The sequence below is a fragment of the Fulvimonas yonginensis genome (assembly GCF_037137055.1).
GTDB lineage: Bacteria > Pseudomonadota > Gammaproteobacteria > Xanthomonadales > Rhodanobacteraceae > Frateuria_A > Frateuria_A yonginensis.
The window spans coordinates 455404-512325 of the sequence record NZ_JBBBNY010000001.1; the positions used below are offsets into that span (position 1 = coordinate 455404).

Consider the following 56922-nt stretch of genomic DNA (forward strand, 5'->3'; position numbering starts at 1 on the left):
AGCGCGCGCAGGGTCAGCCGCGTGGGCTGGTCGGCGAAGCGCTGGTAGGTCTCGTGCAGGCGGTCGGCGGAAAGGCCCCAGCGCACGTTGTAGCCGACCGCGCCGGGTACCGGCTCCCAGGCGATCTGCGCGTCGCGCGCATCGGGCAGGCGGCGGGCCGCGGTGAGCTCGGGCGCCGGCGGCGGCGCGCCGTCGGCGTTGCCGAACACGCGCAGGTCGGAAATGGCCAGGGTGTGCGCACCGACGTGCCCGTGCACGTAGCGCACGTAGCGGATGCGCGCCGGCTGCGCCAGCTCCACATAGGCGTTGGGGCGGTCGCGCGTCTCGTGCATCAGGTCGGCCAGCGCCTGCCAGTGCTTGCCGTCCGTCGAACCCTCCAGGCGGAACTGCGTGACGATGTCGGGCGCGTCGCCGTAGCGGCCGGACCGGTAGTCGGCGTAGTTCACCTGCACCGCGCGCACGGTGCGCGGCCCGCCGAGGTCGAGCGTGAGGGTCTCGCCCGGCGCGTTGCGCGCGGCCAGCCAGAAAGTGCGCGGGTTTTCGTCGGTCACCGCGGAGGCGGGGTGGTCGGCCGTGGCAGAGGAGGCCTGCGCGTGCTTGTGGTAGGACAGCAGCATCCAGCCGGTAAAGGTGCTCTCGCCCTCGCGCAGCGGATGGTCGGGCATGCGGTGGGGGAAGTCGCCGAAGCGGGTGTCCACCCACATCTGCCCGTCCGCGTGGAAGCCGGCGGGGAACAGGTCGATGCGTCGCTCGAAGTTCCAGTTGAGGCCGATCCACATGGTGCCGCTGTTCCACCAGTTGCCGTGCGCGTCCTGGAAGGTCGAGCCGTGGCCGGCGCCGGTGACGAAGCCGCCCGGCTTGTAGCCGACCGGGTTGTACGGCGCGTAGGTGAACGGGCCGAGCGGGCCGTCACCCACGTAGACGCCAGTGGCGTAGACGTTGAACTCGGTGCCTGGCGCCGCGTACTGCAGGTAGTAGCGGTCGCCGTGGCGGTTCATCCAGGCGCCTTCGACGTACGGGTCGATGGTGGTGTCGGTGTGGTCCTGGCCGAAGCGCTCCCAGCCGTGCTGGTCCGGATGCAGCCTGAGCAGCGCCTTGGGTTCGGTGACGAAGCGCATGCGCTTGCCTTCGCCCTCGTCGGCGTGGTCCAGCGCCAGGTCGATCTGCGCGCCGTACAGCGGGAACACGTTGGACGAGTCCCAGTAGAGATAGGTCTTGCCGTCCTCGTCGCGGAACAGGCCCGGGTCCCAGGGGCCGGGCGGCAGGTCGCCCGGCTTCATCTCGCTCTCGTGGCCGGCCCACACCGCGTGCGGCACGGGCGGCAGCAGGCGCGTCCAGAACCGCCAGTGGCCGTGCGCCGGATCGGTGGAATACAGCAGGGGCCGCGGCTCCATCGCCGACTGCATGAGGAACAGCTTGCCGTCGGCGACCAGCGTGGCCGGCGCCACCGGGCCGTCGAAGGGCCACTTGTCCGGCTTGACGAAGTCCCAGTGCACCAGGTCGGTCGAGCGCCAGTAGCCGTCGGCCAGGGTCTGGAACAGGTAGTAGGCATCGCCATAACGCACGAACGCGGGATCCGCGCCGGTGCGGTAGGAAATGCCCTGGTTCATCTGTTCGTAGTTGTAGCGGTAGTCGATGTCGATCGGGTTGGCGTACGTGCGGCCATGGAACTCCGCGGCGTGCGCCGCGCCGCCGGCGGACGCGGCGAGCAGCAGGGCGAGGCAGGTCGTGCGCATGGCGGTTCCTTCAGTAGCGCCAGCCCGTCAGGTCCGCGCCGGCCGGCGCGTGGCTGTCGAGGTAGCGGGTGACGGTGTCGATCAGCTCCTTGCCGCGCGGGCCCCAGCAGTGCGGCGCCATCGGCTGGTAGGTCACGCTGCCGCGGAAGGACGGGTTGCGCGCGCGCTTCAGGAACGCGTCCATCGCGCGCACGCCCATGTTGAGGTTGTAGGTGTCGGCGTCGCCGACGTAGAGGTGGATCTTGTCGGTGACCTTCGGGCCCAGCGTGGCCCATTGCGATTCGAGCAGATGACGCAGGTCGAAGTGCGCCTTCCAGTACCGCGCCACCTCGTGGTCGATCACGCCGGTACGCTTGTCCCACAGCCGCTGCGGGTAGCCGTCGGCGCCGACCGGGCCGAAGGCGGCCTCCCAGATGTCCCACTGGCCGCCGGAGCGGTCATGGTCGCCCACCGCCAGCTCGTACCAGTTCTCGTCTTTCATCATCGCCTCGATGTTGCCATCGGGCTGGCGCGTGTCGGGGCGCTCGACCTTCACCCAGCCCTTGTCGAGCCAGTAGGCGTTGGCGTCCTCGTAGATGTTCACCACCTGGTGGTGGCGGAAGTCCAGCGCGTCAGGGCAGGAGGCGAAGGTGCCGCCGTAGAAGTCGGGATGGAACAGCATCTGCGCCATGGCGATCCAGCCGCCGGTGGAGCCGCCCTCGAGGATGCGCGCCCACGGCTCGCGGATGATGCGGAAGCGCTTCTCCACTTCCGGCAGCAGCTCCTGGTGGATGGCGTCGTCGTACGGCCCTTCGTTGGCCGAGTTCACCGCGTACGAATCGTCGTAGTACGGCGACGGGTGCTGCAGGCTCACCATGATGTAGCGTGGCGTGCCGTCGGCCAGCCAGTAGTCGCGGAAGCCCGACTTCGCCCGGTCGAAACCGCCGGGCGCGGCGGTGGAGAAGTGGCCCTGCTCGTAGATCACCGGATAGCGCAGGTGCGGATGCTTGTCGTAGTCCCGCGGCAGCAGCACCGTGGCGCCCAGCCAGATCGGGTGCCCCCACCAGGCGCTCAGCAGCTCGCTCTTGATGCGGAAGCGCTTGACGTACGGCGTGTCCTTCGGGAACGGGATCGGCGGGATCACCCGGTCGGCCACCAGCGTCACCGGCGTGGCCGCGGCCGGGTCGTAGTGCACCTTCACCGGCTTGCCGTAGAGGTTGCCGGGCGAGTGCTTGAAGTCCTGGCCTTCCCACTGGTCCATGTGCAGCCACACGGTGTGCCCGTCGGCGCGCCTGAATTCGGTGTACACGTTGACGAAGGGCTGCAACCAGTAGTCGCCGGCGGGCAGCTGGCGCAGGCTGGTCAGCGGCGCGCCGGAGTCGCCGGGCTCGATGGCGACGGTCTGGCCGGGCGCCAGCGCGGTCACGTCGTGGCCGAACAGTGGCACGCCAGTGATGTCGGTCTGTTCGATCGGCGGCGCGTCGTTGCTGCGGCTGACCGCGACGTAGACGCGGCCGGTGACCGGCTGCGCGCGTGCCTGGGCGCTGAAGCGGACCAGGATGTGCGGACCTTCCGCGGCATGCGCGCAAGGCAGGGCAAGGGCGAACAGGGCGGCGCCGGCGAGGCGCAGGAGCGGCAGGGGCGTGGTCATGCCGCCGATGCTAGCCCGCGATCCGCGTTACGCCCACCGTTACGCGCGTTGCGCGGCCGCGACGTGCGCCAGGGCGCACGCGCGGGCTAGATCGTCTTGAGCCCCTGCGCCTCGGCCGCCTCGATCGCCTCCGGTTCGACATGCAGTCGCTGGCGCCGGCGCAGGGAGGGAAACATCACCATCCACAGTCCGACGACCGCCAGCGTGCCGATGCCGCCCAGCACCGTCGCACCGACCGCGCCGAGCCAGGCGGCGGCCAGGCCCGACTCGAACTCGCCGAGCTGGTTGGAGGTGTTGATGAAGATGGCGTTGACCGCATTCACGCGGCCGCGCATGGCGTCGGGCGTGTCCAGCTGCACCATCGAGCCGCGGATCACCATGCTCACCATGTCGAACGCGCCGGCCGCGAACAGCGCCGCCAGCGACAGCCACAGCCACGGCGACAGCGCGAACACCAGCGTGGCCACACCGAAGCCGGCCACCGAGCCGAACATGATCATGCCGACGCGGCGGGTGAGGTCGTGCCGCGCGAGCCAGACCGACATCAGCAGCGCGCCCACCGCCGGCGCCGCGCGCAGCAGGCCCAGGCCCCACGGGCCGGTGTGCAGGATGTCGCGGGCGAACATCGGCAACAGGGCGGTGGCGCCGCCGAACAGCACGGCGAACAGGTCCAGCGAGATCACCCCGAGCACGTCCTTGCGTTCGCGGATGAAGTGCACGCCGGCGAACAGCGACTTCAGCGTGGCCGGCTCGCGCCTGGGCGGCGCCTGTTCGTAGCGCAGGCAGGCCATCAGCGTGGCGGCGGCCAGGTACAGCGCGGCGGCCACGGCGTACACCACGCCCGGGCCGGCCACGTACAGCAGGCCGCCCACCGCCGGTCCGAGCACCATCGCCATCTGGAAGGCCGAGCCGCTCACCGCCACCGCCCGCGGCAGGATCGGCGGCGGCACCAGCGCGGGCAGCAGCGAGGACATCGAGGGCGACTCGAACGCCTTGGCCGTGCTGATCACGAACACCAGCGCCAGGATGCCCAGCTCGTGGATGCGGTGGGTGAAGCTCAGCACCGCCAGCGCCGCGATCGCGCACCATTCCACGATCTGCCCGATCAGCACCACGCGCCGGCGTTCGAACTGGTCGGCGACATGCCCGGCCGGCAGCGCCAGCAGTACCGAGGGGAAGAACTGCACCAGGCCGATCAGGCCCAGGTCCAGCGCGCGGCCGGTAATGGCGTAGATCTGCCAGGCCACCGCCACCGAGAGCATCTGGAAGCCGAAACCCGAGGCGATGCGGGCGAACCAGAACTGCACGAAGGCGCGGTGCTGCAGCAGCGAGTCGGTCGGGCGCGCGGCGGGCATGGGGGAATTCCGCAGGGGGAGATGGCGATTATCGCGTGGGATCCATGCGGGCGCCCGGCTTCACCTCGACTTGCCCCTCGCCGCCCTAGCCTCGGCGCATCGCCGCAGCAGGAGACCCGCCATGGGCCGCCAGGCCGAACACGTCTACACCGACCCGCCGACCATCGCGCGCTTCAACACGCTGGTCGAGCACCTGCAGAACGGCGCGCGCGTGCGGTTGCACCTGGTCGACGGCAGCACCTGCGAAGGTGTCGTCGCCGCCCGGCCGACCGTGCAGGAGTTCTTCGACGGCGACGGCAACGAGGGCACCCACGGCGTGGTGCACCTGGAGCAGCTGGGCACGTCGGAATGGAAGCGCTACGTCTGGTTCGACCAGATCGCGCGCATCGAACACCTGGATTCGGACGCGTCGCTGCGCGCCTGAGGCTCAGACGGCGCGGCGGAAGCCGTCCTCGCTCCAGCCTTCGCTGCCGACCCCGTGGTGCACGAAGAACAGGCCCTCCGGGTCGTAGTGCCGTTTCGCACGCAGCAGCCGGGGGTAGTTCACGCCCCAGAAGCGCTGCTGCCAGTCGCGCAGGAAGTAGTCGCTCTCCGAAACGTAGGACCCGGCGTCGGGCGCCAGCGCGCGCAGCGCATCCATCGCCTTGTCGACCTTCGCGGCGTGCTGCCTGGCCTTGGCCAGATCCGGGCCGGGCCCGGGCATGCCCGGGTACGCCGGGGCGCCACCGCTGCCGCTGATGACCAGGGCGAAGGCATCCAGCACTTGCGGGTTCGTGGCCGTGTCGCGGGTTCGTTCGATGGCATCGGTGGCGCCGCCGCCCAGGCCCTTGTTGAAGTGCAGCGCGAATCCCCAGTGCTGCGAGGCCGCCACCAGCGCGTCCACCAATCGCTCCTGTTGTCCGGGGCGCAGCAGCGAGGCCGGTAGCCAGGCCGACTGATAGGCGTGGATGAACCAGCCGACCTGCTCCTGGTCGCCTTCCCACAGTGCGTGGTGCGGGGGCGCGCCCGGCCGGTCGTCCGCCACCATCACGCCAGGCGCGTGCTTGCGGAAGTACGCTGCGTCCCAGAAATGCTGCGCCGGCACCGCAAGAATCTGCAGCGGCTCGACGAAGCGGCAGTCGTCACGCGCCTTCACCCAGGCGACGAAGGGTGCCCATGCCTGCTCCGCCTCCTGCCGGGTCAGGCCCTGGAATACCATCGAGATGCCCAGCGTGTCGCCGTCGCGGAACGACATCTGCTCGCCCCAGTGCCGGTTGAACAGCCTGTCCGTGTAGAAGGCCATGGCCTTGGCGACCAGCGCGCGGTAGGCCTGCGGCGAGTCCGCCTTGATCTTGCCGAAGGCGGCGCCGAAGAACGGCGGCAGCTCGAAGGTGCGCAGGGTCAGCCGGGTGACCACGCCCAGGCTGCCGCCACCCCCGCCCTTGAGGCCCCAGAACAGCTCCGGATCCTTGCAGGCGTTGACGGTGCGGACCACGCCGTCGGCGGTCACCACCTCGGCCTCCAGCAGGTTGGACGCCGCCGTGCCGAAATTCTTCGAGAAGTTGCCGAAGCCGCCGCTCTGCACCAGCCCCGCCACGCCCACCGTGGTGCAGCCGCCGCCCTGCACGTAGCGACCGCCGCGGGTGGTGACCGCGTCGTAGGCATCGATCCACATCGCGCCGGCCTGCACGCTGACCGCCGGCATCGGCGCCGCACGCCCGGCGCAGCCCTGCGGGACGAACTGCTCGTGCAGGGTCACCCGGTTCATGCGGCGGGTCCACACCAGCAGCGAATCGGGCGCGTCGGAGGTGCCCTGGTAGCTGTGCCCGCCGCCCTTGACCACCAGCCGCAGCCGGTGCCGCCGCGCGAAATCCACCGCGGCCGCCACGTCGGCGGCGGACTCGGCAGCGACCGCGTAGGCGCTCGGCTGCGAGGCCCAGGCATCGGCCCAGCCGCTGGTCTGCGTGAGCGCAGGGTTGTCGCCCACCGCGAAGGGGTTGGACAGTTCCTTGAGCGCCTGCGCGCACGCCGCACTGCCTGCCCCGCAGCCGGCGAACGGCGAGACCGGTTGCAGCAACCGCCCACCCACCGCACGCCGCAATGAATCCCACTCGGCCGGCGCCGGCCAGCCCGGCTGGCCCGGTCGTATCCGTGCGCGCAGGCCCCCGGCCAGGCCGGCGGGCAGGGCTTGCGCAGTGCGTACTGCCAGCGGCAGCAGGGGTAGGGCGAGGGCGGCTTTCAGCAGTTCGCGTCGTTGCATGGCGATCCTCCGGTGGACCGGCCCACGCTACGCGGTGCGGGGTGCCTCCAGGCCAGCGATGTGACCGGCCGTGGGCCGGCTGGGACGAGCCGTGGGCAGGTGGGACGAACCCTCCCAGGCGCACGTAGAATCCGCGGAATGAATCCGGCCCCTGGCTTCGAGTACCGCGATTTCCAGCGCTGGCGCAAGCCGGCCGAGATCGCCTTTTGGGTGCTCCTTGCGCTGCTCAACACCGTGTTCAACAGCATGGTGGCGCAGATCGACAATGCGCGGACCGCGGCCTGGGAGCCTTGGGTCTGGGAGTGGACCAGCTCGCTGACGATCCTGGCGCTGGTGCCGGCGATCCTCGCCGTGGAGCGGCGCTGGCCGTTCCGCTTCGACACCTGGCGGCGCAGCCTGCCCTGGCACCTGCTCGCGACGGTGCCGTTCAGCCTGGTGCACGTGGCCGGCATGGTGGCGCTGCGCGTGCTGGTCTACCGCCTGGCCGGGCGCCACTACGATTTCGGTCGCTGGGAGCCGGGCTTCGGCTACGAGTACCTGAAGGACATCCGCACCTATTTCATCGTCATCGCGCTGGTCTGCCTGTCACGGCTGTGGCTGGTGCGCTGGCAGGGCGAGGCGCGCCTGCTGGCGGCGCCCGACGAGGGCCCGCCGGTGGAGCCGGTCGAGCGCCCCGAGCGCTTCCTGGTGCGCAAGCTGGGCAAGGAGTTCCTGGTCAACGCGCGCGAGATCGAATGGCTGCAGGCGGCCGGCAACTACGTCAACCTGCACGTGCGCGGGCGCGACTACCCGCTGCGCACCACCATGGCGGCGATCGAGGAGCGGCTGGACCCCGCGCGCTTCGTGCGGGTGCACCGCAGCTACCTGGTGAACCTCGACTACCTGGCGGAAATCGAGCCGCTGGAGAGCGGCGACGCGCGCCTGAAATTGCGCGACGGCGCCCTAGTCCCCTGCAGCCGGCGCTACCGCGCGCAGCTGCGCGAGCGCTTCGGCGAGGCGCCCGCGGCGCTCGCCTGAGGTGCCGCCGGGTTCCGGCGGCGATCGCAGGCGCCGGGTGCTTGCACCGCTCGCCCGCCCGTTCCACCCTTGGGCTTTCCCTCGTCAGGAGAGCGTCGATGAAGCTGCCGTTCCACCCCTCCGTGGCCGTGCTGTGTGGCGTGCTGGGCCTGGCCGCGTGCTCCTCGCAGGACCAGGACCAGGGCGGCACCCCGGCGCCGGCGGCCTCCGCCCAGGACGACGCTGCCGCGCGCAAGCTTGATACCTATCGCCAGCTGCTGCGCATCCACAACGACGAGATGGCGGTGACGATGGGCCACGACATCCTGGACCACTATCCGGGGAGCGCGGCGGCGAAGGAGGTACAGCAGACGCTGCCGGCCATCGAGAAGCGCTGGAAGGAGGAGGGCGAGAAGCGCCGCCTGGCCGGGCTGTGGCTGTACCAGGTCTCGCCCATGCAGGGCGGCACGCAGTCGACCGCCACCATCTATTCCAGCGAGCCTGCCGGCAACGACCGCGTGCGGCTGGTGCTGCGCCGGCATACCGAATGGGGCCAGAACGCGTTCCTGTTCGGCAGCGGGCACGGCTTCGTGTGCCGCGGCAACTGCACCATCCCCGCCACCTTCGACGGCAAGCCGCACGGCATCAAGGCCTTCGCGCCGTCCACCGGCGAGCCGGCGCTGATGATCCGCGACGACAAGGACTTCATCGCCCGGCTCGAAAAGGCCAGGAAGATCACCATGGAGGTGACCCGGGTGGACGGCGAGAAGAAGGAGACGCTGGTCTACGAGGTCGGCGGCTTCGATCCGTCCAAGTGGCAGGCGCTGCCGAAAAAGAAGAAGTGACGGTGCACCGGCGCGCTGCTCGCGCGTTGGAAGGGCGTGTTCGTCATCTGATGGAGGAGGCGCGACCATGTGGCTCCAGCGCGTGTTGCTCGCCGGTACCGTCGCCGCGGTCCTGGCCGGCTGTTCCAGCGTTCCCTACGCCCCGCGCCAGGCGCAGCGGGAGGCCGCCTACGCGGCGGCCGCCGGTGCGCCGGTCACCAGCTTCCGCTTCTTCGCCCCGCTGTGGTCGTGGGAGCCGCTGGGCACGGACGAGGTGGTGGTCTACACCAAGCCCAAAGAGGCCTGGCTGCTGGACGTGCCCGGCTGCAACGAGCTGCCGTTCGCCACGGCCATCGGGCTCACCTCCAACCTCAACCAGGTGTCGATCCGTTTCGACAAGGTGCTCACCGGGCGCAACGACTTTCCCTGCACCATCACCCGCATCCGTCCCGTCGACGTGGCCAAGCTGAAGGCCGTGCAGCAGGAACAGCGCACGATCCAGGTGCAGCCCCGCCGCTCCTGACCGCTGGCCGCGGGCGGGCAGGGGCCGGGGTCAGTTGAGGAACAGCCTCTCGGCCAGCCTGGCCAGCGGCTTTTCCAGCGCGCCCTGCAGCCGCGGCGGGAAATCCAGCGGCTTGAGCAGCATCTTGACCGTCATTTCCGCCGGGATGTGCCGGCGCAGCAGGTCCTGCGCCTTGCCGGCCACGCGACGGAATGCCTCGCGGTCGCCCTTGTGCTGCGGGTAGCATTGCTCGAACACGTGGCGCAGGGCGATGTCGCTGTCCTCGCTGCGGATCTCGTTGACCCGCCGCAGCACCGCGCGGAACACGCGGTAGCGGCCCAGCCCCTCGCTTTCCCGGTAGCGCCGGAAGTGCTGGTAGAAGTACTTGAAGTGGCGGACCTCGTCGCTCTTGATGTGGCCGGTGAGCTGCTTGAGCACCGGCTCGTCGGTGATCTCGTGCAGCGCGCGGTACAGGCTCGCGGTGCCGGTCTCGACCACGCAGCGCGCGGCCAGCTCCAGCCCGCGGCTGGTCTCCAGCTGTTCGGCGGTGCACACCGCGCCGTACTCGGCCCAGAACGCGGCGAAGCCCTTGTCCCAGTCGAACTCGGGCCACACCGCGCGCACGTAGGCGGCCAGCGCGCGGCCGTGCTGCAGTTCTTCGTGCTCCCAGTGCTGGCTGAGCCACAGCTGCAGTTCCTGGTCACCCTCGAAATGCGCGACCAGGTTGTGCGTGTACAGGTCCGAGCCGCTCTCGACGAAGGAGGAGCTGCACAGCAGGAAGAACAGTTCCTCGTTGTGGCGGATACGGGCGCGGTCGATCCGCGAGAGGTCGAGGCTTTCCAGCGTCCAGGGCAGCGATGGGGCGTAGCTCACGCGGGCATCCTGTGAAGGCGCGGCATGATTCGCGCGTGTGACGGAACGATGACGCACAGCATACGGCCTGGGGGCGCATCCGGATTAACGCCGCCCTAGCGCACCACGGTGACCGGCACGTTCGCCCGCGCGAGCACGTCGCCCGAGACCGAGCCGAGCAGCCAGCGCGCCAACGCGCCGCGTTCGGTGTGGCCGATCACGATGTGATCGACGCCGTGCTGTTCCACCTGGCCGAGCAGCACGTCGCCCGGGCTGCCGTGCACGACCTCCACGTCCACCAGCTCCCTGGCATCGGGTTCCATCGCCGTCAGTTCGTCGAGGAGCTCCTGTGCGCGCTGGGCGCCGGAGTCGGCCATCATCAGCGCGCAGGCGTCGGCGCCGCCCTCGGTCACCTGCAGCACCGAGACCACGCGAACCCGGCCATGGCAGGCGCGCGCCAGTCCGACGGCGAGCTGGAAGGCGCGCTGCGAGGAGGGCGAGCCGTCGTAGCCGACCAGCAGGTAGTTGAACATGGCCGCATCTCCGTTGGCGATCGCGTCCCGATTATGCCGCCGGCCCTCGACGCTCGCAGGGCGATTCCAGCTCGGCATGCGCGTCGGGCCGGATCGGCACGCCACGCACCGCGGCCACGTTCTGGGTCAGCTCCGCGCCCAGCAACAGGATCACCACCGAGTAGTACACCCACACCAGCAGCACCACCACGCTGCCGGCCGGACCGTAGGCGCCGCCGACGTCGCTGTGGCTGAGGTAGAAGCTGATGCCGAACTTGCCGATCGCGAACAGCACCGCGGTGAAGACGCCGCCGAGCACGGCGTCGGGCCAATCGATGCGCGCGTCGGGCAGCACCTTGTAGATCGAGGCGAACACCAGCCCGAACAGCACCAGCGCCACTGCCGCCTCGAGCAGGTCCCAGACCACCGTGTCGTTGCGTACGAACACGGCGATCGCCGTACTGGCCACCAGCGAGACGATCAGCAGGAAGGCCAGCGTGAGCAGCAGGCCCAGGGCGTGCACGCGGGTGAGCAGCCAGCTGAAGACCGCGTTGCGCGGTGCCGCGCGCAGGTTCCACACCCGGTTGATCGCCAGCTGCAGCTGGGCGAACACGGTCGAGGCACCGATCAGCGTCACCAGCAGGCCGGCGATACCCGCCCAGTGGCCGAGCTGCGGGCGTTGCTCGGCGTTGCTGATCACCAGCTTCACCGCGTCGGAGGCGCGCGTGCCGACCAGCCGGTTGATCGAGGCGACCAGCTGGTCCTGCCAGTCCGGCTGCAGCGAGGTGACCAGCCACAGCAGCAGCACCAGCATCGGCGCGAAGGAAAGGGCCGAATAGAACGCCACCGCGGCGGCGTGCGTCATGAGGTCGTCCTCCGCCGCGCCGCGCACCGTGCACTTGACGACCTTCTTGGTGAATTGCCAAAGCGACCGCATCCGTCGCCCTCCAGGCTGTCCCGCGAAAGCTTGCCGCGCGACATGCGCGGCGGCCGTGAACGCCTGCGGCCGCCAGGCTGCGGTTCCTTCACGCCGCTGCGCCCAGACTTTCCACCGGCCTCGAGCACCCCGGCTGGGGTAAGGAGACGACATGAACATGCGCACCGTTGCACTGGCGAGCCTGGCTCTGGCTGGCGCCACCGCGCTGGCCGCACTCCCGCAGCGCGCAAATGCCACCGAGCCGACGGTCAAGTGCGAGCTCAGCTACAACCTGCAGGGCTGGTCGATCATCTACAAGCAGGCCGAGGGCACCGGCATGGTGACCTGCAACAACGGGCAAAGTGCCGCGGTGAAGATCCGCGTGGTCGGCGGCGGCCTCACCGCCGGCAAGTACCGCGTCGAGAACGGCAAGGGCGAGATCACCAAGGTGCACGGCATCGACGAGGTGTTCGGCGACTACGTGCAGGCCGGCGCCGAGGCCGGCGTGGTCAAGAGCGCCCAGGCGCAGGTGCTGACCAAGGGCACCATCTCGCTGGCGCTGTCGGGTACCGGCCAGGGCATCGACCTGGGCGTGTCGGTGGGCAAGTTCACCATCTCGCGCCAGTGACCGCGGTCGGGGCGGCTCGCGCCCCTGTGCCGCGATGTCAGGACATCCGTGCCGGCGTACACTCGGCGGGTCTTCCCTGAGGAGTCCCGCCATGCGCCGCTTCATCCTCCCCGTCGTGCTCGCCCTGTTCGTCGGCCTGGTCGCGCCGGCGTTCGCCGCCATGCCGCAGGTCGGCCAGCCGGCCCCCGCCTTCCGCCTGCAGGACCAGAACGGCCATTGGCACACCCCGGCCGACCACCGCGGCCGCTGGCTGGTGCTGTACTTCTATCCCAAGGACTTCACCCCCGGCTGCACCACCGAGGTGTGCACCTTCCGCGACGACGTGCTCAAGCTGCGCAAGGCCGGCGCTGACGTGGTCGGCGTGAGCCTGGACGACGTCAAGTCGCACGCCGAGTTCGCCCGGAAGTACCACGTGCCGTTCCCGCTGCTGTCCGACGCCGACCGCAAGGTGGCCGAGGCCTACGGTGTGCTGACCAGCCGCGGCGGCATGCACTACGCCAAGCGCACCACCTTCCTGATCGACCCCGAGGGCCAGGTGGCCAAGGTCTACGAGGACGTGGACCCGGAGAAGAACTCCGCCCAGGTGCTGGCCGACCTCGACCGGCTGAAGGCGTCGTCCTGATGGCTGTATCCGCCAAGGCGGCTTCGCCGCCGCGCTTCGCCGCCTGGCGCGTGGCCGCCTGGATCGTGCTGCTGCTCGCCGCCTTCGGCGGCGTGCAGTACCTGCGTCACGGCGACTGGCCCTACCTGGTCGGCAGCTTGGTGGTGATCGTGGCCTGCGCCGGCGGCATCCTGCGCCAGGCCTGGGCGCGGCAGACGCTGCGCGCGGTCGCGCTGCTGCTGGTGCTGTGGGTACTGGCCAGCAGCGGCCTGATGCTGGCGCAATGGGGCCAGTTCGCCGCCGCCCGTGCCCGCGCGATGGGCCAGCCGCAGCCGGAACTGGTGCTGCTGGTGATCGAACAGGCCCGCCGCAGCTACCTGCTGGGGCTGGTGCTGAAGGCGCTGCTGCTGCCGCTGTTGCTGTGGCTGGCCTGGCAGCTCGGCCGGCCGACGGTGCGCGCGCAGTTCCTCGCGCGCCCTTGATCGGCTGGCGCTAGACTGCCGGCAGTTCCAGAACGCGGAGAACACGGATGAAGCGTCTGCTGTTGGGGGTGCTGGGAGTACTGCTGGCTGGAACCGCGATCGCATCCGGGCCCTCCGTGCGCGACCGGGTGGAAGCGAGCATGGTGGTCACCGGAACCATCGGGATAACCCCGAAGGGTACGGTGCTCGGCTACGCGCTGGACCGGCCCGATCGGCTATCGCCGCTGGTGACCCGGTTGATCGGCCAGGACGTGCCGCGCTGGACCTTCAAGCCTGTACTGATGCACGGCAAGCCGGTGGCGGCCAAGGCCAAGATGAGCCTGCGTCTGGTGGCCACGCCCATCGGCGACGACAGGTTCCAGGTCGCCATCCGCAGCGCGTACTTCGGGGAGCCGGACGGCTCGATGGTCAAGGACATGAGCGATCGCCCCCGTTACCCGGAACCGGCGATCCATGCGCGGGTCGAAGGCACGGTCTTCCTTGCGCTGCGGATCGACCGCGCAGGCAAGGTGCACGATGCGGTCGCACAGCAGGTGAACTTGCGCGCGATTGCGAGCGAGAGGGTGCTGCAGCGCTGGCGCCAGCTGTTCGCCGAATCCGGGCTGGCGGCGGCCCGGCATTGGACCTTCGCCCCGGCGGCCTCCGACGACACCGGACTCTACCGCGTCGTGCGCGTGCCCATCGCCTACGAGCTGCACGAACAGGGCACCGCACGCCCCGACCACTACGGCCAGTGGATCGGCTATGTGCCGGGTCCGGTCGAACCGGCGCCGTGGTTCGACAAGGACAAGATGCTGACCGGCAGCAATGACGCACTGCCCGGCGACGGCGTCTACGGCGAATCCAGCCTTTCCCTGCTTACACCGCTCGACCGCAGCTGAGACGAGCGCGGTTCAGCCACGGTTGACGCGCAGGCGGGTATCGCTTGATTCCCTCGCATCATGGAGTGGCCCGATGCGCCTGCGGCCCCTGTTCGCCAGCCTGATCCTGTCCTGCGCATGGCCGACCCTGCACGCGCAGGACCTGGCGGCCACCTGCCGCGCCAGCAGCAGCTACGACCTCACGCTCAAGCCGGACAGCCTGCTGTTCGACCGGCCGCAGCCGGCGCCGTTCCACGTACAGATCGCCGACGGCAGCCTGCGCACGGACGGCAGGCCGGTGCGCCTCAGCCCGGAGAACCAGGACCGGCTGGCGCTGTTCGAGCGGGAGCTGCGCGCGCTGGTGCCGCGCGTGCGTGCGGTGGCGGACAGCGGCGTCGACCTGGCCGTGCGCGCCCTGCACGAGGAAGCGGCGGGCATGCATCTGGCGCCCTCGACGCTGGCCGAGCTGGACCGGCGCCTCGCCGCGCACGCGGCCGAGCTCAAGCGACGCGTCGCGCAGAGCAACAGCACGCACGACTGGCAGGGCGATCTGGCGCAGCAGTACGCCGACCGGATCGCCGGCGACCTGGTGCCGCTGATCGCCGCGGATCTGGGCCAGCAGGCGCTGGCCGCGGCGATGAACGGCGATCTGGCCGAGGCGGCCCGGCTGCGCGACCAGGCGACGGACCTGGCGACACGCCTGCAGCCCCGGCTGCAGGCGCGCATGCAGGCCCTGCGTCCGCAGGTGCAGGCGTTGTGCCCGGCGATCCGGCGCCTGGCCGAATTGCAGCAGGACGTACCGGGGGCCGACGGCCGACCGCTGGAGCTGTTGCAGGTCGGCCCGTGAGGGCTGCGGGGCGGGCTCGTCCCGCGCCGGGGACGGTCGCCGCGCGCGGGGTGGCACGCGGCGCGTGAATGCGCGCAGACCAATCCGAATGGCGCCTGACGGCCGGTGCCGCGGGGCAGCGGCGCGCAAGGGGGTTAATCCGCGGCTAAGTCGGTGCGGCCGACCATGGGCGACCCATCCGACTGGCTAAGGAGCCCGGCCTCGTGGCGCCACGCCCGCAGACCCTGTTCAACGCGCTGATCCGCCGCGGCATCGACCTGCGCGCGCTCTACCGCGACGCTTCCGCCCAGGCCAGCGAGCCGGGCCTGCGCGTCGTGCTGGGCGAGAACGCCGGCGCGCTCGACCAGGTGATCGCCGATCTGCAGGCCCAGGTGCGCCAGCTGGGCGGTACCCCGGCGCGGCGCGGGCGCTTCGGCGGCGCGGCCCGGCGGCAGTTGATCGAATGGCTGCTGCCGACGACGCCGCACCGCGACCTCGCCTGGATCGCCCGGCTGGCACACAGCGAGGCGGCGCTGGTGCATGCGTTCGAGGAGGGTCTGCAACACGCCTCGCCGGAGGCCGCGCTGGTGCTGCGCCGGCAGCTGCCACGCCTGCAGGGCATCCACCTGGACATGCACAGCCTCGCCCGTGCCCGGCGCTGCTAAGCTCCCCGCGCGAGGGGGGACGACGGTATGACGGCAAGCGCCCGCGAGGTGCTGGATTTCTGGTTCGCAGACGAGAACGCGGTGCGCTGGTTCCGTCCCGACGAGGCGTTCGATCGCACCGTGCGCGAGCGTTTCGGCGGCACACTGGAGGCGGCCGCCCGCGGCGAGCTCGACGACTGGGCGGCCACGCCGCGCGGCCGGCTGGCGCTGCTGATCGTGCTGGACCAGTTCAGCCGCAACATCTACCGGGGCGACGCGCGTGCGTTCGCACAGGACCCGAAGGCACAGGCAGTGGCGCTGGCCGGACTCGAGCGGCGCGACGACGAGGCGCTGGCGCCGCTGGAGCGGCTGTTCGCCTACCTGCCGCTGGAGCACGCCGAGGACCTCGCGTTGCAGTGGCGTTCGGTGACGCTGTTCCGCGCGCTTGCCCTACAGGCACCGCCCGCGGACCGCGCGCAATATGAGGGCTATCTCGACTACGCCCGCCGCCACTGCGAGGTGATCGCGCGTTTCGGCCGCTTCCCGCACCGCAATGCGGTGCTGGACCGTCCCAGCACGCCCGACGAACGCGACTACCTGGCACAGGGCGGCGGCTTCTAGCGCGGCCGGCGCGTGCCGGCCATCCAGGGAGGGAACGCACATGCGCAGCCTGCTGATCGGTGGCCTGTGGCTACTGGCTTTCTCCGCGGGCGCCTCGGACACGCTGCGCGTGGGCAGCCGCCTGCTGGTGAGCGGCGACAGCGCCACCCAGGTGCGGCAGCTGCTCGGCCGGCCGGTGCGCGTTTCGCATCGGCGCGGATCGCACCGCCGCGGCGTGCTCGAGCCGGCCAGCGAGCGCTGGCTGTACCGGCTGGACGGCCGCGAGGTCACCGTGGTGCTGGTCGACGGCAAGGTGGAGGAGATCGTGCAGCGCCCATGACCGATGGCACGGCATGACGCCTGGCCCATGCCGCCGGCGGGGTACTGGCGGAAGCTTGCGGCGTATCGCTTCCAGGGAGCACGCCGATGCGCCATACGACCATCGCATTCGCCTTCGTCGCCGGTCTGGCGCTGGGTCTGCCGGCGCATGCGCACGGCGCGCATTTCCACGAGTCCTGCAGCTTCGGCACCGAGTATGACGTCGCGGTGAAGCCGGACGGCATCCTGTTCGAGCGCAGCGGCGGCACCCCCGCGAGCGTCTTCATGCACGACGGCGCCCTGCGTGTGGATGGCCGGCCGGTGACGGTCTCGCCAGCCGACGCCTCGCGCCTGCGCGAGTACGAGAGCCAGGTGCGCGGCCTGCTGCCGGAAGTCGCCTCGATCGCACGCGAAGGCGTGGACATCGGCTTCGACGCGCTGACCACGGTGGTGGCCACCTTCGCCGACACGGCCGACGAGCGTGCGCGCCTGACCGCCCAGCTCAACGACCAGCACCGGCAGGCGCTGGCCAGCGTCGACAACGGCCTGGGTCGTGGCGTCTGGCGCCAGCACGGCGTGGAGGACCTGATGGAGCACCAGGTCGGTGACGCCGTGGCGACCCTGGTCAGCACGGTCACCGCGAACGCCGTGAAGGCGGCGCTGAGCGGCGACCAGAGCAAGGTGGCCGCACTGGAGGCGCGCGCCGACGCCCTGGAGCGCACCATCGACAAGGAGGTCGACGCCCGTGCCGACAAGCTCGGCGAGCGTGCCGATGCGCTGTGCCCGCGCATGGCGCGCCTCGACCAGCTGCAGCAGCAGTTCCAGTTCCGGCTGCAGGACGGCTCGCGCCTGGCGCTGGTCGACCACGACGACAACGAGGCTGCGCACTGACGCACGCCCGCTCACCCGCGCGGCGCCCCCACGGCGCGCGGGCCGGCCGCTCTTCCACATCGACCTGACAGGCGGCCATGCGCCGCGCCGGTTTCCCCAGGCCGGCGCGGCGTTTTTTTGACCTGCGTGCGCATCGGAGGCTTGCCGGCGCATGGCCTGCTAGGCTTGGCCGCCGGTTCGACTGCGGAGCCACCGATGCCCGACCTGCTTGCCCGGATCCATTTCTCCGAAAGCGCCACCCGGCTGGCCATCAACGTGCTGGTCGCACTGCTGATCCTGCTGGTCGGCACCTGGCTTGCCGCGCGCCTGGCCAACATCGTGCAGCGGGCCATGCAGCGGGCCAGCGTGGACGCCACGCTGGTGGGATTCCTGCGCAACCTGATCTACGGCGTGCTGGTGGCGGTGCTGGTGGTCAGTGCGCTGATCACCGCCGGCGTGCCGTCCGCGCCGCTGGTCGCCGCGCTCGGCGCCAGCGGGCTGGCCATCGGCCTGGCCCTGCAGGGCTCGCTCAGCAACCTGGCCTGGGGTGTGCTGCTGATCGTGTTCCGGCCGTTCCGCGCCGGCGACTTCGTGCATGCCGGCGGTCTGGACGGTACGGTCGAGTCGGTCAACCTGATGTACACGCTGCTGGTCCTGCCCGACAACCGCGAAGCGATCGTGCCCAACGCCAAGATCGGCGCCGACGCGATCATCAACGCCAACCGCCGCGGCACGCGCCGGTTCGAGCTGAAGGTGGGGATCGGCTACAAGGACGACATCGGCCAGGCCATCCGCGAAGTGGAGAAACTGTTCGCGGCCGATCCGCTGATCCTCAAGGACCCGCCGCCCAGCGTGGTGACCGGCGCCCTGAGCGAGAGCTCGGTGGACCTGATCATCCGAGGCTGGGCCCGCAGCGGCGACTGGTGGGTCGCGCAGACCGACCTGCTGCGACGGATCAAGGAGAGCTTCGCCCAGGCCGGCATCAGCATTCCGTTCCCGCAGCGGGAGCTGACGGTGGTGCAAGGCTCGCTGCCGACCGGCAAGCCGGCCGGCTGAGCGCCGGTACGCAACCGGATGCGCCGGGCGTTCCGCGATCGAGCCGGGCGGCAGGCGGCTTCGGCTCACTGCAGCGTCACGGCACGGCGGTTGTCGCCGGAGACGCGGTCGATCAGCTCGTTGTAGGGGTCGATGCCGGCCTCGGCCGGTTCGCCCCGGACCGTCACCGTAATGCTGCTGTCGCCCGCGGGCAGCAGGCGCTTCTCCAGGTACAGCGGCTCGCCGTCACGACCCCGGGCGATCGCTGCGGCGAACACGCCGATGTCCACCGGGACATCCGGCGCGGCGGGCGTCTCGCGGCCCTGCCCGTCGACGTGGACCTTGCCCGCGTGCACCGTCAGCGTCACCTCGTAGCGGCCGTCGGGCAGCCTGCGGGCGGAGGCGTCGTTGATCCGGTTGTCGAACAGCGTGATGTCCCAGAACAGGTCGTCGAGCAGGCCCTTCCACCTCGGATCGAGGCCGCGGACGAGCGTGTCCATGAACTCCCGCGAGCTGGCGTACGGCGGGCCGCGGAAACGCCAGTCGAGCAGGAAACGCCGGAGCAGCCCGTCGACGGTGGCCTCGCCGACGTAGTCCTGCAGCGCGTAGAACACCAGCGAGCCCTTGTGGTAGTGGATGTACTGCTGGTCCTCCACCCTCGCCAGCGGCTGCTCGGCGACCTTCTCGGTAGCGCGGCTCATCAGGTACTTGTCCAGCTCGTACTTGAGGAAGCGGCGCATCTGCCCGGCGCCGTACCGGTGCTTCATCACCATCAGCGCCGCGTACTGCGCCAGGCCCTCGCTCAGCATGGTCGAACCCTGCATGTCCGCGCCGATCACCTGGTGCGCCCACCACTGGTGGGCCACTTCGTGCGCGGTCACGTAGTAGACGTAGTCGATCTTCGACGGGTCGCGCAGGTCGGCGATGAAGCCCACGGCTTCCGAGTAGGGGACGGTGTTGGCGAAGGACTGTGCGATCTGCCGGTAGTTGGGGAACTCGAGGATGCGCAGCTGGCGGAACTGGTAAGGCGTGAAATGCGCCTGGCCGTAGGCGAGCGCGTCCCTGGCCGCCTGGATCATGCGCCCCACGTTCCACGGATGGGCCGGGTCGTAGTAGACCTCGATCTCGATGCCGTTCCAGCGCGCCCTGCGCACGGCGTAGCGGGCCGACAGCCAGGCGTAGTAGCCCAGCATGGGTCGGTCCATGGCGTAGTGGAAGTAGCGACGCCCACCCGCGGTCCAGCTGCGGGTGAGGTAGCCGGGTGCCAGCGCGATCTGGTCGGCGGCGGTGGAGACCGTGGTCTCGAAGTCGATCCAGTCGGTGTCGTTGGTGACGTAGTTGTCGCCGCGCGCCCGCGGGTCGTCCAGCGAGGGCATGCGCGGCACGTCCGGTGGCAGGCCGTACCGGCGCCGGTCACCACGGTCGCTGAGCTGGCGGTCGGCCTGGTAGCCGAAGTGCGGCAGCACGCGACTGTCGAAGAAGCTGCCGTTGCCGACCAGGAACTGGCCCTGCGGCTCGTTGGTGAAGCCGCGCGGGGCGTACTCCAGGTCGAACGCGAAGTCCATCGAGGCGCCCGGCGGCAGCGGCGTGCGCAGGCGGTAGATGGCGTAGCCCAGCCGCCGGTCCTCTTTGACCGTGGTGTGCGCGGCGAAGCGCAGCGCCTTCACCGTGAAGTCGGTATCGAAGTTCACGTGCAGCGTGTCGATCGGCAGCGGATGGCGGTTGACCAGCGTGTAGTGGCCGCGGATCGCCAGATGCCGTGCGTACGGGTCGATGTCGACCTCGGTCCTCACCGCGCTGATGCGCGGTTGCGGCACGTCCCTGTATCGGGCATGGGCCTTTTCGTAATCGGCGCGCTTGCGCGTGGCCTGCGCGCCGGACTCGTAGTGGTTGAGCACTTCGGTGTTGTAGAAGATCCACGCCCCGGTCGCGGCGAAGCCGGCCAATGCGAGCGCCAGCGCGATCACGGTCGGCCGGCGCAGCCGCGCGCGCGCCTCGTGCAGGCGCTCGCGCCAGGTCTGCCCGGTGCCGCGCACGTGGAACAGCGCCGCCACGATCAGCAGCGCGGCGGCCGCGAATGCCCAGTAGAGCTCGAACCACAGCGTTCCCGCCAGGAAGTGGCCGAAGCCGTTCATGTCCGAATACGGCAGTTCGGGCGCGTGGCCGTAGATCAGCAGGTTGCGTTCCCAGTGCAGCAGCGGGAAGCCGATGACCGAAACCACCAGCCAGACGATGCCTAGCAGGTAGCCGGTGAACTTGCTGCCGGACAGCGTCTGCAGGAACAGCATCAGCGCGGCCAGCAGCAGGTACGGCGCGCCATCGAGCGCCAGCCTGGCCAGGTACAGGCCGGGCTCCAGCCGCGTGTGGCCGTGGCCGAGCTGCCAGGCGATGCCGACCAGGTCGCCGGCCAGCAGGTAGATCAGTACCACCGCCGCCAGCGCCAGCCACTGCGAGGCGAGCGCCATGCCGTCCGGCAACGGGAAGGCGTCGACCACCTCGGCGGTGCGCCGGTCGCGCTCGCGCCAGGCCAGTTCGCCGGCGTAGAAGGTCACGATGATCGCCAGCAGCCAGTGGTAGCTCCCCTGCACCGTCTCCAGCACCGCGTGGGTGACCGGGTAGATCGGCGTGCCGTAGAAGTCGCTGGCGAAGGCCAGCGCGAACAGCAGGTTGACCAGGCCGAAGGCCAGCATCACCAGGAACGGCACGCCGCGCAGCACGCTCGCCACGTCGAAGGCGAGCAAGGCACGCAGTTGCACCAGCCGCGCGCGTCGGTCGTAGGCCAGCCGCACCGCCGGCAGCGCGATGCGCGGCATGCCGGCCACCGGGCGCAGCAGCGGCGGTTCCGCGCGCCGCCGGCGCCGCGGCAGGCGCACGCCTTCGCGATCGGCGCGGAACAGTGCGAACGCGACGCCGGCCAGCGCCCCCGACACGCCCAGCCAGAGCAGCCGGTTCCACAGCAGCAATCCCTCCAGCGCCGGCAGGCGGTGGTTGAGCTCCGCGGCCGACCAGTAGCGCGTGACGATCGCCAGCGTGCGGTTCGCGAACGGGTCCAGCATGGCGGCCAGCACGTGGTGGTCGACGTTGCGCATCAGCAGCCCTGTCAGCGACAGCAGCACGATGAAGACGATCACGCCGATGTAGGTGGCCAGCAGCGAGCGCGTGGCGGTGGCCAGCAGGAACAGCAGCGAGGCCACGAACAGCATGTCCGGCAGCACCAGCACGCCGAGCGCCCAGGCGTAGCCATGCCAGTCGGCCGGGCCCAGCCGGGCCGGGTCGATCCACGGCATCGCGCCGCCCAGCGCGACACCCAGCGCCACCGCCAGCATGATCGCCACCGAGGCAGCGTAGCCGGCGGCCAGCCGGCCGCCCAGGTAGGCGCCGCGGCGCACCGGGGTGGCGAACACCAGTTCGGCCGTGCCATGGTCGAAGTCGCGCAGCGCCGCGCCGGCCACGAACACGCCGCCGGCCAGCATGCCGAACACCGTGAAGGCGGCGATCAGGCGCACGATGACCATCGGCGCGTTGCGCAGCACGTTGCCGCTGGCTCCGCCGATGGCCACGGCGTCGGTGCAGGCCACCGTGAAGGCTAGCGCGCCGAACGCGAGGGCGACGATCCAGAACAGCGGCGCGCGCCACTGCTGGCGCCACTCGAAGCGGAAGATCTCCAGCAGCATCTCAGGCCGCCAGCACCGTCGCCTGGGCACGCAGGCGGCCGAAGTAGACATCCTCCAGATCCGGCGCCACCGGCTCGAAACCGGCTTCCGGGCGCTGGTCCGCGAGCACGTGCAGCAGGGTGCGGCCGCCGGCCAGGCGGGTGGACAGGATGGTCATGCGGGCGCGGTAGTGGTCCAGTTCCGCCTTGTCGATGGTGCGCCGCCAGACGCGCCCGTCCAGGTTGCGGATCGCCTCGCGCGGCTCGCCGCTGAGCAGAACCTGGCCCTGGCCGAGGATCGCCATGCGCGGGCACAGGTCGGTGACGTCGGCGACGATGTGGGTGGACAGGATCACCACCACCTTCTCGCCGATCTCGGCCAGCAGGTTGAGGAAGCGGTTGCGCTCCTCCGGGTCCAGGCCCGCGGTCGGCTCGTCGACGATCACCAGCCGGGGCGAGCCGATCAGCGCCTGGGCGATGCCGAAACGCTGGCGCATGCCGCCGGAAAAGCTCCCGAGGCGGCGCTTGCGCACGTCCCACAGGTTGACCTGGCGCAGCAGCGCCTCGACCAGCTCGCGGCGCTCGCCGCGGGCGGTGACGCCCTTGAGCACGGCGAAATGCTCGAGCATGGCCTCCGCCGACACCTTCGGGTACACCCCGAACTCCTGCGGCAGGTAGCCCAGCAGGCGGCGGGTGGCCGGCTTGTCGGCCAGCAGGTCCCTGCCGTCGAGCTCGATGCTGCCCTGGTCGGGATCCTGCAGGGTGGCGATGGTGCGCATCAGCGAGGACTTGCCGGCCCCGTTCGGCCCGAGCAGGCCGAACATGCCCTGCGGGATGTCCAGGTCGATGCCGCGCAGCGCGCGCACGCCGTTGGCGTAGGTCTTGGACAGTTGGCGGATGGTCAGCATGCGCTCGGGTTCCTCCGCGCCGCCCTGAGCGGCGCCGGGGCAGCATAGGGGCCGTCTCCCGGCGGGCGCATCGGCACAAGGTCATGCATGCCGGATGGCCCATGCGGTTCGCGAGGCTACGCGGCGGGCGGCCGTTCGCTATCATGGGAGACCTTGCGCGGCCGCCATCCCCCGGGCGGCACGCCCTCGCCATCCGCAGGAGACCCCATGGCCGACCTCAAAGAAGCGCGCGTCCCCGATATCGGCGGCCACGACAACGTTCCCGTGATCGAGGTGCTGGTGAAGCCCGGCGACCGCGTGGAGAAGGAACAGAGCCTGATCACGCTGGAATCGGACAAGGCCACCATGGAAGTGCCGGCCCCGTTCGCCGGCACGGTGAAGGAGGTCAAGCTGAAGGTCGGTGACGAGGTGTCCGAGGGGGCGCTGATCGCCATCATCGAAGCCACCGGGGAAGCCGGCGCCGCTCCCTCCGCGGCTGATGCGACGGCCGCGCCGGCCGCCGCGCCGCTCGCCTCCGACCGGCAGGCGAAAGCCGCCGAACCCGGCACCGGCAAGGGCGCTGTCGACGAGGCCGCGCCGGCGCCGCCCGCGGCCACGGCGCCGCCGGCCGGCGGTGGTGTGCGCGAGGCGCGCGTGCCCGACATCGGCGGTCACGAGAACGTGCCGGTGATCGAGGTGCTGGTGAAGCCCGGCGACACCGTCGCCAAGGACCAGAGCCTGATCACGCTGGAGTCGGACAAGGCCACCATGGAAGTGCCCGCACCGTTCGCGGGCGTGGTGAAGGAACTCAAGCTCAAGGTGGGCGACGAGGTCTCCGAGGGCGCGGTCATCGCGCTGATCGAGACCGGCGCGGCGGCGCCCGCGCCGGCATCGCCGCCGGCGCCCTCGTCCTCGCCCGATGCGCAATCGGCGACCGGCCTGCCGGTCAGCGGCGGCGGCCCGAAGGCGCCCGAGCAGCCCGCGCCGGTCGGCGGCCGCGGCGTGCAGCCGGGCAACGTGCCCGAGGGCGACGTGCGCCCGCAGGCGCGCCCGCCGTTCGACGGCAAGCTGGTCATGCCCGGGGACGCGCCCTACGCCAGCCCGGCGATCCGCGCCTTCGCGCGCGAGCTCGGCGTGGACATCCACCAGGTCAAGGGCACCGGCCGCGGCGGGCGCATCCAGCGCGAGGACGTCAGCGCCTACGTCAAGCACGCGCTGGCCTCGGGCGCGCGCCCGGTGCAGGGTGCGCCGGTGGCGGCCGCCGGCGGGCTCAACCTGCTGCCCTGGCCCAAGGTGGACTTCGCCAAGTTCGGTCCGGTCGAGGAGAAGCCGCTCACCCGCATCCAGAAGATCTCGGGCGCCAACCTGGCGCGCAACTGGGCGATGATCCCGCACGTCACCCAGCACGAGGACGCGGACATCACCGAGCTGGAGGCCTTCCGCAAGCAGCTCGGCGCCGAGAACAAGGATCTCAAGATCACCCCGCTGGTGTTCCAGATCAAGGCGGTGGTGGCGGCGCTGAAGCAGTTCCCGCAGTTCAACGCCTCACTCGACGAGACCGGCGAGAAGCTCATCCTCAAGAAGTACTTCCACATCGGCATCGCGGTGGACACGCCCGACGGCCTGGTGGTGCCGGTGATCCGCGACTGTGACCAGAAGGGCCTGCTGGACCTCGCCCGCGAACTGGGCGAGATCTCGAAGAAGGCGCGCGAGAAGAAGCTCGGCCCCAACGAGATGTCCGGCGGCTGCTTCTCGATCTCCTCGCTGGGCGGCATCGGCGGCACCGCGTTCACGCCGATCGTCAATGCGCCGGAGGTGGCGATCCTCGGCGTGTCCAAGGCGCAGATCAAGCCGGTGTGGAACGGCAAGGAGTTCGCGCCGCGGCTGATGCTGCCGCTGTCGCTCTCCTACGACCACCGCGTGATCGACGGCGCGCTCGCCGCGCGCTTCGCCGCGTTCCTCGCCAACCAGCTCGGCGACATCCGCCGCCTGCTGCTCTGACGGGCCGGTGATGGGCCGGCTTGCCGTCCAGCCCGCGCCCGCCCCGGTGTCCGCGCCGGGGCCGGCCCAGCACGGACTGGGACAGGTCGCCACGTGGCTCGACTGGGGCGTCGCGGTGGGCGGCATCCGCCTGACCGTCGGCTCGCTGCTGGGCGCGCTGCTGGTGCTGATGGTGTTCCTGGTCGGCTCGGTGCTGCTGCGGCGGTTGCTCAACCGCTACGGTCAGAGCCATCACGGCATCAACCAGTCCTCGTTGTACACGGTGCAGCGGCTGCTGCACTACGTGATGCTGGTGATCGGCGTGCTGTGGGCGCTGAGCGTGGCCGGCGTGCCGGTAGCGAAGATGACCGTCTTCGCGGGCGCGATCGGCGTCGGCCTGGGTTTCGGCCTGCAGGCGATCTTCAACAACTTCGTATCCGGGCTGATCCTGCTGTTCGAGCGCAGTCTCAAGGTCGGGGATTTCGTGGAGCTCGCCTCGGGCGTGCACGGTACCGTGCGCGACATCTATATCCGCGCCACGCGCATCTCGACCAACGACAACATCGACATCCTGGTGCCCAACTCCGAATTCGTCAGCGGTCGCGTGGTGAACTGGACCCTGCGCGAGGTGGCGCGGCGGCAGAAGATCCCGTTCGGCGTGGCCTACGGCACCGACAAGGAACTGGTCAAGAAGGCGGCGCTCGAAGCGGCGGCCGCCGTGCCGTTCACGCTTTGCCAGGACGGGCCCCGCGGGCCACAGGTGTGGCTGACCGGGTTCGGCGAATCGTCGCTCGATTTCCAGCTCGTGGTCTGGCTCACCGCCGAGGCCACGCGTCGCCCGGGTTCGGTCGCCGCGGCCTACAACTGGGCGCTGCACACCGCGCTGGAGAAATACGGCATCGAGATCCCGTTCCCGCAGCGCGACCTGCATGTGAAGAGCTGGCCCGATTCGCGCGTTGCGGCCAGCGCGCCTGCGCATCCGCAGCAGCCACCCGATCCGAGCGGAAACGATGCCGCGCGCGACGTACAGCGCGAGATCGCCGAATCCGCTGCCGCCTCCCAATCCCCAGCCGGCGCCGTTCTCCCGCGCTGAGCGACCAACCAAGGATCCATCCATGGCCACTCTCGAAATCAAGGTGCCCGACCTCGGCGGCCACGACAACGTGCCGGTGATCGAGGTGCTGGTGAAGCCCGGCGACCGCGTGGAGAAGGAACAGAGCCTGATCACGCTGGAATCGGACAAGGCCACCATGGAGGTGCCCTCGAGCGCCGCCGGCGTGGTGAAGGAACTGAAAGTGAAAGTGGGAGACGAGGTGTCCGAGGGTGCGGTGATCCTCACGCTCGAGGCCGAGGGCTCGGCTTCGCCTGCATCCGGAAAGCAGACGGAAGGCCCGGGCAAGGCAAAAGCTCCCGCTCCGGCACCCGCTGCCGCCCCGGCGCCGCAAACTCGCCCGGCAGCAGAGGGCAAGGTACCCCAGGCGGCCGGCGCGTCCGGCCGCCAGCCCGACCTCGAATGCAAGCTGGTCGTCCTGGGCTCCGGTCCCGGCGGCTACACCGCGGCCTTCCGCGCCGCGGACCTCGGCGTGGACACCGTGCTGGTCGAGCGTTACGCCAGCCTGGGCGGCGTCTGCCTCAACGTCGGCTGCATCCCGTCCAAGGCGCTGCTGCACGCCGCGGCGGTGATCGAGGAGGCCGAGGCCATGGCCGCCCACGGCGTCAGCTTCGGCAAGCCGACGATCGAGCTGGACAAGCTGCGCAAGTTCAAGGAGCAGGTGGTCGGCAAGCTCACCGGCGGCCTGGCCGGGATGGCCAAGCAGCGCAAGGTGCGTACCGTGCAGGGCACGGGCAGCTTCATCTCGCCGCACGAGCTGGAAGTGAAAACGGCCGAAGGCACCAAGCTGGTCCGCTTCGAGCACGCGATCATCGCGGCCGGCTCCCAGGCGGTGCGGCTGCCGATGTTCCCGTGGGACGACCCGCGCGTGATGGATTCCACCGGCGCGCTGGAACTCGAGGACATCCCGAAGGAACTGCTGGTGGTCGGCGGCGGCATCATCGGGCTGGAGATGGCCACGGTGTATGCGGCGCTCGGCAGCGCGGTGACGGTGGTCGAGTTCATGGACCAGCTCATCCCCGGCGCCGACGCGGACCTGATCAAGCCGCTGGCCAAACGCCTGGGCGGCAAGCTCAAGGGCGTGCACCTCAAGACCAAGGTGGTCGAGGCCAAGGCCACCAAGAAGGGCATCGAGGTCCGCTACGAGGGCGAGAGCATGCCAGACACCACCGTGTTCGACCGCGTGCTGGTCGCGGTGGGCCGCTCGGCCAACGGAAACAAGATCGGCGCCGACAAGGCCGGCGTGGCGGTGACCGAGCGCGGCTTCATCGAGGTCGACACCCAGATGCGCACCAACGTGCCGCACATCTTCGCCATCGGCGACCTGGTCGGCCAGCCGATGCTGGCGCACAAGGCCACGCACGAGGCGCGCGTTGCCGCCGAGGTGGTCGCCGGCGAGAAGAGTCACTTCGACGCCCGCGTGATCCCGTCGGTGGCCTACACCGACCCGGAGATCGCCTGGGTCGGCGTGACCGAGCGCGAGGCGAAGGAGAAGGGGCTCAAGGTCGGCGTGGGCAAGTTCCCCTGGGCGGCGTCGGGCCGCGCGATCGGCATCGACCGCACCGAGGGCTTCACCAAGCTGCTGTTCGACGAGGACACGCACCGCGTGGTCGGCGCGGGTATCGTCGGCCCGCACGCGGGCGACCTGATCTCCGAACTGGCGCTGGCGATCGAGATGGGCGCCGAGGCGGCCGACATCGCGCTGACCATCCACCCGCACCCGACCCTGAGCGAGTCGGTCGGCATGGCGGCGGAGGTCTACGAAGGCACCATCACCGACCTGTACATTCCCAGAAAGAAGTGATCGCGAAGCACGAAGGGCCCGGGCCATTCCCGGGCTCTTCGTTTCATGGTCGGTCAACAGGAGGGCGGCGGCAGCAAGGGGCCGTCCTGACCCGGGTAGGCCGGCGCGCGTCTGTGCGGGCGAGCGCTTGATAGCCGTCCCGACCCTCAGGCGCGCGGCCGCGCCAGCCGACCAGCGTCGGTGCGGGTCGAAGCGGGTGTATTGCCACCAGGTCCGAGCCGCCGCGAGCGCTGCAGCGCCGCTGCAGGCCGTTCGTGATGGCGGCATGCCAGGCGCGGTTCGCGAGGTACGAGGCACTGCGGACCGGGTGCGCCGGCCAGACCGTGGCGCGTGGGCCAGCGTTCGATGTGGCGATCGCTTGCGGCTTGCGCTCAGTCACCGGCCCGGGCACTGCCCGCGGCCGTGCCGTGCAACGCCGGCGCGATCCGGCGGGCCGCACCCTGCAGGTGGGAGACTTCCGAGTCGAGCATCATCTCCATCTGCCGCAGTGATCGCAGGAAGCCGTAGGGGTCGACAGGATGGCCGGCCTGCAGATCGGTAAGGGTATCGACCAGATGGGGCGCGTCGAGCACCAGCGTCGAGTCGTGCTGCAGCCAGGTGCTCAATTCGCGCTCGGCGGTATAGGCAGCCGAATAGTGCTGCAAGGCGCTGGCATCGATCCAGCCCGCCGACTGGTCGGCGACGGCCACGTCCCAGGCGACCGTCGACAGCGTCGGCCAGTTGGCATTGAGCTGGTAGTCGGCCCGGCGGGCATGGATCCGGCGGTTGATTTCCGAGGCGTCGGCGCCGTCGGCCAGCGCCGAGGCTACCATGGTGTCCAGGGACCGCAGCGTGGCCAGCTCCTTCCGGTTGATTGCAGCGGACCGCTCGATGGCCCCGATCACCTGGCCCAGCTCCTCGTCCATGCGGCGGCTGGCTTCGGCGGCGGCGTGGCTGTGGTGCGCATGCTCGATCCACGCCTCCAGCCCCAGCGCCGTGAGGATGCTGAGCACGATCATCAGGTAGTGCTTGAGGAAATCCTTCAGCGAGTGCAGGCGGATGTTGGGCAGTTCCAGATGCATGGTGGATCCTCGTGGCCGGGTCAACCGCGTGGCGCGACAGTGTCGAACAGGTCGCGCTGCGCGGCAAAGTGGTCGCGGTCCACGAACCCGGCCAGGCCCACCCCGACCAGCCGGTAGCGGGTGCCATCCGGATGCCGCACGCGTGCGCGCAGCGCGCAGGCCAGATCACCCAGCTGGCGGGCCGACTCCGGCAAGGTGGGTGGCGAAAAGCTGCGCGTGAACGTGCGGAAATCCGTGGTCTTGAGCTTGAGCACCACGGTGCGCGCGACGCGACCCTCCTCGCGCTGGTGGCCGGCCCAGGCCTTCTCGGCGAGCCGGCGGATGTGCGGTTCGAGCTGGTCCAGGGTCAGGTCCGTCTCGAAGGTGTCCTCGGCCGAGACCTGCAGGGTAGGGCGGTGCGGCTGGACCGGATGCTCGTCGATGCCCAGCGACAGTTCGTGCAGGCGCCGGCCCCAGCGGCCGAAGCGCTGTTCCAGCTCGGCCCGGCCGAGCCGGCGCAGGTCGGCGACGGTGGCCACGCCCATCGCCGCGAGCTTGCCTTCCATCACCTTGCCCACGCCCGGCAGCTTGCCGACCGCGAGCGGGGCGAGGAACGCCTCCACCTGGTGCGGACGGATCACGAACAGGCCGTCGGGCTTGCGCCAGTCCGAGGCGATCTTGGCCAGGAACTTGTTCGGCGCGACGCCGGCCGAGGCGGTCAGCCGCGTCTCCTCGCGGATCTGGGCGCGGATCGCCTCGGCCACCGCGGTGGCCGAGGGCAGGCCGGAGGTCGCGTGGGTGACGTCGAGGTAGGCCTCGTCCAGCGACAGCGGCTCGATCAGGTCGGTGTGCCGCGCGAAGATCGCGCGCACCTGCCGCGACACCGCCTTGTAGCGCACGAAGTCCGGCGGCACGAAGATCGCCTGCGGGCACAGCCGTTCCGCGCGCACCGCCGGCATCGCCGAGCGCACGCCGAACACGCGCGCCTCGTAGCTGGCCGCGCACACCACCGAGCGCGCGCCGCGCCAGGCCACCACCACCGGCTTGCCGCGCAGGGCCGGGTCGTCGCGCTGCTCCACCGACGCGTAGAACGCGTCCATGTCGATGTGCAGGATCTTGCGGAGCGCGTGGGGCACGGTCGGAGCGTCGGGGGCGTCCCGGCGATTCTAACGAGTGCCGACGGCGTACCGGGGTCCCGGCGGCAGCGCACGTCATGGCGTGGCGGCTGGGTGCCTGCCCGGCGCCCAGCCGCCGGCCTGGTTTGACAGCCGGTTGATCGCCGCAGGACTAGCGTGGTCGGCCTTCCGGAGGAGGGTCGTGGCCGACTTCGCGCACCAACGCCAACGCATGGTCGAGCGCCAGCTCGCCGCTCGCGGCATCGCCGATCCGCGCGTGCTGGATGCGATGGGCCGGATCCCGCGCGAAGCCTTCGTGGCGGGTAACATGCACGAGTTCGCCTATGAGGACTCGCCGCTGCCGATCGAGGCCGGGCAGACCATCTCGCAGCCCTTCATCGTGGCGCGCATGCTCGAGGCGGCCCAGCTGCAGCCGGGCGACCGCGTGCTCGAGATCGGTGCGGGGTCCGGCTACGCCGCGGCGGTCATGGGCGCGATCACGGCGCACGTCGACGCGATCGAGCGCCACGGCGAGCTGGCCGAGCTCGCACGGCAGCGCTACGCGGCGCTCGGTTACCGCAACATCGAACTGCACGTGGGCGACGGCAGCGGCGGCTGGCCGGACGCGGCGCCGTACGACGCCATCCTGGTCGCGGCCGGGGCGCCGGCCGTGCCCGACACGCTGCGCCGCCAGCTGGCCATCGGCGGGCGGCTGGTGATGCCGGTGGGGGAGAGCATGTACCGCCAGCGCCTGGTGAAGGTCACGCGGCTGGACGAAGACCGCTTCCGGCAGGAGCACCTGGACGAGGTGCGCTTCGTGCCGCTGGTCGGCACCTGGGGCTGGAGCGAGCAGGTGGCCGCACCGGCGCGGCCGGAGGCGGTGCGTGCCCGCGCGAGCGCCGATGGCGCCGGGCTGCCGGCGACGATCCGCGCCGCGCTCGAGCCGCTGCCCGACCCCGGCGATCCTGCCTTCGGCCGTTTCTTCGACCGCTACGCCAACGCGCGCGTAGTGCTGCTGGGCGAGGCCAGCCACGGCACCAGCGAGTTCTATCGCGCGCGCGCGGCGATCACGCGGCGGCTGATCGAGCAGCATGGCTTCACCCTCGTGGCGGTGGAGGCCGACTGGCCGGACGCGGCGGTGATCGACCGCTACGTGCGGCACCGGCCGCGCGACAGCCAGGCCGAGCCGCCGTTCCAGCGCTTCCCGACCTGGATGTGGCGCAACCGCGACGTCGCGCGTTTCGTGGACTGGCTGCGCGACTACAACGCCGATCGCGCCGACCGGACCCAGGCAGGCTTCTACGGGCTGGACCTCTACAGCCTGGACCGTTCGATCCGCGAGGTGATCGACTACCTCGACCAGGTCGATCCGGAGGCCGCCCGCGTCGCCCGCCACCGCTACGGCTGCCTCACGCCTTGGAGCCGCGAGCCGGCGCAGTACGGCCGGATGGCGCTCAGCGCCGGCTACGCGCCGTGCGAGAAGGCCGTGGTGCAGATGCTGCGCGAGCTGCTCGCGCGCCGCCTGGAATACGCGCGGGCCGACGGCGAACGCTATCTGGATGCGGCGCAGAACGCGCGCCTGGTGAGCAACGCCGAGGCGTACTACCGGGCCATGTACTACGGCTCGACCGAGTCCTGGAACCTGCGCGACAGCCACATGTTCGAGACGCTGGAGAACCTGCTCGCCGCCGCCGGGCCGCAGGCGCGGGCGGTGGTGTGGGCGCACAACTCGCACATCGGCGATGCGCGCCACACCGAGATGGGCCAGGTGCGCGAGGAGCTGAACCTGGGCCAGCTGTGCCGCCAGCGTTTCGGGCGCGACGCGGCGCTGATCGGTTTCGGCACGCACACGGGCACCGTGGCCGCCGCCGACGAGTGGGACGCGCCGATGCGCGTGATGGACGTGCTGCCCTCGCGCCAGGACAGCTACGAGCGGCTGTTCCACGAGGCCGGCGAGCCGCGCGGCCTGCTCGACCTGCACGAGGACGTACACCCGCAGCTGTGGGCCCGGCTCGCGGCCGGCCGGCTGGAACGCTTCATCGGCGTGATCTACCGGCCGGATACCGAGCGCTGGAGCCACTACGTGGAGTGCTCGCTGCCGCGCCAGTTCGACGGCTACGTCTGGTTCGAGGAGACCCGCGCGGTCGAGCCGCTCGGCGAGGAGCCGCGTACCGGCGTGCCCGACACCTGGCCGTTCGGCCTCTGAGGCCCGCCTTGCGCAGGGGCGCGGGTCGCCTGGCGCCGTCCTGCCCCGGCATGCGCACCGTCAGCCCGGGAGATACCGTGCCCTCGGCGCTCCGGAGGTTGGGTCCATAACGTCCCGCTCTCGCGCAAGCTCGCTCCCAGGGGGCATGGGTCGTCTAGCGCCGCCCTTGCGCCAGCATGCGCACCGCCAGGGCGGCCAGTACCGTGCCCATCAGCCAGCGCTGCACCGTCTGCCAGGACGGGCGATCGCCCAGGAAACGGGCGACCGAGCCGGCGCCCAGCACGATCAGTGCGTTCACGCTCAGGCTTATGGCGATCTGGGTGAAGCCCAGCACCAGCGACTGGCCGAGCACGCTGCCGTGCCCCGGCGCGATGAACTGCGGCAGCAGCGACAGGTACAGCACCGCCGCCTTGGGGTTGAGCAGGTTGGTGAGCAGGCCCATCGCGAACAGCCGGCGCAGGCCGTCCGGCGGCAGGTCGCGCAACTGGAACGGCGAGCGGCCGCCGGGCCTGAGCGCCTGCCAGGCCAGGTACAGCAGGTACAGCGCGCCGCCGATGCGCAGCGCGTCGTAGGCGTAGGGCACCGCGAACAACAGCGCGGTGATGCCGCAGGCGGCGCACAGCATGTAGACGATGAAGCCCAGGCCGACGCCCGCGAGCGAGACCAGCCCGGCCGCAGGGCCCTGGCAGACCGAGCGCGAGACCAGGTAGATCATGTTGGGGCCGGGGGTCAGGACCAGGCCCAACGCGACCAGCGCGAAGGCCGTCAGATGGGTGGGGTCGGGCATCGTGGGCTCCCAGGCGGAGGTGCACAGCCTAGACCGCCGCCGGCCCGGATGCATGTGCTGGCCGCGCTGGGCGACGCCGCCTAGGCCCGTTCCAGCGCCGGCGAGCGCCGACGCCGCGCCTCGAACACCGCCAGCGCGAGCGCGGCCACGCCGAACGGCAACAGGTTGTAGACCATCCGGTAGCACAGCAGCCCGGCCAGCACGTCGGCGCGGGCCTCGGCGGGGAATGCGCCGAGCAGGATCGCCTCGAACACGCCCAGCCCGCCGGGCGCGTGGCTGGCAATGCCGGCGACCAGCGCGGCCAGGTAGATCGGCACGAAATCGACGAAGGAGGGCGCGATCGCGGCCGGCAGCAGCAGGTACATCGCCGCGATCGCGGCGCTCATCTCGATGCCGCCGATCAGCATCTGCAACGCCGCGGATGCGCTGCCGGGCAGGGCCAGCGACCAGCGGTGCAGGCGCAGCGTGCGGGGGCGCGCGAGCCAGGCCAGCATCGCCAGCAGCAGCGCCGCCAGCGCGCCGCCGACGGGGCGCCCCCAGCCCGGTGCGATCGCCGGTTCCATCCACAGGCCGGCGGCGCCAAGCACGGCATAGCCCAGCCCGACCCCGAGGCTGGCCAGCCCGACCACGCGCGCGATGTCGCCCGCCGTTACACCGGCTCCGGCGTAGATGCGGTAACGCACCGCGCCACCGGTGAGCGCGTGGAAGCCCAGGGTGTTCGACAGCGCATGCGCGGCGAAGCCCGCGAACGCGGCCAGCGGCCCGGGGCAGCGCGGCGCCACGCTGCGCGCGGCCAACAGGTCGAACACGGCGAGCATGGCGAAGCTGGTGGCGGTGGCGGCCAACGCACCCAGCAGGTGCGAGGCCGGCAACTGCAGCAGCGCCGCCGTCACGTCGCGCCAGGCCATCGCGCCCAGGTAGCGGTGCAGCAGCCATGCCGCCAGCGCGAGCAGCGAGGCCGATAGCAGCCAGGAGAGCAGGTGCAGCCCGCGGTTCGCGCGGGCGTTGCCGATCGCGTCGGGCGTAAGGTCGGCCGTGGACATGGCAGCGACCTTACGCCGGATGCCCGCCGCCGTGCGAGTGCCACACGGTGCGGCCCACGGGCCGGCGATCTCACGCTATCGTTGACCCTTGCCTTCAAGGGACGATCCGCGCGCGATGAGCCAAGAATCCAGTTCCTACCTGCGCCGCCTGGGCACCTGGGACGCCGCGATGATCGTGATCGGTGGCGTGATCGGCGCCGGCATCTTCCGCACGCCGGCGACGCTGGCCGAGCGCACCAGTTCCGGCACGCAGCTGCTGGTGCTGTGGGCGATCGGCGGCCTGCTCACCCTTGCCGGCGTGCTCTCGTATGCGGAGCTGGGCGCGCGGCGGCCGCAGGCGGGCGGCAGCTACATCTACCTGCGCGAGGCGTTCGGCCAGCTGCCGGCCTTCCTGTTCGGCTGGACCATGGCGCTGATCAACTACCCGGGCAGCGTGGCGGCGGTGGCGACCACCTTCGCCGACTACTTCTGCACCGCGCTCGGACTCTCGGCGCAGTACGTCAAGCCGGTGGCCTCCGGTGCGATCGCCTTCATCGTCGGCATCAACCTGTTCGGCATCCGCGCCGGCGCCTGGGTGCAGAACATCTTCACCGTGCTCAAGCTGGCCGCGATCGCTCTGCTGGTGGTGGTCGGCGTGGTGCTCGCGCAGGGCCACCTGGGCCTCGCGCTGGCCACCGACGCGAGCCGCCAGGTGCCCTCCGGCGCGCTGATCGGCGCGTTGCTGCCGGTGCTGTTCACCTACGGCGGCTTCCATTACCTCAACGACCTGGCCGGCGAGGTGCGCGAACCGCAGCGCACCCTGCCGCGCGCGCTGGGCCTGGGCATGGCCGGCGTGATGACCGCCTACGTGCTGGCCAACTTCGCCTACCTCGCCGGGCTGGGGCACGCAGGGCTCGCGGCCAGCCACGCGCCGGCGGCCGATCTGATGCAGAAGCTGTTCGGCCCGCGCGGCGCCACGCTGATCGCGCTGGGCATCGCCTGCTCGACCTTCGGCTACTGCAACATCGCCATCGCCGGCGGCGCGCGCGTGCTGCAGACGATGGGCGCCGACGGCATGTTCTTCTCCGCCGTGGGCCGCATCGAACGGCAGAGCCGCGCGCCGCAGGTGGCGCTCGCCACGCTGGGCGCGTGGGCGATCGTGCTCACGCTTTCCGGCAGCTTCGGCCAGTTGCTGGACTACACCACCGTCGGCGAATGGCTGGCGCACGCCTGCAGCATCGCCACGCTGTTCTGGTACCGGCGCCACTTCGCCGAGCCCTCGCCGTACCGCGTGCCGTTCTACCCGTGGCTGCCGCTGCTGTTCGTGCTCACCGTGCTCGGGGTGATCGGCGCCACCGCCGTGCACAACCCGCGCGACGCCGGCATGAGCCTGGTCATCATCGCCTGCGGCATCCCGGCCTACTACGGCTGGCGCTGGCTGGAGCGCAGCAGCGCCTGAGCCGCTGCCCCTGTAGTGGCGAGCTTGCTCTCCATGCCTTTTTGCCTGGCTCTCACGCGCGAGACAAGAGCATCGCGAGCAAGCTCGCTCCTGCCGGGCAGGCCCCGGCCCGCGAGGAACCGATGAAAGCGATCGCCTGCATGCTGGCCGGCCTGGCCATCCCGCCGATCTGTTCCGCCAGCGTGGCCGGGCAGGTCACGCTGACGCACGTGCGGCAAGGCGCCGTGGAGCGGCTGCCCGGCGGCGAGAGCCTGCGCCGCTACACCTTCCAGCCCGCCGCGCGGCCGCAGCTGACCTTGCACGGCGACTGGCGCGGCGGCGAACTGCGCCTGCGCGTGCAGAACGCGATGCCGTGGGCGATCACCGTGCAACTGGACCTCGAAGGCGAGGGCGGCGCGCCGCTGCACGCGACCGTGGGCCTCCCGGCCGGCCCGGTGCAGACGCTGGTGGTGCCGCTGCACGCGACCTCGCCGCGGGCCTTCGGCATGCAGGCGGGGCCGCCGATGCCGTTCCGGCACGACGGCGAGCGCGTCGTGCTCGCCACCACGGTCGAAGGCGGCGGCGGCCTGCAATCGGTGCACGTGCTGCGCATCGCCGTGCCGGCGCCGCAGGCCGCGCAGAGCCTCCTGCTGGGCGCCGTCGGCACGGCGCCGGATGCCACCCTGCGCGCCGCCTATGCGGGGATCGTCGATCGTTACGGGCAATACCGTCGCGGCGACTGGCCCGGCAAGGTGCAAAGCGACGCCGCCCTGCGCGCGGCGGTGCACGCACCGGTCGCGCCGCGCGACGGGGCGCGGCGGACCGATGCCTATGGCGGACGGCTGGACGTTCGCACCGACGCCACCGGCTGGTTCCACGCGCGCAAGCTTGACGACCGCTGGCAGCTGGTGACGCCGCAAGGCCACCCGTTCTTCTCGCTCGGCGTCAATGCGGTGACCGACGACACCGGGCGCAGCTACGTCGAGGGTCGCGCATGGATGTTCGAGGGCCTGCCGCCGGCGCAGGGGGCGTGGGCCGCGTTCCACGGGCAGGCGGACAGCCGTGGCCAGACCGGCGCGAGTGCAGGCCTCGCCTACGACCACGGCCGCTGGTTCGACTTCTACGCCGCCAACCTGTACCGCGTCGACGGGACCGGCTGGCGCGAGGCCTGGTGTCGCCGCACGCGCGCGCGGCTGGCCGCGTGGGGCTTCAACACGCTGGGCAACTGGAGCGACGAAGCGCTCGCGCGCGGGCATCGCCTGGTCTACACCCGCTCGATCAACATCGAAGGCGCGTTCGGCAACGTGGCCACCGGCTACGACTGGTGGGGGCGCATGCCCGACCCGTTCGATCCGCGCTTCGTGCAGGCCGCCGAGCGCGCGGTGGCCAAGGCCACGGCCGGCGTGCGCGACGATCCCTGGCTGCTCGGCTACTTTGCCGACAACGAGCTGGCCTGGGCGGCGCCCGGGCCGCAGGGCCGCTGGGCGCTGGCCATCGGCACCCTGCGCGGCGAGCCGCACAGCGCCGCCAAGCAGGCCTTCCTCGCCATGCTCGAACGCAAGTACGGCGACGCACTGAAGCTCGGCGTCGCCTGGGGCATCGGCGTGACACGCTGGGAAGCCCTGCGGCCGGTCGGCTTCCAGGCGCCCCTGCCGGAGGAGGCACACCCGGCTATCGCCGAGGATTACCAGGCCTGGTTGCGTGCCTATGCGGAGCAGTACTTCCGTACCGTCCGCGAAGCGCTGCGGCGCCACGATCCGCACCACCTGTTCCTCGGCGGCCGTTTCGGCGTGCACACGCCCGAGGCGGTGGCGGCGTGCGCGCGCTGGTGCGACGTGCTCAGCTTCAACGTCTACGCCGACCTGCCGCAGCACGGCCTGGATCTGCCCGCGCTGCACGCACTGGACAAGCCGGTGCTGATCAGCGAATTCAGCTTCGGCTCGACCGACCGCGGCCCGTTCGGCACCGGGCCGGTGGCGGTGTGGAACGAGAGCCAGCGCGGACAGGCGTATGCCCGCTTCGTGCGGGCCGCGGCCGCCGATCCGGTAGTGGTGGGCGCGCACTGGTTCCAGTACGCCGACCAGCCGGTCACCGGACGCCTGCTCGACGGCGAGAACGCCCACCTGGGACTGGTCGGCATCACCGACATCCCGTTTGACGGTTTCTCGACGGCAGCCGGCAAGGCCAACGGAGCCGCGCAGGACACCCGGTAAGGCGCCAGCCCGCCCGCCGCCGAGGCTGGCGCCGGTCGGCGCCCGAGCATCCCGGAGTGTCGCCGACACGGGCGCGACGGTCCCTTGCTGGCCGCTTCACGCCATCGGCCGATACTGGCGCGAGGCCAAGGCGGGCTCGACGGGTGTCGGGCGGCCGCAACGGAGGTGGCGCGGTCATCGGCCATTGGCCTGCAAGGGAGGAACCCGGCATGAATGCGATCTTCGCAATCACCCCTCGTAACGAACCCAAGTGGGGACGGCTGTCGGCCCCGGTGGATCCGGAGGAGACCCGGATCTGCATGCGCGCGCAGTCGATCCTTTCCGGCGGCGAAATCGGGCAATGCCCGCCGCTGGATCTGAAACAGGCCCGCGACGTGCTGGCCTGGTACACACCCCCGCATTGATACGGGCCCCGGCGGGACGGCCGCACCCTCCCGCCGGGCTTTTCCCTATCGCTGGCGGCCGACCCGACGCAGCGGCTTGTCGTGCATCAGCTTGCCCTCGATCTGCTCCAGCGTCACGCCCCCGGTCTCCGGTACCAGCCACGCGCTCGGCCTGCTGCAGGCCGACCTGCTCGATCCGGCGTCGTGGCGCAAGGCGCCGCAGCCGGTATTCGCCAGCTCGCCCGAACACGGCATCTACGCGCCGGGCCACAACGGCTTCTTCAGGACACCGAAGGGCGCGACTGGATCGTCTATCACGCCAACGGCGGCCCAGGCTGGAAATGCACGTCGCGCCGCGCGCCCCGGATCCAGCCGATCGGCTGGAGGCCGACGGCAGGCCCGATTTCGGGGTGCCCGGTGCGCCGCCACGTGCGGCCGGCACAACGGATCGCCTGGTCGGACCGCGTCCGAACGTGCGCCGATCGCGCCCCAGCCCGGGCGGTCAGCCGGCGAGCGAGGTGGCCACGCCGAAGGCCACGGCCATCACCGCCGCCACGGCCATGCACGCACTGGTGGGACGGATGCGGCGCGCGTCCGTCCGCGGAATCAGGCGCCACAGCAGCAGGGCGCCGGCGAACATGTCCGCCACCAGCGCCACCCGGAACGTCGGCGAGGCGAGCAGCGGTCCGTAGGGTGGCTTCAGTTGCCCTTCGTGCGCCGCGACCAGTGCCACCAGCAGCAGCCCGAGCAGGCTCCACAGCAGGCAGGCCAGGTAGACGCGGTTGAACACCACGTTGGCGCGTTCGCTCCAGCGCAGCACCGGCCAGGCGATCAGGCTGGCGGCGAGGGCGACGATCGAGCCGTACAGCACCCACCAGAGCAGGGTGCTGAGCAGGGTCAGCAGGGTTTGCATCAGTCGTGCGCCTTGAAGCCGAGTTTGCGCAGCAGCTTTTCCATCAACCACGCGGGGCCGACCAGCAGGTAGGAGAGGTCGGTGAGGAAGCTGGGCCGATGGCCCTCGATCGTGTGGCCCACGAACTGGCCGATCCAGGCCAGCACGAACACCACGATGGCGGTCCAGCGCAGCCGCGCCGGCCCCAGCAGCTCGAACAGCCATGCCGTGAAGAGCGCCAGCAGGACGAAGGCGACCAGCAGCGCGGTGCCGAGCCGGTGCGAACGTTTCCAGTACCAGGCGAACGCCAGCACCATCGCGAACACCGCCCAGGCGCCGGGCTTGAGGAAGGCCGGCGGCACCGGCACGGTCCACAGCAGCGCGACCACCGTCCACACGATCGGCGGCACGCAGATCCAGTGGATCACCTGGTTGACCGGGTGGCGGTGGTCGGCGCTGTAGCCTTCGAGCCAGCTCTGCATGCTGCGCATGGCGGCCTCAGTCGAGCCGGATGCCGGCCAGCCGCTCCAGCGCCTCGGCGTACTTGGCGCGGGTGCGCTCGATCACCTCGCCGGGAATGTGCGGGCCCGGGGCCTTCTTGTTCCAGTCCAGCGTCTCCAGGTAGTCGCGCACGAACTGCTTGTCGTAGCTCGGCGGGCTGATGCCGACCCGGTACTGGTCGGCCGGCCAGTAGCGCGAGGAATCGGGCGTCAGCATCTCGTCCATCACGTAGAGCGTGCCGTCGGCGTCGGTGCCGAACTCGAACTTGGTGTCGGCCAGGATGATGCCGCGCTCGGCCGCGTAGCCGGCCGCCCAGCGGTAGATCGCCAGGGTCGCGTCGCGCACCTTTTCGGCCAGTTCGCGGCCGACCGCGTCGACCACCGCCCCGAAGCTCACGTTCTCGTCGTGCTCGCCCACCGCGGCCTTGGTCGAGGGGGTGAAGATCGGCTCGGGCAGCTGTTGCGCCTGCTTGAGGCCCGGCGGCAGCGCGATGCCGCAGACCGTGCCGGTGGCCTGGTAGTCCTTCCAACCCGAGCCGATCAGGTAGCCGCGCGCGATCGCCTCCACCGGCACCGGCTTGAGCCGCCGCGTCACCACGGCGCGGCCGGCGTAGAGCGAGAGGTCGGTGCCCTCGGGCAGCACCTCGCCGAGCGGCACCTGCAGCAGGTGGTTGGGGATGATGTGCGCGGTCTTGTCGAACCAGAAGTTGGAGATCTGCGTGAGCATCTCGCCCTTGCCGGGGATCGGGTCGGGCAGCACCACGTCGAAGGCGGACAGGCGGTCGGTGGCGACGATCAGCAGCCGGCCATCCGCTTCGTCGCGCCCATCGGGGCGCTGGGCGCCGGGCAGCGCATAGACGTCGCGCACCTTGCCGCGGTGGATCAGTTCGAGGCCGGGCAGGTTCGATTGGAGCAAGGTGGTAGGCACGTGCGGTCCGCCATCGAAGGTGGTGAGCGGCCTATTCTAGCGGCGCAGCGTACGGGCCGGCGGCCGGGCGCTGCTAGAATCGCGGTTTCCGGGAATCCATCTCGCTGCCCTCCCTGCCGATGCGACTCGTCCTGTTCGCGGCGCTGCTGGCCGCCGCCCTGCCTGCCGTAGCGGCCGGTCCCGCCCGGCCCGCCCGCCTGGGCCTGTGCGCCGCCTGCCACGGCGAAACCGGCATCGCGCAGATGGCCGGCGCCCCGAACCTGGCCGGCCAGCGGCTGGATTACCTGCGCGCGGCGCTGGCCCAGTACCGCGACGGCCGCCGCAACGTGGCGGTGATGCGCGCGGCCATCGGGCCGGTGAGCGACGCCGAACTGGACGCGCTGGCCCGCTGGTACAGCGTGCAGTCGCCGGCGGCGGCACAAGCGCAGCCATGAACCTTTCCACCACGCTGATCCTGGCCTTCGTCGGGCTGATCCTCGGCCACGGCATTTCCGGCGCCGTCGTCGGCGCCGCGATCGGCTTCGTGATCGACAGCCTGCGGGCGAGCCAGCGGCATGACCGTCCCACGCCGCAGGCGGGCGGCTTCATCGCGCCGCTGTTCGCGCTGCTCGGCGCGGTGGCCAAGTCGGACGGGCGCGTGTCGGAAGCCGAGATCGCCGTGGCCGAACGGTTGATGACCCGCATGGGCCTGACCAGCGAGCAACGCAAGGAGGCGATCGCCAGCTTCAACCGGGGCAAGCAGCCGGAGTTCGACGTCACCCCGGCGATCGACGGCCTGCGCCAGTGGGTCGGCCTGCGCCGCGACCACGCCTTCCCGGTGCTGGACGTGGTGATCGAGACGGTGCTGGCCGAGGGCAATCCGCCGCCGGAGAAGATGGCGATCCTGCGCCAGCTCGCGTTCGCCCTGCGCATCAGCGACATGGAGCTGATGGCGCTGATGGCGATGAAGGGCTACGCCTGGAACGCCGCTGCCGGCGACCGCCGCCGCGGGCCGGGTGCGGGCGGCTACGTGCCGCCGCGGCGCAACACCCACGGACCCGACCCGTATACCGTGCTGGGCATCCAGCGCGGCGCCGACGAGCGCACGATCAAGCGCGCGTACCGCAAGCTGATCTCCGAGCACCATCCCGACCGCCTGGGCGACCTGCCCGAGGACATGCGCAAGCGCGCCGAAGCCCGCGCCAGCGAGATCAACGCGGCGTACGAGCGGATCAAGGCGGAGAAGGGGTTCAAGTAGCGATACCGTTCGCCCCGAGCATCGGCCCGCAGGGCCGACGTCGAAGGGTCCACCCTCAGCCTTCGGCTTCGCTGCGCTACGCTCGGGACGAACGGCTGTCACTCCACGCAGGTCCCGGCATGAGCAAGCAGACCCCCGTCATCGCTCCCTCCATCCTCTCCGCCGACTTCGCCCGCCTGGGCGAGGACACCGCCAGGGTGCTCGCCGCCGGCGGCGACTGGGTGCACTTCGACGTGATGGACAACCACTACGTGCCCAACCTCACCATGGGCCCGATGGTGCTCAAGGCGCTGCGCGCCTATGGCATCCGCGCGCCGATCGACGTGCACCTGATGGTCAAGCCGGTCGACCGGATCGCCCCGGACTTCGCCAAGGCGGGCGCCAGCCTGATCAGCTTCCATCCGGAAGCCAGCGAGCACGTCGACCGTACCCTCGGCCTGATCCGCGACGCCGGTTGCCAGGCCGGCCTGGTGTGCAACCCGGCCACGCCGCTCAGCTGGCTCGACCACGTGCTGGACAAGCTGGACCTGGTACTGATCATGTCGGTCAACCCCGGTTTCGGCGGGCAGAAGTTCATCCCCGAGGCGCTCAACAAGCTGCGCGCGGTGCGCCGGCGCATCGACGAGAGCGGCCGCGCGATCCGGCTGGAGATCGACGGCGGCGTCAGCGCCGCGAACATCGGAGACATCGCAAGCGCAGGCGCCGACACCTTCGTGGCCGGCTCGGCGATCTTCGGCGCGCCGGATTACGCCCAGGTGATCCAGGCCATGCGCAAGGCCATCGGCTGACGAGAAAAAATCCCGGCGCAGGTCCTGCGCCGGGACAAGAGCGTCGTCGGACTGGGACGCCTGAGGAGTCCACCAGAGCGGGCGTCTGGACGCCGCCGCCGACGCGCGGCCGACGACGGTGTATCCACGGCAATGGACGACGCCCGCCGGGGGATGTGACAGGGCCCTCGGCGGTTTGGTTCCCGGGCCGGCGCGGCTTTAAACGTCGAGCCCGCTTGAAAAAAATCCCCTCGCGAGGAGGGGGAAGGAATGGTTGGCCGAACAGAGGGTGTTGCGGGGGTTGCCGTGAGGTTCAGAGCGGCTGCCAGTCCGGATCGGGCTCCTCGCCTGCACCCGCCGTGCTTCCCTGCGCGGCGGGTGCCTCCACGCCTTCCACGGCAAACGGATCGATGTAGGGAGTGGACATGGCCGTGCCTCCTCAGTGGATGCCCATCACCAGGCCCAGCAGCAGGGCGCCCAGGGCGAGCGCCACGCGCAGCGGTTCGAAGTGGCGCAGTTCCGCGTCGGGATCGGGCTTGGCGGGAGCGTGGGACATGGGTTCCTCCGGTGACGGCTTCATGAAACCGCCGCGCCGGGCGCCGGCGGCGGCAGGGGCAGGGCGAAGCGCGGGCCGAATCGGGCAAAACGCGGGCAGCCGTCCCTCGTGCCTTGCGCGGATGCGGTGCGCATAGCACGCTGCGCGCCACCACAGGGAGAGACGGAACCATGGGTCGCAGCATCGCCATCGTCGAGGACGAACCGCTGATCCGCGCCAACTACGTGGAGGCGCTGACCCGCTTCGGCTACGACACGCGCGGCTACGGCTCGCGGCAGGAGGCCTCGACCGCGTTCGCGATGAAGCTGCCGGAGCTGGTGATCATCGACATCGGCCTGGGCGACGAGCCCGAAGGCGGCTTCGACCTGTGCCGCGAGTTGCGGGCGAAGTCGGCCACGCTGCCGATCATCTTCCTCACCGCGCGCGACTCGGACTTCGACGTGATCTCCGGCCTGCGCCTGGGCGCCGACGACTACCTTTCCAAGGACACCAGCCTGCACCAGCTCGCCGCACGCATCGCGGCGCTGTTCCGGCGCATCGAGTCGCTGAAGGTGCCGGCCTCGAACGAGACGGTGATCGCGCATGGCCCGCTCAAGCTCGAATCCGAGCGCATGCGGGTGACCTGGAACGACGCGGAGATCCCACTCACCGTCACCGAGTTCTGGATGGTGCACACGCTGGTGCGCTTCCCCGGCCACGTGAAGAACCGCGACCAGCTGATGCGCGAGGCGGAGCTCGTCGTGGACGACGCCACCATCACCTCGCACATCAAGCGCATACGCAAGAAGTTCGTGGCGGTGGCGCCGGACTTCGACGCGATCGAGACCGTGCACGGCGTGGGCTACCGGTGGAAGCCGTGAGGGCGGCGCTCGCGGCGCTGCTGCTGGCGACGGCGGTCGGCGCAGGGGCCGCCGAGGCGCCGCCGGGCGAGGTCACCGTGCAGGGCGGGCCAGACGGCGGCGTGCCGGGCTGGGTCCTGCACGCCCGGGCGCCGTCGGGCTGGACCGCCGACTGCTGCGCCTACGCCCGGGCGATCGGCGTGAACCTGGTGATGTACCAGGGCGAATGGAGCGGCGAGCCGGACCGCGTGATGGTGCTCAACGTCTGGCCGCGGGAACTGCCCAGCCTGGATGCCGAGCTCGACGCGGACCGCAAGCGCTACCTGCAGCGCGATCCGGCGGCCCGGGTCGGCCGCTTCCCGGTGCGCCACCGCGGCATGGCCTGCGAGGCGCAGGTGTTCGAAGGCAGCGACGGCATCGACGACGCGGTGGTGTTCTGCGAGCCGGGGCGGGCCGCCGGCGTGCGCCTGAGCTGGTCGGTGAGCTTCCACGATGCCGACCCGCGGCGTGCCGCGCTACTCGCCGACTTCATGCAGGTCGTGGTCGGCACCCGCTACCGGCGCGGGACGCGCGCGCCCCGCTAGCCGGCGGCGCGGCTTTGCCCGAAGCTGTCGCGATGACGCTGCGCCGCAAGCTGCTGCTGGTCGCCCTGTGCACGCTGGCCCTGCCGGTGGCCGGCTGGCTGTACGTGCGGCAGATGGAAACCCTGCTGCGCGAAGGCCAGGCGCAGGCGCTGGTCGCGTCGGCGCGCGCGGTGGCGCGCAGCCTGGTGGTGACCGGAGCCGCCTTGCCGCAGGATGCGCGCGGCTGGTACGTGCAGATCCCGACCAGTCCGATCACCGTCGACGGCTACGGTGACGACTGGGCGCCGCTCACGCCCTGGAGCCAGCCGCTGGGCCCGCGCGGCGGCGCGCTGCTGGCGGCCGACGCCGGCGGCCTCTACCTGTACGCCTGGGAACGCGGCAGCGTACGCCGGCGGGCCGACGCCGACGACCCGGACGCGCTGCACGCCGACCACTTCCTGCTCGAGCTCGACCGCGGCGACACCCGCCTGCGCTACCTGCTGGCCAGCGCCGCGCCGGGGCCATTCGACGCGCGCCTGCTCGATCCGCCGGTGCCGGGGTGGCCCGACCGCCTGGCCGGGCAATGGCAGGAGGACGGCGGCGGCTGGCGGGTCGAGCTGCGGCTGCCGTGGCCGCTGGACATCGACCGGCTGGGCCTGGGTCTGTACGACGCCTCCGCCGGGGGCGATCCGCTGGCGGTCGACGCGCGCCCGCCCTGGCAGTACTCCGCCACGCTCGCGCAGGAGCTGTCGCGGCTGGTGCCGGACGATACCCGCGCCCGCGTGCTGGCGCCGCCGGGCTGGCTGCTTGCACAGAGCGGGCGGCTGCAGGCCGGCGGGCGCCAGCCGGGCTGGTTCGCCGCGCTGGTCTACCGGGCGCTGCTGGCCAACCGCGTGGAGGATGCCGCGCCCTGGACCCAGGACGCCCCGCGCCTGGATCTGCCGGAGATCGCCAAGGCCCGCGCCGGCCAGCCGGCCACCGTGTGGCGCGAGGGCGAGACCCGCGCCAGCGTGGTGCTCGCCGCCGCGGTGCCGATCGGCACGCCTGGCCAAGTCCGCGGCGTGCTGTTGCTCGAGCAGGCCAGCACCACCGTGCCGCTGCTGGCCAACCGTGCGCTGCTCACCCTGCTGGCGACCAGCTTCGGCGTACTGCTGGTGGCCGGCGGCGCCCTGCTGTTCTTCGCCACCCGCCTCAGCCTGCGCCTGGGCCGCCTGCGCGATGCCGCGGAGCGCGCGCAACTGGCGGAGGGACGGCTGGAAGGCCTGTTCGCCAAGGGACGCTTCCCGATGACCGCCGCCGGTGACGAGATCGGCGACCTGGCGCGCAGCTTCGAGCACCTGTTCGAGGCGATCGGCGGCTACACCGACTACCTGCGCACGCTCGCCTCCAAGCTCTCGCACGAGCTCAACACGCCGCTGGCCATCGTCAAGAGCTCGCTGGACAACCTCGAACACGCGCTGGAAGCCAACGCGGCGCTGCCGCCGGAGGCACAGCCCTACCTCGCCCGCGCGCGCGATGGCGTGGCGCGGCTGGGCACGCTGGTACGCGCGATGAGCGAGGCCAGCCGCATGGAGCGCGCGATCGCCGCCGCCGAACCGGAGGACGTGGACCTGCGCGAAGTGGTGCGCGGCTGCGCCGAGGCCTACCGCCCGCTGATCGGCGCGCGTTCGCTGGCCTGCGAGCTGCCCGGTGCGCCGCTGCCGATGCACTGCGCGCCGGAACTGATCGCCCAGGCGCTGGACAAGCTGCTCGACAACGCCCTCTCGTTCACCCCCGCCGACGGCTGGCTGCGGCTGAGCCTCGCGCCCCGCGAGGACGGTGCCGAGATCGCCCTGGCCAATCAGGGCCCGCCCCTGCCGGCGGCGATGCAGGGCCGCCTGTTCGACTCGCTGGTGAGCCTGCGCGACAAGGCCACGCCCGGCGGCGCGCCGCACCTGGGCCTGGGCCTCTATGTGGTGCGGCTGGTCGCCGAGCGCCACGGCGGCAGCGCTGGCGCGCACGATCTGGAGGACGGCAGCGGCGTGGCCTTCACGCTGCGCCTGCGCAACATGCCACGCCAGCGGCTCTGACGTGCCGCGCGATGCAGGCGCAAACCCGCTCCTACAACCGGCGCGGGGCTGCTATCGTGGGCGACCGTTTAGCCGTCCGGATCCCCGTGTGATCTCCCGAGACCAATTCGACGCGCTGGCCGCCCAGGGCCACACGCGCATTCCCCTGGTGCGCGAGGTGTTCTCCGACCTCGACACGCCGCTGTCGGTGTACCTCAAGCTCGCCGACGGGCCGTACACCTTCCTGTTCGAATCGGTCGAGGGCGGTGCCACCTGGGGACGCTATTCGATCATCGGCCTGCCGGCCCGGCGCGTGTACCGGCTGCGCGGCCACGCGCTGGAAGTGGAGGATGCCGGCGAGGTCATCGAGCGGCGCCACCTGGACGATCCGCTGGCCGCGATCGAAACGCTGCGCGCGCAGTACCAGGTGCCGCGCCTGCCGGAGCTGCCCGCCTTCACCGGCGGCCTGGTCGGCTACTTCGGTTTCGAGACCATCGGCTACATCGAGCCGCGCCTGGCGCGCTGGGACCGGCCGGACGAACTGGGCACGCCCGACGTGCTCCTGATGCTGGCCGAGGAAGTGGCGGTATTCGACAACCTCAAGGGCCGCCTGTACCTGATCGTGCACGCCGACCCGGCGCAGCCGCAGGCCTACGCACAAGCCCGGCGCCGCCTCGACGCGCTGGTCCACCGCCTGCGCCAGGGCGGCGCGGCCTACCCGCAGCTGACCCAGCCCGCCGCGCTGGACGAGAGCGACTTCAAGTCTTCCTTCACCCGCGCCGAGTTCGAGGCGATGGTGGAGAAGGCCAAGGAGTACATCCGCGCCGGCGACATCTTCCAGGTGGTGCCCTCGCAGCGTCTCAGCGTGGGCTTCAACGCGCGACCGGTGGACGTCTACCGCGCGCTGCGCGCGCTCAATCCCTCGCCGTACATGTACTTCGTGGACCTGGGCGGCACGCAGATCGTCGGCTCCTCGCCGGAGATCCTGGCGCGGCTGAAGGACGGCAAGGTGGTGGTGCGGCCGATCGCCGGCACGCGCCGGCGCGGCGCCTCCGAGGACGAGGACCGCGCGCTGGAGGCCGAACTGCTGGCCGACCCCAAGGAGCGCGCCGAGCACGTGATGCTGATCGACCTGGGCCGCAACGACGTCGGGCGGATCACCGAGACGGGCAGCGTGGCGGTGAGCGAGTCCTTCGTGGTCGAGCGCTACTCGCACGTCATGCACATCGTCTCGCAGGTGGAAGGCACGCTGCGCGGCGGGCTGTCCTACATGGACGTGCTGCGCGCCACCTTCCCGGCCGGCACGGTCAGCGGCGCCCCGAAGATCCGTGCGCTGGAGATCATCCAGGAACTGGAGCCGACCAAGCGCAACATCTACGCCGGCGCGATCGGCTGGATCGGCTGGTGGGGCGACGCCGACACCGCCATCGCCATCCGCACCGCGGTGATCCAGGACGGTCGCCTGCACGTGCAGGCCGGCGCCGGCATCGTGTACGACTCCGATCCGGCGGCCGAGTGGGAGGAGACCATGAACAAGGGCCGCGCGCTGTTCCGCGCCGTGGCGCAGGCGGCCAAGGGCCTGTGAAACGGCTGGCGCTCGTGCTGGCCGCCATGGCCGGTCCGGCCGCGGCGGCCGCGCCGGCCTGGCCCGACACGCCGCTCGCCCGGGTCGAGGCGCTGGCCCTGCTGCAGACCCTCAACGCCGACCTGCTCAGCCACCCCAGCGCCACGCTGACGCTGGAACGGTGGTGCCAGGCGCACGGGCTGGCCGATCCGCCGATCGTGCACGCACGCCGCGATCGCGGTGCCGCCAGGGCGCTGCCGGACGACCTGCGCCAGGCGCTCGGTACCGCTCCGGACACGCCGGTGCGCTACCGCCGCGTTCGGCTCGCCTGCGGCGACCACGTACTGTCGGAAGCGGATAACTGGTATCTGCCCGGTCGCCTCACCGATGCCATGAACCGCGAGCTGGACACCCGCGACACGCCGTTCGGCAAGGTGGTCGCTGCGCTGCGCTTCAGCCGCCGCACGCTGTCCGCGCGGCTGCTGTGGTCGCCGCTGCCGGCCGGCTGGGAGATACGCGGACTGCCCCCGGCCGCGCCCGGCCCGCTTCCGCTGCCGCATGCGTTGCTGCAGCACCGGGCGCTGCTCCTCGACGGCCAAGGCCGGCCGTTCAGCGTCGTGGTGGAGACCTACACCGACCAGGTGCTCGCCTTCCCGGCGCCGGGCGCGAGGCAGGACGCCGACTGAACGCGCGGGCCGCCCCAGGTCGCAGGGCATGCGACCCCGGGCGGCTATCATTCCGGCATGGCTGCACTTCCCCTCGACGACCTCACCCGCGGACTGGCGGTGATCCGCGCCAGCCGGCTGGAGGCGCTGCTCGATCCGCTGGTGCAGCTGCTCGACGCGGCCCCGCCGGCCAGCGTGCTGGCGCCGCAGACGGTGATCGCCGCGCATCCGGGCATGCGCCAGTGGCTGTCCGGGGCGCTGGCCCGCACACGTGGACCGGGCGGGATCGTGGCCAACCTCGACATCCGCCTGCCCAGCGCCTGGCTGGACGACCTGGCGCGCACGCTGCTCGGCGAATCGGCCGTCGCGCTGGCACCGTACCGGCGCGAGCGGCTGCGCTGGCGCATCCATGCCATGCTGGAGGCGATCGACGACCCGCAGCTGCGTGGCTATCTCGCCGGCGGCGATCCGGCCCGCCGCCGCTACCAGCTCGCCGATCGCCTCGCGCGGCTGTACTCGCAGTACCTCGTCTACCGGCCCGACTGGCTGCGCGCCTGGCAGGCCGGCCGCGACGAGGTGCCCGAACGCAGTTTCCTCGCGCCGCTCTGGCGTGCCCTGCGGCGGGCCATCGACAAGCCGCACCGCGCGGAGGTGCTGGGCGAACTGCTGCAGAAGCTGCAGCGGGAAGCGCCCGCCGGCCTGCCACGCGAACCGCTGCACGTGTTCGGCATCAGCCACCTCGCGCCGGCCGAGCTGGCGGTGCTCGCCGCGGTGGCGCGACACCGGCTGGTGGTGCTCTACGTGCCCGATCCGTGCCGCGAGTACTGGGCCGGCCTGCGCGGCGAACGCACGCAGCTGCGCGAGCTGGCCCGGCGCCTGGACGAGGGCCGGCGCGAGGACGACTGGTTCCTCGAGCGGACGGGCCATCCGCTGCTCGCCGGATGGGGCCGGCTGGGCCAGCACTTCATGCTGGCGCTCTCCGGCCAGGCCGAGATCCGCCTGGACGTGCGCCACTGGCAAGACGAGGACGCGCAGGCGCCGGTCGAACGCCCGCTTCTGCATCGCCTGCAGGAAAGCATCCGGCAACTCGATCCGGCCCTGCTCAGGCCGGGGCAGGGCGAGCCGATGCACGACCGCTCGCTGCGCGTGCACCTGTGCCACACCCGCCTGCGCGAGCTGGAAGTGCTGCGCGACGTGCTGCTGCACGAACTGGCGCGCGATCCCACGCTGCACCCGGCCGACATCGTGGTGATGGCGCCGGACATCGGCGCCTACGTGCCGCTGCTGCCGGCGGTGTTCGGCGAGCCGGGTCGCGCGCACGGGCCGTTGCCCTATCACCTGGCCGACGTGGCGGTGGCGCGCGTGCATCCGCTGCTCGCCGCGTTCGACCGGCTGCTCGACACGCCGCAGTCGCGCCTCACCGCGCCGCAGGTGCTCGACTTCCTGCAGACCCCCGCGATCGCCACCGCGCTGGGCCTCAACGAAAGCGCGGTGGACCTGCTCGGGCAATGGCTGGGCGAGGCGCGCGTGGCCTGGGGCCTGGACGGCGATTGGCGCGAAGCCTTCGGCGTGCCCGGCATCGACGAGTACACCTTCGCCTGGGGCGTGGACCGCCTCGTCGCCGGCTACGTGATGGGCGACGACACGGTCGCTGCGCTGCCCGACGGCGAGCTCTCGCCGGTGGCCGGCGCCCACGGTCCGCAGGCGGCCGCGCTGGGCGCGCTCGACCGGCTGCTGCAGGAGCTGGCGGCGCTGCATCGCGACGCGACCCAGCCGCGCACGGCCTCGGCGTGGGCCACCCGGCTGGAGCAGTTGCTCGACGCGCTGTTCCGCGTCGGTGCCGGTGACGGCGCCGGCCGCGAAGCCATGGGCCTGCTGCGCCGGATGATCCGCGCGACCGTCGTGGAGACGCAGGACAGCGGCCTCGACCCGGAGCTCGACTTCAGCGTCGTGCGCGAAGTCCTGCGCGAACGCCTGGCCGCCACGCCCGAGCGCCAGCGCTTCCTGCTGGGCGGCATCACCTTCTGCGGCATGGTTCCACAGCGCGCGATTCCGTTCCGCGTGATCGCCGTGCTGGGGCTCAACGACGGCGAGTTCCCGCGCAACGCCAGTGACGCGGGCCTGGACCTGATGCTGCGCCACCCGCGCCTGGGCGATCGCGACGTGCGCAGCGACGACCGTTACCTGTTCCTGGAAACGGTGATGGCCGCGCGCGAGGTGCTGCATCTGTCCTACCTCGGCGAGGGTGTGCGCGACGGCAAGCCGCGCAACCCGGCCGCCCCGCTGGCCGAGCTGCTCGCCCTGCTCGACGCGCAGGCGGGCCTGGCCGACGTGCCCGCCGATGCCGACGACAAGGCGCGCGCCGAGGACCCGGCCGCGCCGGTGCGCCGCCCCTGGCGCGTGCGCCACCCGCTGCAGCCGTTCGACCCGCGCTATTTCGACGGCAGCGACCCGCGACTGTTCTCCTACCAGGCCGCGTTCGCCGCGATGGTGCCGGGCGGTCGCCGCGCAGGCTTCCTCGCCGGTGCCGACGCGCTCGAGCCGCTGCCGCCGGAAACGCCAGTGCCGTTGCGCGAACTGCTGGCCTGGTACCGCGACCCGGCGAAGCAGCTGCTGCGGGGACGCCTGGACATCCGCCTGGATGCGCTGGACGAGGATCGTCTGCGCGAAAGCGAGCCGCTGGAAGCGAAGTTCGAGGCGCTCGACCGCGTGGGCCGGCGGCTGCTGCTCGATGCGCTGGAAGCCGGGCTGGTGCTGCCCGCCGAGCCGCCCGAATGGCTGCGCCTGACCGGCGTGCTGCCGCCCGGGCGCAGCGGTATCGCCGCATGGGCGAAGGAGCGCGAGCGTGCGCAGGCGTTGCTCGAGGTCGCGCGCGAGCACCCGCTGCTGAGCGGCGGCCTGCCGCCGCGCGTGCCCGTGGCACTGGAGCAGGACATCGGCGGTGCGCGTGTCGAGGGCGAGCTTGCGCACGTGCACGAGCAGGGCGGTACGCGCTGGGTGTTCGAGCTGTTCGTCGGCAAGAAGGAGGGCGACCTCGGTTTCCGCGAGCGGCTGCCGCTGTTCATCGAATGGGCGCTGCTGCGCCTGCTCACGCCCGCCGCCACGCCGGTGCGGTTGTGCCTGCTCGTCGAGGGCGAGCATCCCTGGCAGGACCGTCTCAACGGCTGGGATGCGTCGCTGGTCGCCGCGTCGCCGGCCGAGCAGGCCACGCTGCGTGCCGGGCTGGAATCGCGCCTCGGTGCATTGCTGGATCTCTGGCGCGATGCCCGGCGCCGGCCGGCGCGCTACTTCCCCCGCACCAGCTGGGCCGTGGCGCAGTGCCTGAGCGGTGGCAGGCCACCGAGCCTGTCGGCCTGGCTGGGCAACGACCGCAGCCCGGGCGAGTGCGACTACGCGCCCGGCTATGCGCGCCTGCTCGCCGGCGAGGTGCGCTTCGAGCCCGGCCAGCCCGAGTACGACGCGCTGCTCGATACCGCCACGCGGCTGGCCGGGCTGATCGAGCTCGGGGTGCCCGCGTGAGCGCGCCGTTGCGCGTGCACGACTGGAGCCGACTGTCGCTGGCGCATGCGCCGGGGCAAGGCGGCCGCTGCCTGATCGAGGCCAGCGCCGGCACCGGCAAGACCTGGACCATCGCGGTGCTGTACCTGCGCCTTTTGCTGGAGCAGTCGCTGAGCCCGCGCCAGATCGTGGTGACCACCTTCACCGATGCGGCCGCACAGGAATTGCGCGAGCGCCTGCGCGCGAAGCTGCGTGCCGCCGAACGCCTGGCGCACGCGCCGGACGCGCCCGCCGCCGGGCCGGACGAGGCGTGGCTGCAGGCGCGCTGGGCGGAGGATCCCTCGCGCGTGGCGGCCGACACCCTGCGGTTGCGTCTGGCCCAGGCCGAGCTGGATCTCGCCCCGGTCGGCACGCTGCACGGGTTGTGCCGGCGCATCCTCACCGACTTCCCGTTCGAATGCGGCAGCGCGTTCCGGCTCGGTGAGCTGGTGCCCGGCCGCGCGCTCGACGACGAGCTGATCGAGGACCTGTGGCGGCAGCTGGTGCAGTCCGCGGGTGACCTTCCACCCGGCGACCTGGCCTGGTGGCAGCAGGGCCTGGAGGCACTGCGCCACACCCTGCGCGCCGTGTTGAAGCCCGGCGTGCGCGTGCGGGTGGAGGCCGAGCAGGACGCCGACGCGCTGATGCAGCCGGCGCTCGCGCGCTCGATCCGGGACTGGCTCGGCGACGGCTCGCAGTTCAAGCGCAGCAACAGCGCGCTGCTGACGGCGCTGCGCAAGCTCGCCAACTACCTGGAAGCAAACGACCGCTCGATGGTCCTGCCGGATCTGTCCGAGGCGCTCGGCAAGCCGCTGGAGACCCAGCTCAAGCCGGAGTTCGTGGAAGGCGCGCGCGAAAGCGGCATCGTCGCCTTCGCGCAGCACGTCTCGCGGGTGCTCGCCGATCCCGATCTGCCGGCCCGCAGCGCCGCGCTCGCGCGGTACCGCCAGACCCTGCTGGCCCACCGCGAGGAGCGTCTGCGCGAACGCGGCCAGCTCACCTTCGATGCGTTGATCACGCAGGTCCACCACGCGCTGGCCACGCGCGGCGGCGTACTGGCCGATCGCCTGTTCCGCGAGTGGCCGGTCGCGCTGGTGGACGAATTCCAGGATACCGACCAGCAGCAGTACGCCATCCTCGACCGCATCTACCGCGACGAGGAGGGCGCCACGCGCGGGCGGCTGGTGATGATCGGCGACCCCAAGCAGGCGATCTACCGCTTCCGCGGTGGCGACATCCACGCCTACCTGGCGGCTCGGCGGGACGTCGACGCCGAGCTGCACCTGGACCGCAACTTCCGCTCGTCCGAAGCGCTGGTCCAGGGCCTCAACGAGCTGTACGCGCTGGCCGGTCCCGCGCTGTCGCAACAGGCCGAGGGCGCCATTGCCTACGAGCCGGTCAGCGCGGGCCGCGCCACGCGCCCCTTGCGGTACCGTGGCCAGCCGGTCGCCCGGCCGCTCGAGCTGCACCTGTGCGCCGAGCTGCCGGCCAACAAGGACGCACGCATCGCCTTCGCGCTGGACGCCTGCGCCAACCACGTCGCGCAGTTGCTCGCGGGTGACTGGCAGATCGGCGACAAGCCGCTGCGGCCGGGCGACATTGCCGTGCTGTTGCCGACCAACGAGCACGTCGCCGCGCTGCGCGACCGCCTGCGCGAGCACCAGGTACCGTGCGTGGGCGCCGGCCGCAGCAGCGTATTCGCCACGCCGCTGGCGCGCGAACTGCAGATCGTGCTGTACGCGATCGACCAGCCGGGCGACGAGGGCGCGCTGCGCGCCGCGCTGGCCACGCGCCTGCTCGGCGTCGGGCTGGCCGAACTGGCCGCGCTGCGCGAGTCGCCGGACGACTGGCTTCGCCACGAGCAGCGCTTCGCCCAATGGCATCGGCAGTGGCGCCAGGAAGGCGTGCTGGCGGTGGTGCAGTCGCTGCTGCACCACGCCGCGCCGGCGCTGCTGGCCACATCCGAGGGCGAACGCGCGCTGACCGACCTGCGCCACCTCGGCGAACTGCTGCAGCAGGCCGAGGACGAACATCCGGGTTCCGGACAGCTGCTCGCCTGGCTTGCCCGGCAGCGCGCCAGCCAGGACGCGGCCGGCGACGATGCGGCCGAGGAACAGCAGCTGCGCATCGAGTCGGACGCGCACCGCGTGCGCCTGATGACGCTGCATGCGAGCAAGGGCCTGGAGTTCCCGGTGGTGCTGCTGCCGCTGATGTGGGCGCAGGAGGGACGCGAGGAAAAGCTGCCGCTGCGCTACGACCCGGCCACGGGCGAGCGCGAGCTGGTCCTCGGCGGTCCGGAACATGCGGACGCGTGTGCCGAGGTCGCGCGCGAGGACCAGGACGAACGCTTCCGCGTGCTGTATGTCGCGCTGACCCGCGCCGAGCTCGCCTGCCACATCTACGTGCTCGATCCGCAGCGGCCCGCCAATGGCAGCGTGAAGCGCCCCCCGGCAGACCCCTCGCGCTCGGCGCTCGATGCGACCGTCGAGCGGCTGCTCGAGGCCGGTGTGGCGAATGCGCGGCACCTGGCCTGGTTGCCGGACGACTGGCCGTGGCCCTATCCGGCCGCGCCGGCCGCTTCGGCGCCGCCCAGTCAGGTGCGTCAGGCGCTGGTGCCCCCGGCGCCACGTCCCGTGCAGCAACTGCACAGCTTCTCGACGCTGGCCCGGATCGAACACGCCGGTGGGCTGGAGGAACAGGCTGCCGGCGACGAAGCCGCTGCCGGCGACCTCCCCGATACCCCCGGGGCTGCCGCCGACATGGTGCCCGCGCCCATGGCCGGCGAGCCGGCGCTGCTCGCGCTGGCCGGGTGGCGCGGTGCCGACTTCGGCAACGCCATGCATGCGGTGTTCGAACACCGCGAGCTGGGCGTGCCGGTCACCCGGCAGCACGCGCTGGTCGCCCGTTGCCTGCAGGAGGCGGGCGTGCGGCGCGGCGACGAGCCGACCGAGGTGCTGGTGCGCCGCCTGGCTGCGCGGGTACAGGCCACGCTCGATGCGCCGCTCGCGCCGGGCCTCACGCTGGGCGCGCTGCCGCCCGCCGCGTTGCGCGCGGAGATGGCCTTTCACTACGTGCTCGACGCGGTCTCGCTGGATGCGCTGCGGGAGGCATGCGCGCGGCACGGCGAGGCCGCGCTGGTGCCGCGTGCGCCGCTGGGCGTGCTGCGCGGGCTGATGACCGGCAAGATCGACCTGGTGTTCGAGCACGCCGGCCGCTTCCACGTGCTCGACTACAAGAGCAACTGGCTGGGCGAACATCTGGACGCCTATGCGCCCGAACGTCTGCCGGCAGCGATGGACGCCCATCACTACCGCTTCCAGGCGCTGCTCTATACCGTCGCCCTGGACCGGCTGCTGCGCCAGCGGCTGCCCGGCTACCGCCGTGAGGCGCAACTGGGCGAGGCGATCTACCTGTTCGTGCGCGCGGTCGGCCTGGCGCCAGGTGCCGGCGTGTGGCGGCAGCGTTTCGAGGATGCGTTGCTGGACGCGGTCGACCGCGCACTGGGTGCACGCGTGGGGGAACCGGCATGACGCGCCGTCCGGGAGGTTGCCCGCGCTTGCGTCCTCACCCCGCCGCGAAGAGCGCCGGGGTGAGGGGGCGTCGCTGGCGGGACGTGTCGGTCATGCCATGGCCGCACGGCCACGACCCGGGCGAGGGTTCCGGGCGAGCCCCGGCCCCTCACCCCGACCTTCCTGGCGGGGGAATGGAGCCGAAGGTGACGCGAGGCTTGCGATGAGCCGCTTCGATTTCCACATGCGCAACGACGAGCCGGCCGAGACGCCCTGGCGTCCGCTGGACCGCACGGTGTGGCGCTGGGTCCGCGCGCACGGCGGTTCGCGCACGCTGGCGACGCTGGCCGCGTGGGCCTCGTTCGCGGACGGCGCCGGCGACACTGCCCTCCCGCTGCGTGGCGAGGGTGCCGGCCGCCATGGCCTGGAGCCGCTCGAACGCGACGCGCTGGACGCCTTGCGCGGCGAGCCGCTGGTCGGCGACGGCGCCGGCGCCACCCCGTTCGTGCTCGATGCCGCGGGCCGACTGTACCTGCGGCGCAACTATGCCGACGAACTGGCGGTGGCCGCGCTGGTCCATCAGCGCCTGCGCGCCGGCGTGCCGGGTACGACGAGCGCCGCGGCGCTCGACCTGCTGTTCCACGGCGAACGCGGCGCCGCGGTGCGGCGCCAGCGCGAGGCCGTGGAGCGGGTCGTCGGCCGGCGGCTGTTCGTGCTCACCGGTGGCCCGGGCACGGGCAAGACCACCACCGTACTGCGCATGCTGCTGATGCTCCAGCACCAGGCCGCGCAGGCGCTGCGCATCGTCGTGGCCGCACCGACCGGCAAGGCGGCGCAGCGCCTGCTGCAATCGCTGCGCGCGGGCAAGCAGGCCCTGCGCGACCATCCGCACGCGCCGTTGCCGGACGACTGGCAGCCGCTGCTCGAGCGGATCCCCGACACCGAGGCGCTGACCCTGCACCGCCTGCTCGGCTACAGCCCGCACAGCAATCGCTTTACCCGCAACCGGGAGCATCCTCTGGCGGCGGACGTGGTGGTGGTCGACGAGGCTTCGATGGTCGACCTGGGCCTGCTGCGGGCGCTGCTCGAGGCCGTACGGCCGGAGGCCACGCTGATTCTCGTGGGCGATGCCGACCAGCTCACCTCGGTCGCGGCCGGGTCGGTGCTGATGGACCTGGTCGGCGTGCTGGAGGACGAGCGCTCCGCTGCGTTGGTGCGGCTGGAACACAGCTTCCGCGCGGAGCAGGCCTTGG

Annotated in this window: 49 protein-coding genes (2 of these 49 cut by a window edge); 32 read left to right on the forward strand and 17 right to left on the reverse strand. The window is 71.6% G+C overall.

Annotated elements, in window-relative coordinates; all coding sequences use genetic code 11:
- The 3 genes from WAT24_RS02025 to WAT24_RS02035 all read right to left on the reverse strand — a co-directional run.
- Window positions 1–1736, reverse strand: partial view of a family 43 glycosylhydrolase gene (locus tag WAT24_RS02025; protein WP_336806138.1) — the 5' portion only. The gene continues 91 nt to the left of window position 1, outside the view; the window shows 1736 of its 1827 coding nt (coding positions 1–1736); the start codon lies at window positions 1734–1736; its stop codon lies beyond the left edge, outside the window.
- A 10-nt stretch (window positions 1737–1746) separates the two neighbouring features.
- Window positions 1747–3366: an alpha/beta hydrolase-fold protein gene (locus WAT24_RS02030; protein WP_336806139.1), complete on the reverse strand. Its 1620-nt coding sequence runs from the start codon at window positions 3364–3366 to the stop codon at window positions 1747–1749.
- An 86-nt stretch (window positions 3367–3452) separates the two neighbouring features.
- Window positions 3453–4721: an MFS transporter gene (locus tag WAT24_RS02035; protein WP_336806140.1), complete on the reverse strand. Its 1269-nt coding sequence runs from the start codon at window positions 4719–4721 to the stop codon at window positions 3453–3455.
- Window positions 4722–4842: 121 nt separating this feature from the next.
- Here WAT24_RS02035 and WAT24_RS02040 point away from each other — a divergent pair, with 121 nt between their 5' ends.
- Entirely contained in the window at window positions 4843–5145 is a 303-nt protein-coding gene (locus WAT24_RS02040) for a DUF3247 family protein (RefSeq protein WP_336806141.1), read from the forward strand.
- Window positions 5146–5148: 3 nt separating this feature from the next.
- Here the strand turns inward: WAT24_RS02040 and WAT24_RS02045 are convergent, their stop codons facing one another.
- On the reverse strand, window positions 5149–6960 hold the full coding sequence (locus WAT24_RS02045) for an FAD-binding oxidoreductase (RefSeq protein WP_336806142.1): 1812 nt from the start codon (window positions 6958–6960) through the stop codon (window positions 5149–5151).
- 138 nt (window positions 6961–7098) lie between these two features.
- Between WAT24_RS02045 and WAT24_RS02050 the strand changes: the two genes are divergently transcribed.
- From WAT24_RS02050 to WAT24_RS02060, 3 genes are all read left to right on the forward strand, one after another.
- Window positions 7099–7977, forward strand: a complete 879-nt coding sequence (locus WAT24_RS02050) for a LytTR family DNA-binding domain-containing protein (RefSeq protein ID WP_336806143.1) — start codon at window positions 7099–7101, stop codon at window positions 7975–7977.
- Window positions 7978–8075: 98 nt separating this feature from the next.
- Window positions 8076–8801 (forward strand): hypothetical protein, encoded by a 726-nt coding sequence (locus WAT24_RS02055; RefSeq protein WP_336806144.1) that lies wholly within the window; start codon window positions 8076–8078, stop codon window positions 8799–8801.
- A gap of 67 nt (window positions 8802–8868) precedes the next feature.
- Window positions 8869–9303, forward strand: a complete 435-nt coding sequence (locus tag WAT24_RS02060; protein ID WP_336806145.1) for a DUF6491 family protein — start codon at window positions 8869–8871, stop codon at window positions 9301–9303.
- 30 nt (window positions 9304–9333) lie between these two features.
- Here the strand turns inward: WAT24_RS02060 and WAT24_RS02065 are convergent, their stop codons facing one another.
- From WAT24_RS02065 to WAT24_RS02075, 3 genes are all read right to left on the reverse strand, one after another.
- Window positions 9334–10155 (reverse strand): ferritin-like domain-containing protein, encoded by an 822-nt coding sequence (locus WAT24_RS02065; protein WP_336806146.1) that lies wholly within the window; start codon window positions 10153–10155, stop codon window positions 9334–9336.
- A gap of 95 nt (window positions 10156–10250) precedes the next feature.
- Window positions 10251–10667 (reverse strand): universal stress protein, encoded by a 417-nt coding sequence (locus WAT24_RS02070; RefSeq protein ID WP_336806147.1) that lies wholly within the window; start codon window positions 10665–10667, stop codon window positions 10251–10253.
- A 31-nt stretch (window positions 10668–10698) separates the two neighbouring features.
- Window positions 10699–11583 (reverse strand): YihY/virulence factor BrkB family protein, encoded by an 885-nt coding sequence (locus WAT24_RS02075; protein ID WP_336806148.1) that lies wholly within the window; start codon window positions 11581–11583, stop codon window positions 10699–10701.
- 151 nt (window positions 11584–11734) lie between these two features.
- On the opposite strand from WAT24_RS02075, the gene WAT24_RS02080 reads away from it, so the two are divergent.
- The 10 genes from WAT24_RS02080 to WAT24_RS02125 all read left to right on the forward strand — a co-directional run bounded on the left by WAT24_RS02080 (window position 11735) and on the right by WAT24_RS02125 (window position 18447).
- Window positions 11735–12190, forward strand: coding sequence for a hypothetical protein (locus WAT24_RS02080; RefSeq protein ID WP_336806149.1), 456 nt, complete (start codon window positions 11735–11737; stop codon window positions 12188–12190).
- A gap of 91 nt (window positions 12191–12281) precedes the next feature.
- The gene (locus tag WAT24_RS02085) at window positions 12282–12812 is read left to right on the forward strand and encodes a peroxiredoxin (protein WP_336806150.1); all 531 of its coding nucleotides are present in this window, start codon (window positions 12282–12284) and stop codon (window positions 12810–12812) included.
- Window positions 12812–13273, forward strand: coding sequence for a hypothetical protein (locus WAT24_RS02090; protein WP_336806151.1), 462 nt, complete (start codon window positions 12812–12814; stop codon window positions 13271–13273). Before WAT24_RS02085 ends, WAT24_RS02090 begins: the two co-directional genes overlap by 1 nt.
- Before the next feature lie 47 nt (window positions 13274–13320).
- Window positions 13321–14154: an energy transducer TonB gene (locus WAT24_RS02095; RefSeq protein WP_336806152.1), complete on the forward strand. Its 834-nt coding sequence runs from the start codon at window positions 13321–13323 to the stop codon at window positions 14152–14154.
- A 73-nt stretch (window positions 14155–14227) separates the two neighbouring features.
- The gene (locus tag WAT24_RS02100) at window positions 14228–14980 is read left to right on the forward strand and encodes a DUF2884 family protein (RefSeq protein WP_336806153.1); all 753 of its coding nucleotides are present in this window, start codon (window positions 14228–14230) and stop codon (window positions 14978–14980) included.
- Between the two features lie 203 nt (window positions 14981–15183).
- Window positions 15184–15624: a PA2169 family four-helix-bundle protein gene (locus WAT24_RS02105; protein ID WP_336806154.1), complete on the forward strand. Its 441-nt coding sequence runs from the start codon at window positions 15184–15186 to the stop codon at window positions 15622–15624.
- A gap of 27 nt (window positions 15625–15651) precedes the next feature.
- Window positions 15652–16224 (forward strand): DUF924 family protein, encoded by a 573-nt coding sequence (locus WAT24_RS02110; RefSeq protein WP_336806155.1) that lies wholly within the window; start codon window positions 15652–15654, stop codon window positions 16222–16224.
- 40 nt (window positions 16225–16264) lie between these two features.
- A complete protein-coding gene (locus WAT24_RS02115) occupies window positions 16265–16543 on the forward strand; it encodes a hypothetical protein (protein ID WP_336806156.1) in 279 nt (92 codons plus the stop codon).
- Between the two features lie 86 nt (window positions 16544–16629).
- Entirely contained in the window at window positions 16630–17412 is a 783-nt protein-coding gene (locus WAT24_RS02120; protein WP_336806157.1) for a DUF2884 family protein, read from the forward strand.
- Window positions 17413–17607: 195 nt separating this feature from the next.
- Window positions 17608–18447 carry a mechanosensitive ion channel family protein gene (locus tag WAT24_RS02125; protein WP_336806158.1) on the forward strand — a complete coding sequence of 280 codons (840 nt, stop codon included), beginning with the start codon at window positions 17608–17610 and terminating at the stop codon, window positions 18445–18447.
- A 65-nt stretch (window positions 18448–18512) separates the two neighbouring features.
- Here WAT24_RS02125 and WAT24_RS02130 read toward each other — a convergent pair whose 3' ends face one another.
- Window positions 18513–22100, reverse strand: coding sequence for an ABC transporter permease/M1 family aminopeptidase (locus WAT24_RS02130; RefSeq protein ID WP_336806159.1), 3588 nt, complete (start codon window positions 22098–22100; stop codon window positions 18513–18515).
- A 1-nt stretch (window position 22101) separates the two neighbouring features.
- Entirely contained in the window at window positions 22102–22986 is an 885-nt protein-coding gene (locus WAT24_RS02135) for an ABC transporter ATP-binding protein (RefSeq protein WP_336806160.1), read from the reverse strand.
- A 207-nt stretch (window positions 22987–23193) separates the two neighbouring features.
- Here WAT24_RS02135 and aceF point away from each other — a divergent pair, with 207 nt between their 5' ends.
- From aceF to lpdA, 3 genes are read left to right on the forward strand one after another with little or no spacing between them, the layout of a single operon-like run.
- On the forward strand, window positions 23194–24966 hold the full coding sequence (aceF, locus tag WAT24_RS02140) for a dihydrolipoyllysine-residue acetyltransferase (RefSeq protein ID WP_336806161.1): 1773 nt from the start codon (window positions 23194–23196) through the stop codon (window positions 24964–24966).
- A gap of 10 nt (window positions 24967–24976) precedes the next feature.
- Window positions 24977–26038: a mechanosensitive ion channel family protein gene (locus tag WAT24_RS02145; RefSeq protein ID WP_336806163.1), complete on the forward strand. Its 1062-nt coding sequence runs from the start codon at window positions 24977–24979 to the stop codon at window positions 26036–26038.
- Window positions 26039–26060: 22 nt separating this feature from the next.
- The gene (lpdA, locus tag WAT24_RS02150) at window positions 26061–27860 is read left to right on the forward strand and encodes a dihydrolipoyl dehydrogenase (protein ID WP_336806164.1); all 1800 of its coding nucleotides are present in this window, start codon (window positions 26061–26063) and stop codon (window positions 27858–27860) included.
- Window positions 27861–28231: 371 nt separating this feature from the next.
- Here lpdA and WAT24_RS02155 read toward each other — a convergent pair whose 3' ends face one another.
- Complete coding sequence (locus WAT24_RS02155; protein ID WP_336806166.1) at window positions 28232–28921, reverse strand: hypothetical protein; 690 nt, start codon at window positions 28919–28921, stop codon at window positions 28232–28234.
- Between the two features lie 20 nt (window positions 28922–28941).
- A complete protein-coding gene (gene dinB / locus WAT24_RS02160; RefSeq protein WP_336806167.1) occupies window positions 28942–30036 on the reverse strand; it encodes a DNA polymerase IV in 1095 nt (364 codons plus the stop codon).
- A gap of 181 nt (window positions 30037–30217) precedes the next feature.
- Here dinB and WAT24_RS02165 point away from each other — a divergent pair, with 181 nt between their 5' ends.
- The gene (locus WAT24_RS02165; protein ID WP_336806168.1) at window positions 30218–32221 is read left to right on the forward strand and encodes a protein-L-isoaspartate(D-aspartate) O-methyltransferase; all 2004 of its coding nucleotides are present in this window, start codon (window positions 30218–30220) and stop codon (window positions 32219–32221) included.
- Window positions 32222–32375: 154 nt separating this feature from the next.
- On the opposite strand, the gene WAT24_RS02170 is transcribed toward WAT24_RS02165, so the two are convergent.
- Together WAT24_RS02170 and WAT24_RS02175 are read right to left on the reverse strand one after the other, a co-directional pair.
- A complete protein-coding gene (locus WAT24_RS02170; RefSeq protein WP_336806169.1) occupies window positions 32376–33008 on the reverse strand; it encodes a LysE family translocator in 633 nt (210 codons plus the stop codon).
- 80 nt (window positions 33009–33088) lie between these two features.
- Window positions 33089–34051 (reverse strand): putative bifunctional lysylphosphatidylglycerol flippase/synthetase, encoded by a 963-nt coding sequence (locus WAT24_RS02175; protein ID WP_336806170.1) that lies wholly within the window; start codon window positions 34049–34051, stop codon window positions 33089–33091.
- A gap of 115 nt (window positions 34052–34166) precedes the next feature.
- On the opposite strand from WAT24_RS02175, the gene WAT24_RS02180 reads away from it, so the two are divergent.
- From WAT24_RS02180 to WAT24_RS02190, 3 genes are all read left to right on the forward strand, one after another.
- On the forward strand, window positions 34167–35489 hold the full coding sequence (locus tag WAT24_RS02180; protein WP_336806171.1) for an APC family permease: 1323 nt from the start codon (window positions 34167–34169) through the stop codon (window positions 35487–35489).
- A gap of 122 nt (window positions 35490–35611) precedes the next feature.
- Entirely contained in the window at window positions 35612–37681 is a 2070-nt protein-coding gene (locus WAT24_RS02185) for a beta-agarase (protein ID WP_336806172.1), read from the forward strand.
- A gap of 209 nt (window positions 37682–37890) precedes the next feature.
- Window positions 37891–38085: a hypothetical protein gene (locus tag WAT24_RS02190; RefSeq protein WP_336806174.1), complete on the forward strand. Its 195-nt coding sequence runs from the start codon at window positions 37891–37893 to the stop codon at window positions 38083–38085.
- A 45-nt stretch (window positions 38086–38130) separates the two neighbouring features.
- Here the strand turns inward: WAT24_RS02190 and WAT24_RS02195 are convergent, their stop codons facing one another.
- From WAT24_RS02195 to WAT24_RS02210, 4 genes are all read right to left on the reverse strand, one after another.
- The gene (locus WAT24_RS02195; RefSeq protein ID WP_336806175.1) at window positions 38131–38319 is read right to left on the reverse strand and encodes a hypothetical protein; all 189 of its coding nucleotides are present in this window, start codon (window positions 38317–38319) and stop codon (window positions 38131–38133) included.
- Between the two features lie 247 nt (window positions 38320–38566).
- Window positions 38567–38977 (reverse strand): hypothetical protein, encoded by a 411-nt coding sequence (locus WAT24_RS02200; protein WP_336806176.1) that lies wholly within the window; start codon window positions 38975–38977, stop codon window positions 38567–38569.
- Window positions 38977–39447: an Mpo1 family 2-hydroxy fatty acid dioxygenase gene (locus tag WAT24_RS02205; RefSeq protein ID WP_336806177.1), complete on the reverse strand. Its 471-nt coding sequence runs from the start codon at window positions 39445–39447 to the stop codon at window positions 38977–38979. The genes WAT24_RS02200 and WAT24_RS02205 overlap by 1 nt, the downstream gene beginning before the upstream one ends.
- A 7-nt stretch (window positions 39448–39454) precedes the next feature.
- Window positions 39455–40384 carry a phosphoribosylaminoimidazolesuccinocarboxamide synthase gene (locus WAT24_RS02210; protein ID WP_336806178.1) on the reverse strand — a complete coding sequence of 310 codons (930 nt, stop codon included), beginning with the start codon at window positions 40382–40384 and terminating at the stop codon, window positions 39455–39457.
- Between the two features lie 119 nt (window positions 40385–40503).
- On the opposite strand from WAT24_RS02210, the gene WAT24_RS02215 reads away from it, so the two are divergent.
- From WAT24_RS02215 to recD, 11 genes are all read left to right on the forward strand, one after another.
- Window positions 40504–40818 (forward strand): c-type cytochrome, encoded by a 315-nt coding sequence (locus tag WAT24_RS02215; RefSeq protein ID WP_336806179.1) that lies wholly within the window; start codon window positions 40504–40506, stop codon window positions 40816–40818.
- Window positions 40815–41621, forward strand: coding sequence for a co-chaperone DjlA (gene djlA, locus WAT24_RS02220; RefSeq protein ID WP_336806180.1), 807 nt, complete (start codon window positions 40815–40817; stop codon window positions 41619–41621). Before WAT24_RS02215 ends, djlA begins: the two co-directional genes overlap by 4 nt.
- A gap of 119 nt (window positions 41622–41740) precedes the next feature.
- Window positions 41741–42409 (forward strand): ribulose-phosphate 3-epimerase, encoded by a 669-nt coding sequence (rpe, locus tag WAT24_RS02225; RefSeq protein ID WP_336806181.1) that lies wholly within the window; start codon window positions 41741–41743, stop codon window positions 42407–42409.
- Window positions 42410–43114: 705 nt separating this feature from the next.
- Entirely contained in the window at window positions 43115–43804 is a 690-nt protein-coding gene (pdsR, locus tag WAT24_RS02230) for a proteobacterial dedicated sortase system response regulator (protein WP_336806182.1), read from the forward strand.
- Window positions 43801–44367: a hypothetical protein gene (locus WAT24_RS02235; protein ID WP_336806183.1), complete on the forward strand. Its 567-nt coding sequence runs from the start codon at window positions 43801–43803 to the stop codon at window positions 44365–44367. Before pdsR ends, WAT24_RS02235 begins: the two co-directional genes overlap by 4 nt.
- Window positions 44368–44399: 32 nt before the next feature.
- Window positions 44400–46415 (forward strand): ATP-binding protein, encoded by a 2016-nt coding sequence (locus tag WAT24_RS02240; RefSeq protein WP_336806185.1) that lies wholly within the window; start codon window positions 44400–44402, stop codon window positions 46413–46415.
- A gap of 88 nt (window positions 46416–46503) precedes the next feature.
- Window positions 46504–47979, forward strand: a complete 1476-nt coding sequence (trpE, locus tag WAT24_RS02245) for an anthranilate synthase component I (protein ID WP_336806187.1) — start codon at window positions 46504–46506, stop codon at window positions 47977–47979.
- Window positions 47976–48644 (forward strand): hypothetical protein, encoded by a 669-nt coding sequence (locus tag WAT24_RS02250; RefSeq protein WP_336806188.1) that lies wholly within the window; start codon window positions 47976–47978, stop codon window positions 48642–48644. Before trpE ends, WAT24_RS02250 begins: the two co-directional genes overlap by 4 nt.
- A 57-nt stretch (window positions 48645–48701) precedes the next feature.
- A complete protein-coding gene (recC, locus tag WAT24_RS02255; RefSeq protein ID WP_336806190.1) occupies window positions 48702–52142 on the forward strand; it encodes an exodeoxyribonuclease V subunit gamma in 3441 nt (1146 codons plus the stop codon).
- Window positions 52139–55690, forward strand: a complete 3552-nt coding sequence (locus WAT24_RS02260) for a UvrD-helicase domain-containing protein (protein WP_336806191.1) — start codon at window positions 52139–52141, stop codon at window positions 55688–55690. Before recC ends, WAT24_RS02260 begins: the two co-directional genes overlap by 4 nt.
- Window positions 55691–55892: 202 nt before the next feature.
- On the forward strand, window positions 55893–56922 hold the 5' portion of the coding sequence (recD, locus tag WAT24_RS02265; RefSeq protein ID WP_336806193.1) for an exodeoxyribonuclease V subunit alpha. Its footprint extends 797 nt past the window's final position; only the first 1030 of its 1827 coding nucleotides appear in the window; its start codon is at window positions 55893–55895; its stop codon lies off the right edge, out of view.

What these genes read in the sequence shown, in the direction of transcription:
- WAT24_RS02055 (WP_336806144.1), top strand. Translation starts at nt 8,076, where the DNA reads ATGAAGCTGCCGTTCCACCCCTCCGTGGCCGTGCTGTGTGGCGTGCTG.
- WAT24_RS02100 (WP_336806153.1), top strand. Translation starts at nt 14,228, where the DNA reads ATGCGCCTGCGGCCCCTGTTCGCCAGCCTGATCCTGTCCTGCGCATGG.
- WAT24_RS02120 (WP_336806157.1), top strand. Translation starts at nt 16,630, where the DNA reads ATGCGCCATACGACCATCGCATTCGCCTTCGTCGCCGGTCTGGCGCTG.
- WAT24_RS02170 (WP_336806169.1), bottom strand. Translation starts at nt 33,008, where the DNA reads ATGCCCGACCCCACCCATCTGACGGCCTTCGCGCTGGTCGCGTTGGGC.
- WAT24_RS02240 (WP_336806185.1), top strand. Translation starts at nt 44,400, where the DNA reads ATGACGCTGCGCCGCAAGCTGCTGCTGGTCGCCCTGTGCACGCTGGCC.
- WAT24_RS02190 (WP_336806174.1), top strand. Translation starts at nt 37,891, where the DNA reads ATGAATGCGATCTTCGCAATCACCCCTCGTAACGAACCCAAGTGGGGA.
- WAT24_RS02035 (WP_336806140.1), bottom strand. Translation starts at nt 4,721, where the DNA reads ATGCCCGCCGCGCGCCCGACCGACTCGCTGCTGCAGCACCGCGCCTTC.
- WAT24_RS02185 (WP_336806172.1), top strand. Translation starts at nt 35,612, where the DNA reads ATGAAAGCGATCGCCTGCATGCTGGCCGGCCTGGCCATCCCGCCGATC.
- WAT24_RS02060 (WP_336806145.1), top strand. Translation starts at nt 8,869, where the DNA reads ATGTGGCTCCAGCGCGTGTTGCTCGCCGGTACCGTCGCCGCGGTCCTG.
- rpe (WP_336806181.1), top strand. Translation starts at nt 41,741, where the DNA reads ATGAGCAAGCAGACCCCCGTCATCGCTCCCTCCATCCTCTCCGCCGAC.
- WAT24_RS02110 (WP_336806155.1), top strand. Translation starts at nt 15,652, where the DNA reads ATGACGGCAAGCGCCCGCGAGGTGCTGGATTTCTGGTTCGCAGACGAG.
- WAT24_RS02155 (WP_336806166.1), bottom strand. Translation starts at nt 28,921, where the DNA reads ATGCATCTGGAACTGCCCAACATCCGCCTGCACTCGCTGAAGGATTTC.
- WAT24_RS02080 (WP_336806149.1), top strand. Translation starts at nt 11,735, where the DNA reads ATGAACATGCGCACCGTTGCACTGGCGAGCCTGGCTCTGGCTGGCGCC.
- WAT24_RS02115 (WP_336806156.1), top strand. Translation starts at nt 16,265, where the DNA reads ATGCGCAGCCTGCTGATCGGTGGCCTGTGGCTACTGGCTTTCTCCGCG.
- WAT24_RS02090 (WP_336806151.1), top strand. Translation starts at nt 12,812, where the DNA reads ATGGCTGTATCCGCCAAGGCGGCTTCGCCGCCGCGCTTCGCCGCCTGG.
- WAT24_RS02180 (WP_336806171.1), top strand. Translation starts at nt 34,167, where the DNA reads ATGAGCCAAGAATCCAGTTCCTACCTGCGCCGCCTGGGCACCTGGGAC.
- WAT24_RS02075 (WP_336806148.1), bottom strand. Translation starts at nt 11,583, where the DNA reads ATGCGGTCGCTTTGGCAATTCACCAAGAAGGTCGTCAAGTGCACGGTG.
- WAT24_RS02130 (WP_336806159.1), bottom strand. Translation starts at nt 22,100, where the DNA reads ATGCTGCTGGAGATCTTCCGCTTCGAGTGGCGCCAGCAGTGGCGCGCG.
- WAT24_RS02050 (WP_336806143.1), top strand. Translation starts at nt 7,099, where the DNA reads ATGAATCCGGCCCCTGGCTTCGAGTACCGCGATTTCCAGCGCTGGCGC.
- WAT24_RS02175 (WP_336806170.1), bottom strand. Translation starts at nt 34,051, where the DNA reads ATGTCCACGGCCGACCTTACGCCCGACGCGATCGGCAACGCCCGCGCG.
- djlA (WP_336806180.1), top strand. Translation starts at nt 40,815, where the DNA reads ATGAACCTTTCCACCACGCTGATCCTGGCCTTCGTCGGGCTGATCCTC.
- WAT24_RS02200 (WP_336806176.1), bottom strand. Translation starts at nt 38,977, where the DNA reads ATGCAAACCCTGCTGACCCTGCTCAGCACCCTGCTCTGGTGGGTGCTG.
- recC (WP_336806190.1), top strand. Translation starts at nt 48,702, where the DNA reads ATGGCTGCACTTCCCCTCGACGACCTCACCCGCGGACTGGCGGTGATC.
- WAT24_RS02045 (WP_336806142.1), bottom strand. Translation starts at nt 6,960, where the DNA reads ATGCAACGACGCGAACTGCTGAAAGCCGCCCTCGCCCTACCCCTGCTG.
- WAT24_RS02195 (WP_336806175.1), bottom strand. Translation starts at nt 38,319, where the DNA reads ATGCCGTGTTCGGGCGAGCTGGCGAATACCGGCTGCGGCGCCTTGCGC.
- WAT24_RS02145 (WP_336806163.1), top strand. Translation starts at nt 24,977, where the DNA reads ATGGGCCGGCTTGCCGTCCAGCCCGCGCCCGCCCCGGTGTCCGCGCCG.
- pdsR (WP_336806182.1), top strand. Translation starts at nt 43,115, where the DNA reads ATGGGTCGCAGCATCGCCATCGTCGAGGACGAACCGCTGATCCGCGCC.
- WAT24_RS02205 (WP_336806177.1), bottom strand. Translation starts at nt 39,447, where the DNA reads ATGCGCAGCATGCAGAGCTGGCTCGAAGGCTACAGCGCCGACCACCGC.
- aceF (WP_336806161.1), top strand. Translation starts at nt 23,194, where the DNA reads ATGGCCGACCTCAAAGAAGCGCGCGTCCCCGATATCGGCGGCCACGAC.
- WAT24_RS02125 (WP_336806158.1), top strand. Translation starts at nt 17,608, where the DNA reads ATGCCCGACCTGCTTGCCCGGATCCATTTCTCCGAAAGCGCCACCCGG.
- WAT24_RS02135 (WP_336806160.1), bottom strand. Translation starts at nt 22,986, where the DNA reads ATGCTGACCATCCGCCAACTGTCCAAGACCTACGCCAACGGCGTGCGC.
- WAT24_RS02030 (WP_336806139.1), bottom strand. Translation starts at nt 3,366, where the DNA reads ATGACCACGCCCCTGCCGCTCCTGCGCCTCGCCGGCGCCGCCCTGTTC.
- WAT24_RS02070 (WP_336806147.1), bottom strand. Translation starts at nt 10,667, where the DNA reads ATGTTCAACTACCTGCTGGTCGGCTACGACGGCTCGCCCTCCTCGCAG.
- WAT24_RS02215 (WP_336806179.1), top strand. Translation starts at nt 40,504, where the DNA reads ATGCGACTCGTCCTGTTCGCGGCGCTGCTGGCCGCCGCCCTGCCTGCC.
- WAT24_RS02040 (WP_336806141.1), top strand. Translation starts at nt 4,843, where the DNA reads ATGGGCCGCCAGGCCGAACACGTCTACACCGACCCGCCGACCATCGCG.
- lpdA (WP_336806164.1), top strand. Translation starts at nt 26,061, where the DNA reads ATGGCCACTCTCGAAATCAAGGTGCCCGACCTCGGCGGCCACGACAAC.
- WAT24_RS02085 (WP_336806150.1), top strand. Translation starts at nt 12,282, where the DNA reads ATGCGCCGCTTCATCCTCCCCGTCGTGCTCGCCCTGTTCGTCGGCCTG.
- WAT24_RS02095 (WP_336806152.1), top strand. Translation starts at nt 13,321, where the DNA reads ATGAAGCGTCTGCTGTTGGGGGTGCTGGGAGTACTGCTGGCTGGAACC.